The sequence below is a fragment of the Vicinamibacterales bacterium genome (genome assembly GCA_036504215.1).
GTDB lineage: Bacteria > Acidobacteriota > Vicinamibacteria > Vicinamibacterales > Fen-181 > FEN-299.
Genome location: DASXVO010000036.1, coordinates 1 through 46,541, shown reverse-complemented (window position 1 = coordinate 46,541; position 46,541 = coordinate 1). Strand labels below are relative to the sequence as shown.

Here is a 46,541-nt window from a genome sequence, read left to right as displayed (position 1 = left end):
TCTCTTCCCATGCCGGGGAGGTCCACCCGGACCACGACTTCGTCCTTGTGCTGGGTGACATCGACGCGAGGCGCCCAGGTCATGACGTCACCCCCGTTCGGCACCCGACCCCAGCCACGCCCGAGGCCGAAGTCGTCGAATATCCGCGTGACTTCGTCCGCGAACCGCTCGAGGGTCCGAAACGGGCCGAGGCCGAATGGTGGCACCGGAGCCGATGGCTGTGCCTTCGAGGGCTGCGCCTTCACGTGCGTCACGTTCGCGGCTGTCACATTCATCTCTGTCGTCGGCATGGTGATCTCCTTCTGCTGCGGTCGCGAGACGCCGTGGGGCCCGGCGTAGGCACGATTGACACGGTGTCCATGAGCAACTTCGGTTCCACCTGGCCGCGATCCGCGATCTCGTTGCTGCCAGGGATGTTGTGAATGGTGCGCTCAGTCGACGATGGCGGCCTGGCGACGAAATGAAGGCGGGTGGCGTCCGGTCATCGCGGATACGGCGCTTTCACATGTGTTCCGGCGGCCGCTCCGACCGCCTGATTGCCCACAGGAGCCGGAGGCCCATGATGGACGCGAGGGCGTACCCGATCGCGCCGAACACCGAGACGTCCCCGACGAGCGGCGCCGCGTGCATGCTCCACAGCAGCGACGAACCGACGAGGAGGGAGGAAGTGAGCAGTCCCAGGACGAGACGGTTCACGACAGGATCGAGGCGACGATGCTCGAGGTGGACGCTGAGCGTCCCTGCGCGCATGCGCTGCAGCATCTCGTTGAGATCGCTCGGGATGTCGCGTGCCAGCCGATCCCACTGGCGCGCGCCGCGCAGCAGTTGGAGCAGGACACGCCTGGGCGCCAGCCGGCGGCGCGCCGCCGCCTCTGCGTTCGGCTCGAGCAGTGTGACGAGACTGAACGACGGGTTCAGCAGCTTCGCTGTTCCATCCAGTTCCGCAAGCATCCGTATCAGCAGCGACGCGCCGGGCGGCAGGAACAGGCGATTTCGGTGGATGACGTCGGTGAGGCTGTTCAGCAGCGCGCTCATGTCCAGGCCGGCGACCGTCTGCCCCGAGTAATCGGCGAGAAGCTCGGCGACGTCGGCATGCAGCCGGTCGCGCCGCGCCGCGGGCGGCGGCGAGCACATGTCCCACACGGCATCGGTCGCCGTCCGCGCATCGCCGTGCACGATCGCCAGCAGCAGGTCCTCGACCGCCTCGTGCAAGTCCCCATCCAGCCGCTGCACCATGCCGCAGTCGAGCACGCCGACGACTCCGTCGGGGAGGACCATGAGGTTCCCGGGATGCGGATCCGCGTGGTAGAACGAGTCGCGGAAGATCATCTCGAGGTAGACGTTCGCGCCACGCCTGACGAACTCGTCGACGTCAGGATTGCGTTCCGGCAACTGCTTGATCTGCGACACGAGCACGCCCTCGAGGCGCTCCATCGTGAGCACGCGGCGCGTGCTGAAGTCGCGATACGGGACCGGGAAGTGGACGGTCTCGTCACCGGCGAAGTTTGTCCGGAACTGCTCGATGTTGCCCAGCTCGCTCAGAAAATCGAGCTCGCCCCTCATCATCCTCGTGAACTGCGCGACCACGGCGACCGGGTGATACAGTCCAAGGCTTGCGTGCCGTTCGGCCAGTTGTGCGAGGTCCGCCAGGATGCTCAGATCCGCCTCGATCTGCGTGTCGATTCCGTTCTTCTGGACCTTGACGACCACATTCTCGCCGGAGTGGAGCCGGGCGTGGTGCACCTGCGCGATCGAGGCCGACGCAAACGGCGTCGGCTCGAACGAAGCGAAGACCGTGGAAGGCGCACCGCCGAGCTCCTGCCGTATCGTCGTCTCCGCCACCCCGGGTGGATCGGGTGGCGCGTCGCTTTGGAGGTGCGTCAGTTCCTTCGCGACGTCGTCGCCCACCAGGTCCGCCCGCGTACTGAGCATCTGCCCGAACTTGATGAAGGTCGTGCCGAGCTCGGCCAGCGCGAGCCGGAGACGCACCGGAAGGCCGAGCCGCGCGATGTCGTCGCCGGCAGACCCGCGCAGCCACTGCTGCAGCCGCTCCACGGGTATCTGCCGTAGCTGGTCGGCCAGCCCGTAACGAACCGCGACGCTGGCGATCTCCCGCAAACGGCTGGTGCGCCGATCGCGGCTGCGTCGATGCGGACGGTGGCGCGCCAGGAACACGTCACACCCTCGCTTTCACAGCCGGTGCGTTCGGCTGGAGCTTCTCGACCACGTACCGGTTCATGCAGCCTGAGACCACGAACTCCACCCCGGCGTCCGCCATCCGGCGGAGCAACCGCTCACCGTCCGGGTCGATGAAGTCGACGTCCGATAGGACGACCGTGACGCCCGCGGACGGACCGTCGCCCGCGAGCGCGCGCCAGTGTCGTTCGAGGAGCGGCACCCATTCCCCGCGGAGCGTCCCCTGCAACTCGAGGTTGTAGCCGCCTCCGTGCTGCTGCGTAATGACTCGTAGCATCGGTTCGTCCCTGCCATCGCCATGCGTTGACCGACAGTGCGGCGCTCGCCGTTTGGCTGCTGCCACGCCACTTGTCGGCCTCACACCGCAAGATCGACACCGGGCCACGGAAGGTGCGTCTGGAGCCTATCTCCTGTCGGGTCAGGTGGTTGCGGGCGATCGCGCGCGGCGCCACGGCACGCCCGCGACGAAATGGAGTCGGGGAGACGCTGGGTGGACGTCGCGCGTCAGGCGGACAGCACGCCAGGCCAGTACCGCATCCAGCGGCGGAACCCGGCTCGCCGCTGCCATTCCGGATCCTCGCGGTCGATTCGCCGCGACGTCGCAAGAAGCTCGTCGAACCTCGCCTCCACTCCGGCGGCGATCGACCCGTCTTCGACGACCAGCAGCAGCTCGCTTTCCCAGTAGCCGGCCGTCACGTCGAGGTTGGCACTGCCCACGGCGCACACGCGCCCGTCGACACTCATCGTCTTTGCGTGAACGTGCGGCCGGACCTCGGTGAGCGACGGATCCCACCCGGGCTGATTGGGCACCACGAACTCGTAACATTCGCCCCCGGCGTCCACCAGCGGGTCTATTCGCGAGTGAACCAGCGACGTCGCCACCGTGCGCGCCGCCGCCCACGGCCCTTCGAGCGGTCTGTTGCCGTGGCGCGGGGTGAGGTTGCCCACGAGGGTGCGGACGCGGACACCCCGCTTCAGCGCTCCGAGCAGCGCGTGCTGGATCTCGAGCAGGAGCGGGAACCCGTTGACGACATACACGTGCGAGCGCGCGCTCTCGATCAACGCGATGTAGGCTTCAACCGTGTGGGCGTCCCGCAGGCCGCGATGGACGACGACGCGAGCGGCGGCCGTGCCGCCCGGGGGGCAGGCGGGAGTGTCGAAGGCGCGGCCACCCGCCTCCCTCCACGCTTCGAGGAACGATCGCTCGAGGACGGCCACCGCCGGACCTTCCACACGGGCGCCGGCGTCCAGCCAAGGCACCATCCTCCACGTCATCTCCGGCCGCAGTGGAACCTCCTCGAAGCCGGTGTAATACTCGTGCGACAGGTTCCTGCCACCGAGCAGCGCGACGCGACCGTCCGCCACGACGAGCTTGCGGTGGTCGCGCTGTTTCAGGTCCTCGAGCGGCGAGTCCGGCGTGATCGGCTTCCCGAGGCGCAATTCGACGCCGGGACGCGACGACAGCCGCTCGAGAATCGGGTTGCGCAGGCCGAACGAACCGTGAAGCCCGTGGAGCGAGTCGACGAGAACCCTGACCGTCACACCCCGCGCGGCCGCTGCCGCCAGCGCCGCTTCGACGGGTCGTCCGACGTCATCGTCGAGCGCCATGTATACCTGAAAGTGCACGCGGCGCTGGCTGTGTTCGATCGCGTGAAGCAGCCAGTTGCGGGCCTGCCGGTTGTCCAGCTCCACCTCGATGCGATTACCAGCGATGGCCTCGCTGCCCGTCACCGTGTCGAGCGGCGTGGTCAGCGACGGGCGGCCATGCGGCACGCGCGAGGCCGACTGAGTGAGATTCGACGATTCCTGCGGCCGGACCGCGCTGAAGCCGACTGTCGATGGTTGGTGGGGACCCCGATACACGATTGCCGGGACGTGGAATCCGTACGCGCGCATCCGCGCCGCCGTGCGGGCGAGCCGCACGGCATCCACGAGCGCCGGCACATCGTGGGTGTCCCCCTCGTCGAGAACGGCGGCCGCGTCGATCACGACCGGTGGCAGTCCAGCGGCGCGCAGTCTGGCCCGGAGTGAACGGCAGCTGCGGGTGGAGCGAATCCGGACGGCCACGGGCTCCGCCCAGGGCACATCTCGCACCGGCCGCAGGTCGGCGGCATCCAGCTCGGCATCGAAGAGCAGCAGGGCTCGCCCGCCCGGACGGAGGACCGAGACCCGGGCCTCAATTAGTGGTAGCGCGTCGGCGCTGACGTTCGCACGAGATCGGAACACCCCCAGCGAATCGCCGAGCCCTGACGCCAACTCGCAACTTCCCTCGTGCACCGATGCACGGGCGACCACGGCACCGTCGCTCACGAACCCCAGTTCCTGATCGGCGATTGGCGTTCGGCGGCCAATGCCGACCGCGTACTCCGCCCGGACGCGTATCGATCTGCCGTCGTCCAGCAGGTCCGGAACGTCGATGGCCCTGAACGGCTCCGCGACGGTCGCTTTCACCGGAGGAAGGATGAGCACCGGGTGGCCGCGCCGTCTTCCCAACAAGATCGGCGGCGGGAACCGGGGTAGGAGGTGCGCATCGAACCCGTCGATGTGAATCACGCTCCGGCCGAAACCGAGGAACTGAGCTTGGCGCGGCAACTGCGAACGGAACACAAGCTGACGCGGAGCCTCGTGTTCGGCGTGATGGTTCTGGCCGTCCTCCTACTCGCCGTTTACCTGGTCCACCTGCTCCTGGCGGACTGACAACCTCAGGGAAGCGCGGGCGCGGACGCGCCTACTGGCCCGGGCCCTTCGCGGATCGTCAGCACCGGGCAACCGGCGGAGCACACCACGTCGTAGGCGGTGCTCCAGCGGACGTGCGCGGCGGCTTCAGTATGAGCCGTACGCTTCAGGCCCATGACGATGGCCTGGGCTTGAAGTGCGCGGGCAGCCCGCACGATGCCCTCCGCCGGTTCCCCGAATTCGACTGTGAATGCGGCGTCGCTGTCACAGCCCCTCCGCTCCGCCAGGCGTTCCAGCCGCAGGCGGGCGTTCATCTGCGCGTCCAATTCCAGCTCGGCGACGTCTGACACGGTGGGCCAGCGCTGGTGGTCCACCACCAGAGCGGATGGCGACAGGATGTGCGCCAATGTCACGTGCGTCTTCCACTGACTCGCGAACGAGGTCGCGTAGGGCATCGCTGCCAGAGACGCCTCGCTGAAGTCGGTTGCGAAGAGCAATGGACCGGGCGTTCCGCCGGCATCGGTCGGCACATCGGAGCGCGAGCACGGGCCTACGGTGAGAACGGGGCATCCGGCCTGACGGAAGATCCGTTCAGCGACCGAACCGAGGAACACCTTCCTCAGGCCCCTCCGGGCGTGCGTGCCGATGACGACCAGATCAACGGCTGCACGTTCGATCACGGCTTGCAGCTCGACCCAGATGTGGCCACTGCATAGGATCAGGTCGTGCTCGACGCCATCGAACGCGCTTCTCGCGGCGAGCCGCTCCTCCAGTGCCAGCAGTTCCATCGCGGCGGCCGTGGTTGCCTTCGCGCTCGCCTCACGGTCCGCGATGCTCAGGCCGACCGACGGGACGGCGTGCGCCAGGTGAAGAACCGCGCCGTAGTGTTTCGCAATCGTCAGCGCGTGGTGGATAGGTCCGTCGGAAGCCGGCGAGAAGTCGGTCGCCAGCAGAATCGATTTCATATGAATGCCCGTCGATGTATCGAGTGCTGCCTGCAACATGTCCTACCTCGAGTCTGCGAGCCCTTGACGCGGCGCGAGTCCGGCCAATAGCGGTTCTGGTTCTGCATGCTTGGCGGTCTGAGGCCGGCCCCCTAGACGTCGCCGATCAATAGGACCCCGAACGCGCGTACGACCCGTCATGGGTGGGTGCGAGGAAGCCGTTCTCGACCAGGGCGAGCAACAGCGCTTCGCAGGTCGCGGCGTCCAGCGCCCACAGGCGCTGCGCCTGCGGCATGGTGAGTTTCAGTCCGGGCATCTCCCAGAATTCCCCGCGGACCCGACGCATGAGCACTTCCGTAGCAGAGCAACCCGTTGGCATCGTTCGTCTCCTTCACCAGAGTCGGCCGCGACGGGCCTGGCAACGGCCGGTGGCGCTTCGCAATCCTCCCTTGGCTCCTTCACCGGTATCCAAGCAGTTGGCACAACGAGGTCAACCATGCCCGCCCGCAGAGCGCGAACTCGCCGATCAGGACGGCAACGCTCGCCAGGTAGACGACGAGCGCGAAGACCGCCATCAGCCGACCGGCCACGCTTCTCGAGATCCCGTTCCGGCCGTGTGAGTCAGCACGAACTTCGTTGTCGGTTGGGACGTCGGCGTCGGATTCACTGGGGTCGTCTGTTCCAGGACGGCCGATCGCGCTCGTATGCACGTGGTGAAGCGACGACGCTGTCATGGGATGCATGCTGCAACCCTGGCTTCCTAGCCGAGACCGGAGCGACCCGCAGGCCGCCTCGGTCTGCCGTCGAACGCAAAGGCACCGATCGTGCCGGCGACATCCGGAGGACGGTTGTCCAGGCAACCCGTTTTCTATCAGGCAGCTATGCAGGGTCCAACTTGTGGGGGCCGGGCGACCTCTGGTCGGTGGCCGTCGACGGCAAGGCGCGGGATGACGAAATGCAGACAGTGGCGAGACGAGGTCAGCTCGCCCGCCATCTCCCGGGCCGGACGATACCGAGGCGGCGCATCGTCGAGACGAGGGTGGTGCGCTTGAGATCGAGGCGCTTTGCCGCGCCCTCGGGCCCGCCGATCACCCAGTTGCAGTCGTGCAGTGCCCGCAGGATGTGCTGGCGTTCGGCGTCCTCCAGGGTGAGGACATCCTCGGTCGGCAGCGCAGATGGGATCTCGAATTCGGCGAGAGGGATGCGGAGCGTTGTCCCCTGGCAGAGAATCACTGCGCGCTCGGTCACATTCTGCAGCTCACGCACGTTGCCGGGCCAGTGCCAGCGGCACAGCGCGTCCATGCTCTCGCGTGCAACCGAGTCGATCGGGCGCTTCAGACGCTTTGCGTAGAGTTGGACGAAGTACCGCACGAGCGGCGGGATGTCTTCGCGCCGCTCGCGCAGCGGGGGAATGCGAATCGGAAACACATTCAGCCGGTAGTAGAGATCCGCCCGGTATTCCCGCTTGGCGACCATCTCCTGGAGGTCGCGGTTGGTGGCCGCCACGAGCCTGAAGTCCACATGAGTGACGCGCGTGCTGCCCAGGCGCTCGATCTCGTGCTGCTGCAGCGCCCGCAAAAGTTTCGACTGCAGGTCCAGCGGGACGTCGCCGATCTCGTCGAGGAACAGGGTGCCCTGGTGAGCGAGTTCGAAGCGGCCAGTCTTCTGCGCGAGTGCCCCCGTGAATGCGCCCTTCTCGTGGCCAAACCACTCGCTCTCGAGCAGACCCGCCGGCGACGTCGCGCAATTGACCGTGACGAGCGTTCGGGAACGTCGCTCGCTCATCGAGTGGATCGCCCGGGCGATCAGTTCCTTACCCGTCCCGGTTTCGCCGAGCAGCAGGACCGCCGTGTCCGTGGGCGCCACGCTGCGCACCTGGGCGAGGACGCGCTGGAGTCCCTTGCTGTCGCCGATGATCTCCTCGAAGTGCTGCTTGCCGCGGATCTCGCCTTCGAGGTAGAGGTTCTCTTGTGCGAGGCGATCCCTGAGGGCGGCAATCTCTTGGAACGCCAGCGCGTTCTCGAGGGCGATGGCGACCTGCGCCCCCAATTGCCATGCACGATCCATCTCGTCGTCCGTGAATGGCTCCGGGAGCAGTCGTCCGAGCGTCAGCGCGCCCAAAACCTGGCGCGGCGTAATCAGGGGCACGAGGCACATGCGCTGGTTCTGACCCACCCGTGCGATTTCCCCCAACCCGTCGGATACGGCTGAGTGCGGCGAGAGATCCAAGTCGAGAGGACGTCGAAGCCCGACCGCACGCGGGAACTCCGTCTCCTCCATCCTCAGGGACGGGACCGCCTGGACCAGGCTGGCCGGGAGCCCCGGATCGATTGCCAGGAGTTCGATCCGATCCGTTCCCCGCGTCAGGAATAGGCTCGTGTGATCGTGCACGACCATCTGCCGGAGACAGGGGGTGATGACCGCCAGGAGGGCCTGGAGATCGAGCTTGCTGACCAGGACGTTGTTGATCTCGAGCAGCGTCCGCCAGTGGTCGCGTTCCGCGGCTAGCTCGCGGCGTTCCGCCTCCAGTTGGCGTTGGTGTGCCAGCGACTCCTCGTGTTGGCGCACGTTGTCGATGGCGGTCGCCACGACGGCCGCCAGGCGGCCGGCGAACCCCATGTCCTCATCGTCGAAGGCGCCGACCTCCGACGAGAGGAATCCGACCACTCCCACGGGGCGCAGTGCCGTCGTAAGCGGCAGGAGGCAGGCAGATCGGTATCCGCGCTCGCGCAAGCTCCCGAGCAGTTCGGGGAAGGCGGGCTGGTCCTCCAGGGAATGCAGAACGACCGGGGCGGTCGTCGTCGAGAGCGTTGCGAACCGTGTCCCGTGCAGGGGAGGAAGCGTCACCACCTCGAGTCGCGGCGTCGATGGCGTGTCAGGCAGGGGCTCCCGTTCGACCGTGTAAAGGTCGGCGGCCCGGCCGTCTCTGCTCGATAGGACGACCACCATCGCATCGAACCGGACGGCTTGGAAGAGGCAGCGGGCGAGATCCGGCAGCAACTGGTCGACCTGCGTGTGGAGGGCGACCAAGTCCATGACCTCCACAGCCAGCCGGTATTGCCAGTCTTCCGCCTCTTGCCTCCCCGCGTCGTGCTTACTCGCCTCCCGGTCATCCATGGCGCCACCAAACTACCACGGCGGCGGGAGCGTTTCCACGGTCTTCCGGAATGGGGGTTCGCGTGACGCGGGAGCATCAGTCCGCGCCTCCATTTCGCCGCGGCGACAGGCATTCGGCCGAGAACCCGCCCTCCTTGCCTCGCCCGAAGCTGGAACCGTTCTTGCCCCTCACGTCGACGTGCCACGGAGTTGACCGTGGCAGCGCGCGCGTGAGTGGGAGGGCCAGCGATGCTGCGGATCGTCACAGAACACCACGGCGATGCCTGCACGCTCTCTCTTCACGGCCGGCTGGCCGACGAGTGGGTGGGGTTGGTGGACCGCCATTGGCGGTCGATGCTCGAGACCATCCCCGCGGCAAACGTGACCGTCTCTCTCTCGGACGTCTCGTTCGTCGACACGGAGGGCGAGCGGCTCCTCGAGTGGATGTGGCGTCAAGGCAGCAGGCTTGAGGCGTCGGGGTGCAGGAACCGCCACGTCATCGAGACGATTCGAGCGCGACGGGAACCGCCCCGGACACGAGGACGACGAGCCTGAACGCCGCCACGCCGCAGCCAGGGTCGGAATCGTGAACAGCCCCAGGCCGGCCGCCGTTCCCGAGTGCCGGTCGTCGGTCAATCGAGCAGAAGGACTCGGGCTTTGCCCGATGAAGGACGACGGTGAGTGTATGGAAGCGGTGAAGGTTGCACTTCGGTCGCTCTCGAGGACGCTTCGGCATGCGATCGAGCGCCGCGATGACCGTGAGCTGCTGCGCGCCCACGAACTGCACGTCAGCGAGGACCGGTTTCGACTGCTCGCTGACCACATCAGGGAGGCGTTCATGATCCTCGAGATGTCGAGCGGCAGGGCCGTCTACCGCAGCAGGATGTGGGCAGAGATCTTCGGTCTGCAGGTCCCGGATCTCAGCTACAACGACTTCGAGTGGTGGCTGTCGAAGATCGACCCCGAGGACCGTCCGACCGTGGTTTCGAACTTCTTGGCGCTGCAGGCGGGGGAGACGGTGTCCGCCACGTTCAGAGTCCACCCGCCAGACCTAACCTCTCGATGGGTTCGCGGGCGCGGGTTCGCGGTTCTGGACCAATGGCAGCACCCGTATCACCTCGTCTGCCTGTTCGAGGACATCACGGAGATGCGCCAGACGGAAGATCAACTCCGGCATGCACAGAAGATGGAGGCCGTCGGCCGCCTCGCGGGTGGCGTGGCCCATGACTTCAACAACCTCCTCGTTGTGATCCAGGGATACGCAGAGCTGATCGCGCGGGACCTCGGCTCCTCCCATCGGTCTCAAACGGACCTCGGCGAAATCCTGGCCGCAGCCCGGAGAGCCGCGGCCTTGACCAGTCAGCTGCTCGCCTTCAGCCGGCGGCAGATCCTCCAACCGCAGATCCTCGATCTCAACGAGGTGCTGCGGCGCGTGGAACTCATGCTGCGCCGCGTCATCGGTGAAGACATCACCCTGTCGATGCGGCTATCCGATCCGCTCGGGCGGGTGAACGCGGATCCGGGTCAGCTCGAGCAGGTGGTGATGAACCTCGCGGTCAACGCGCGCGATGCCATGCCGGACGGCGGGCAATTGACGATCGAAACCGCCGACGTCGAGCTCGACGACGCGTACGCCGCCCAGCACCCGGGCGCGACGACGGGAAGGCAGGTGATGGTTGCCGTGAGCGACACCGGCATCGGTATGGACGAGGCGATCCGGCGGCGCCTGTTCGAACCCTTCTTCACCACCAAGCCCGCCGGTCGGGGGACCGGACTGGGTCTGGCGACCGTGTACGGGATCGTGAAGCAGAGCAAGGGATCGATCTGGGTCTACAGCGAGCCGGGAAAGGGAACGACCTTCAAGATCTACCTCCCGGCCGTCGGAGGCGTAGCCACGCCGGTCACCGCGCCGCCGGTCGAAGTGCCGGCGCTGATCGGGACGGAGACCGTGCTCCTCGTTGAAGACCAGGTCGAGGTTCGAGGGCTGATCGAGAAGACACTCGGCCGCTCCGGGTACCGCGTCCTCACCGCCAGCGACGGCGCCGAGGCTCTCGGCGTGGCGCGAGTGCATGACGGACCGATTCACGTCTTGCTGACCGACGTTGTGCTGCCGGGCAAGAGCGGCCGCGAGATCGCCCGCGAGATCCTCACGGTGCGCGCTGACGTGCGCGTGTTGTACATGTCGGGCTACACGGACGACGCGATCGTCCGCCACGGCGTGCTCGAACCCGGGCTCGCGTTCATCCAGAAGCCATTCACGGGCAGTGCGCTCCTGCACAAGGTCCGCGAGGTCCTGTCCGCCGAAGTACCCCCTGGGTCGTAGCCGGGCGCGGCGAGACTCGCTGCCCTGGTTGCCTCGGCCATCTGAACGGCTGACCGCCGTGGAGAGCGAAATGACGGTGTTTGGACGGAGCTACTCCCACGTCGGCGACGACTACATGACGTCGTCCGACGCGGCAACCCGGACGTTGTCGGTAACGGCGGTCGAGAACGATTTCGTCGAGGCCGTCTATGGCAACCTCGCCTCGGTATACGACTGGACGTTCGGTCCGACGCTGCATCCGGGCCGGCTCCAGGCCATTCAGCGGATGGGGATCAGGCCCGGCGACCACATCCTCGAGGTCGGCGTCGGCACCGGCATCAACGCGGCGCTCTATCCGCGCGCCTGTGCGGTCACCGGCGTCGACTTCTCCGCTTCGATGCTCGAGAAGGCTCGCAAACGGGTCGCGCGCAAGGGTATCTCGAACGTCCAGCTGATGCAGATGGACGCCGCCGACCTGAAGTTCGACGACGCGACGTTCGACATCGTCTACGCGGCGTACCTGATCAGCGTGGTGCCCGATCCGGTCCGGGTCGCGTCGGAGATGTGCCGTGTGTGCAGGCCTGGCGGCAAGGTCATCATCCTCAACCACTTTCGCAGCACGAACCTCTTCGGGTCGTGGTGCGACCGTCTGATCTCGCCGTTCACGATCCACGTCGGCTTCAGGGCCGACCTCGATCTGCACGCGTTCCTCGCGCAGGCGGGTCTCAACCCCGTCTCGATCGAGAAGGTCAACGTTCCGCGAATCTGGTCGCTCGTCACGTGCGTAAAGGCATAGCCCGCTACGGAGGGGCCGGTCGGCAGCCCGACTGCATCGACCGGAAGCCGCCTGCGCCGATCCGCGACTCGACTCACCCACAGTGGAGAATCCATGCGGGCAGATACGGTCTTTGTTCTCGTGACACTCACCAGTTGCGTGCTCGCCATCGCCGTCTTTGCCGTCCGTTCCCGGTCTCAAACGCCGGTCGATCCGGCGCCTCCCGTCGAAAGCACATGGCTTGAAACGGAGGGCACGGAAGCGCGGCTTCGCCCTCGAGCTCAAGGTGTGCGTCGGCCCTCGTACAGGAAGCGCCAGGAAAGCAATGCTCGCCGATGAGCGTGCGGGTGCGGATCCGGCCGGCGCCATCGCTGTCACAGCCCCCCCGGCGCTGAACGGCGAGTCCACGCGAAGTCGTCTACTCCAGGCGGGCATCGAGCTCCTCAGACGGCGAGGAGTCGCGTCCGTGTCGGTCGGGGAAGTCCCTCCCCTGGCTGGCGTGTCCAAGCCGATGCTGTACTACCACTTCGGCAGCAAACAGGGATTCATCAATGCCATCCTCGAGGACTGCGCGGGGCGGCTGGCCGCAACCGCCACGAAGGCGGTGACGCGACGCGGGTTGAGCTGCGAGCGCATCGTCAGCCTCTGTGAGGACATCTGCGGGCTGCTCGAACGCGAGCCCTACTTCCTGGACCTCGCCGGCAGCCCCGACTCCATTCGGTCTCTCGTGGCTCCCAAATTCGACTTCACGCGATGGGAACGCCAGATCAACGGCGCGTTCGACTGGATCCTGCTGGACGGGCAAGCAACGGGCGAGTTCCGAGTCGACGACCCGGTGGCCGTCCGGACCATTCTCGTCTCCGTGGTCCTCGGGGCCGCGAGGCAGCGACACCGGGATCAGGTGAGCGTCGCTCGGCTCCTGCAACCCGTGCTGCACTGCCTCATGCCTGCCGCCGACGAGTATCCAAGCAACTGCGGCGGGGATGACCCGCGCGGTGCACCATTCCAACGATGACGAGGAATGGGACTGCTGCCTTCATTTCGCCATCTGGCGCTCGCCGCCCCCAATCGCCGCGCGTCGTCGCGGGTTCGCGACGAGAGCCTTCACCCGGCCAACTGGCGTCCACTGAATCACCTTCCGAATAGCCGGCCTGTTGGCATGTGTTCTGCTCTTCTAGAAGTGAACGGTAGCGGGGCCGCAAGGGCGTCGCCGAAAGGTGTTGCCGATCGCGGTCGACCAACCAGCGACTCCTACCCGGACGAAGGACGAGTTCATGAGCGGCTCACTTGGCGGCGCTGAAGGCATGCACTGTGACGTCACACTGGCGAAGGGGATCAGGCGGACAGGGATTCGGCTGCGCGTCGTGTGCGCGTGGTGTGGAAAGACCACGAAGGAGGGACCGCTGCCGGTGTCGCACGGGATGTGCGGCGAGTGCGGTCGCCGGCTCAAGAGCGAGATGAAGGAGCGAGACTCGGCCCTCGGTTCGGGAACCGCATAGATCGGACAAGTCACCCGATCCCCCTCTGCAACTCGAGGTGTTCGTGCATCTGAGACCATCGCCCGCTCCACATCAGGGGTTGATTGACACGCTGAGAGGCCCGGGCGTTGGTCTGGGCGCCAAGGACGGCGCCGTATATGACGGTGGAGAGAGACACGCTTCGGATTTTGCTCGTGGACGGTGATTCGACGTATGCCGGGCTCGTCGTTGAGAGCCTTCAGCATCATGCATCGGGTCCAGCCACGGTGACGATGTCGTCCCGCGCCGACGACGCCGTCGCCCGTCTTGGCGCCGGTGAGTTCGATGCGATCGTGCTCGATCCGGACCTCTCCGACAGCTATGGCCTCAGTACGGTGAGGCGGGTGGCGGCGTCCGCCGGGGGCAGCCCGATCGTCATCCTGACCTCGGCATCCACCGAAACCACGACGGCTGCTGCGTTGCGGGAGGGCGCCGACGACTGCCTGGCGAAAGAGGGACTCGATCTCGGGTCACTCTCGACCGTGGTTCGGCGCGCGATCGGGCGCCGCGCCTATCGAAAGGCGCTGCGGGCCCTCGAATCCCCCTGCGGCCAGGAACGGTTTCGCCTGCTGGCCGACAACATCAAGGAAGCCTTCATCATCGTCGAGATGCCACACGGCAGATCCCTGTACGTCAGTCAGAAGTGGGAAGACACGTGGGGCCGCCGCGTGAACGACGCGTACGCCGACCCGCTCGTGTGGTTCGAAGCCATCCATCCCGACGACCGCCCTCACGTGGCCGCGATTATCGCCGCGCTTCCGGCGGGGGAGGGCATGTCGAGCACGTTTCGGATCCAACGGCCCGATGGAACGGTCCGGTGGGTTCGGGGGCGCGTGTTTCCCGTCGTCGACGAACCAGAACACCCGCAACGGCTCGCCGTCCTGGTCGAGGACATCACCGACCTGCGCCGCACCGAGGAGCAACTCTGCCAGGCACAGAAGATGGAGGCCGTCGGCCGGCTCGCTGGCGGCGTCGCGCACGACTTCAACAACCTGCTCGTGGTGATCGACGGATACGCGGACATGGTTGCGCAGGAACTGGGTCTGTCGCATCCCGCCCAGAATGACCTCGCAGAAATCCGCCAGGCCGCCAAGAGGGCGGCCAGCCTGACCAGCCAACTGCTGGCCTTCAGCCGCCGGCAGATCCTCCAACCGCAGATCGTCGATCTCAATCAGGTGCTGCGCCATGTGGAGTCCCTGCTACGCCGCGTCATCGGGGAGGACATCACGCTCTCGATGAGGTTGTCCGAGCCGCTCGGCCGGGTGAGCGCCGATCCGGGTCAGCTCGAGCAGGTCATCATCAACCTCGCCATCAACGCGCGAGACGCCATGGCGGACGGCGGTCTGCTCACGATCGAAACAGCCACGGTCGACTTCGCTGCCGAGGACGCCGCCCGGCATCCGGGTGCCCCCACGGGCGAGCACGTCATGATCGCGGTGAGCGACACGGGCGTCGGCATGGACGAGGCTACGCAGCGACGTCTGTTCGAACCGTTCTTCACCACGAAGCCCGTCGGCCGGGGCACCGGACTCGGGTTGGCGACGGTGTACGGCATCGTCAAACAGAGTCAAGGTTCGATCGGGGTCCACAGCGAGCCGGGCCGAGGCACGACCTTCAGGGTCTATTTCCCCTCGGTTGGCGACACCGTCTCGCCCGTCACTCCAGGCCCGCCTGAAGTGCCTGCGTTGGGTGGGACAGAAACCGTGCTCGTCGTTGAAGACCAGGACGATGTCCGCAGGCTGATTGAGCGCACGCTCCGCGGCCAAGGCTACCGCGTGCTCGCCGCCGCCAACGCTGACGAGGCGAAGGCCTTCGCGCGGGAGCACGACGGTCCGATCCACATGTTGCTGACTGACGTCGTCTTGCCCGGCATGGGCGGCCGAGACGTGGCACGACAGGTGCTCGCGGAGCGCCCGGACGTCCGCATGGCGTACATGTCCGGGTACACGGACGACATGATCGTTCACCACGGCGTACTCGAGCCGGGACTGGCCTTCATCCGGAAGCCGTTCACCGGAGAGGCGCTCCTGCGTAAGACCCGGGAAGTGCTGTGCGCCGCCCTCCCCGGCAGCCTAGCCGTCGAGGCGTGACTCCGATGCATGTTGCGCGCGTGCTGATCGTCGACGGCCACGAGATCGTCCGCGACGGATTGAAGGTCGTGCTCGGGCGTCAGCCGAACATTCAGCTCGTGGCAGAGGCCGCCGACGGGCTCTCGGCGCTTGACCAGGCGACGTCGACGGCGCCAGACCTGGCCATCGTCGACCTCCGCATGCCGGACGGCGGTCTGGAATTCATCCGCCGTCTTTCGGAGCGATTCCCCAGCGTGCGGACCATCGTGCTGTCCGGGGAGGCCGACCCGCTTGTGGTCCACGGGGCGCTGCGGTTGGGCGTGCGCGGCTACGTGTTGAAGGGCAATCGGTCGGAGGAAGTCGTCCGGGCGGTCGACGCCGCGATGCACGGCCAGGCGTTCTTCAGCCCTGAAGTGGCGGCGCTCGTCGCGGAAGGCTACCGCGAGGCCCAGGTACCCGCCCGCCGCATGCCGTTGTCTTCTCGCGAGATCGATGTGCTGCGCCTGCTCGCGGAAGGCAAGACCAGCAAGGAGATTGCCGCGACGCTGGGCGTGGGCGTGACCACCGTCGACACGCACCGCCATAGCATGATGAAGAAGCTGGAGCTCTTCAGTGTCGCGGAGTTGACCAAGTACGCCATACGCGAGGGCCTCACCAGCCTCTAGCCGCGATTTGACCCGCACACCACCTCGGCGTGTCAGGCCGCCCGCGAGCCACCCAGAAGCCACGACACCAGGCTCAAGGATCTCCCGGCCCGCTTCGAGATCTTCGTCCCTCTCCGGACGGAACTGGCGGTCGATTCCCTGGCTGGAGCCGAAGTGAAGTTCTCGACGCGGGTGTTCGCGCGTGCGGTGAACCGGCGTTCGGCGGCCAACTGGGTGTCAGGTCCGTGGCCGCCACGAGTCCGTGCCGCGACAGGGCGAGAGCGGTCCGGTCCTTGTTCGCCCCGGCTTGGCCGCATGGCCGGCAGAGAGGTCGCGATGAGCCAACACGAGGAACCCAGCACGCCGGTGTCGAACGGATCGCCGGGCCAGACCGGGATCGGGGATTCGACCATCCGTGTCGACGTGGGCTTGCTCGATCGCCTGATGAACCTGGTGGGTGAGCTGGTCCTGGCCCGAAACCAGATCATCCAGTTCACGAGCCGACGCGAGGAAGCGGGCCTGACGTCGACATCGCAACGCCTGAACCTGATCACGATGCAGCTGCAGGAGGCGGTCATGAAGACCCGCATGCAGCCGATCGGTGTCGTGTGGAACAAGCTGCCGCGTCACGTGCGTGATCTGGCGACCAGACTCCAGAAGCAGATCACCGTCGAGATGGACGGCGCGGACACGGAGCTCGACAAGAGCATCATCGAGGCCATCAAGGACCCGCTGACGCACGTGGTCCGCAACTGCTGCGACCACGGCATCGAGATGCCGGCTGTGCGGGTCCAGCGCGGCAAGCCGGCCGAAGGCCGGCTCCTCCTGCGCGCGTTTCACGAGGGCGGACAGGTCAACATCGAGATCACCGATGACGGCGCGGGCGTGGATCTGCAGCACCTGAAGGACAGGGCCGTGCAGAAGGCGCTCCTTCGGCCCGAGCAGGCAGAGCGTCTCAGCGACCGCGAGGCGCTGGATCTCCTGTTCCTGCCGGGGGTGTCCACCGCGGACACGGTGACCAGCGTGTCGGGCCGCGGCGTCGGCATGGACGTGGTCAAGACGAATGTCGAGCGCATCGGCGGCGTCGTGGACATCATGAGCCGGCCGGGGGCCGGGACCACCGTCAAGATCAAGATCCCGCTCACGCTCGCCATCATCCCGGGCCTCGTGGTCGGCGCCGGCGCGGAACATTTCGTCATTCCGCAGGTCAGCCTGCGAGAGCTGCTGCGCCTGGAAGGCGACGGGCTCAGGCAACTCGAGGTGGTGCACGGCACGCACGTGCTGCGCCGCCGCGGGACGCTTCTGCCGATCGTCCGCCTGCGAACGCTGCTCGCACTCGGCGACGAGGGGCACCGCACCGACCTGGTGAATGTGGTCGTGCTGCAGGCCGACGGCCACGAGTTCGGCCTGGTCGTGGACGGCGTGCACGACGCCCAGGAGATCGTCGTCAAGCCGCTGGACAAGCGGCTCAAGGGGATGAACGTCTACGCCGGCGCCACCATCATGGGCGACGGCCGCGTTGCGCTGATCCTGGACGTGCACGGCATCGCGGAACTGTCTGGCGTCCTGCACACCACCCCGGCGCAGGCGCAGGCCGAGGAGCGCCGCGACCTCGCGGACGCCAGCCGGCAGAGCTACCTCGTCTTCAGGGCCGGCTCGTTCGACCGGCTCGCCGTCCCGCTGGCGCTCGTGACCCGCCTCGAAGAGTTCCCGCGGAATCGCGTGGAGCGTGCCGGGGGAACACTGGTGGTCCAGTACCGCGGCGGGCTCCTGCGCCTCGTGCCTGTGGGGTGCGTCCTCGAGGGGATGCCGCTCGACGTCGCCGCCCTGCCCGAGCTGGTCCCAGCGGTCGTCTTCAGCGACGGCGAACGGTCGATGGGATTGATCGTCGATCAGATCGTCGACATCCTGCACGACGCGGTGACGGTGCGACAGTCCTCGACGAGGCTCGGGCTGAACGGATCCGCGGTTGTTGGCAAGAAGGTCACGGACTTCCTCGACCTCGGAACCGTGCTGCAAGAGATGCAGGGCGACTTGCCGACCTGGAAGTCCGTCGGCGCTGCCCGCACGACGGTCGTGCTGGCCGACGCCTCGGCCTTCTCGCGGGCGCTCCTGAAGAACAGCCTCGAACTCGCCGGATTGCGGGTGACCGAAGCGGCCTCGGTCGCCGAGGCCCTCGAGGCGTGCGAGCGCAATCCGGTGGACGTCCTCGTCGCCGCCCTGGACCTCCCGGGTGGTGAGACGAGCACCCTGCTGCACGAGGTGCGGACGCGGGAGCGGCTCGCCGGCCTGCCCGTGCTCGGACTCACCAGCCGAGTCGCGGACCAGACGGCCGGTGAGATCGGGTTCGACGGATGGGTGCTGCGGTCGGACCGCGATGACCTGCTCCGGACCATCACCGGTGTCGCCTCGCGACGGAGCACGGCGGCGGATGCCGCGGAGAGGAGTTGATCATGGCGCGCGACCAGGTAGCGGGCGCCACGGGTACTGCCGATCGCGGCGGGCAGTTCGCGACGTTCGTGGTGGATGGGCTGTGGTTCGGCGTCGAAGTGTCGCGCGTGCAGGAAGTCCTCAACTACCAGGACATGACCCGCGTGCCGCGGGCGTCTGGCGCAATCGTAGGCCTCATCAACCTGCGCGGGCAGATCGTGACGGCGATCGACATGCGCCGCCGTCTTGGCCTGAAGGTTCGTCCGCCGAACCAGGTCCCGATGAACGTCGTCATCCTTGCCGACGATGGGGCCGTCAGCCTCCTCGTGGACGAGATCGGCGACGTGATCGACCTGGACGGCGCCGCCTACGAGCCGGTGCCGGAGAGCCTCTCACAGGACATTCGAGCTGTGGCCACCGGCGTCTACAAGCTCGAGAACCATCTATTGCTCACGGTCGGTGCGCCGCAGGTGCTCGACCAGCGCGGCGTCGCAGCCGGCAGAACGGGTGCGCGCGAGGCAGGACTCGGTGGAGTGACAGTCACGGAAGGACACGGAGCGCAAGCATGAATGCACTGAACAACTTCAAGATCGGGACCAAGCTGACGGCGGGCTTCGTCGTCATCGCCGCGATTGCCGGCGTCGTCGGCATCGTCGGCGTCACGAAGATCAGGACGATCGAAGCCGACGACGTCGCGCTGTACGAGACCGTGACGATTCCGTTGGAGGACCTCGTGCGGGCCACATCGGCCTACGGCACGGTTCGGGCCAACATCCCCTACGCCATGATCGCCACCGATCCCAACGAGGTGCGCACGTACGTCACGGCGTGCAAGGCGGCCGACGACGCAGTGAAGAAGCAGCTGGCCGAGTACGGGAAGCAGTTCCTGGACGAACAGGACAAGCAGAACTTCCAGGCCCTGCAGGCCGCCTGGACGGGATACATGAACCTGGCGGACCGCTTGAACGCGCTGTCGGCCCAGAACAAGAAGGCCGAGGCGGTTGCCCTGCTCCGCAACGAGGGCGCGGCGACGGTCCGGCAGACCCAGGATGCCTTCGACACTCTGACGAGCTACAACATCCAGGTGGCGAAGAGGATCTCCGACAACAACAGGGCCACCGCCGATGCGGCGACGCGGACGATGGCGATCCTGATCGGCGTCGGGGTCCTCGCGGCGCTCGCGCTGGGCTTCGTCCTGGCGCGGTCGATCTCGAAGCCGGTCGGCCAGGTCGTGGCTCTCGCCAAGCAGGTCGGCGACGTCGACCTGCGGACGATGACGGCGGAGCTCGACGCCCTCGCGCGCGGCGACCTCGGGCGCAGCCTGACGGTCACTGCCACGGAGCTCCGGCTCGACCGCGGTGACGAGGTCGGACAACTGGCGAAGGCGTTCGACGGCATGATTGGCCGGCTGAAGGAGGCCGCCAGGGCCTACGGAGAGATGACGACGACGCTGCGCGAGATGGCGGACGAGACCCGAGGGCTGGCGAGGGCGGCCGTCGAGGGCAGGCTGGCCACGCGCGGGAACGCCGCGAAGTTCCAGGGCGGCTACCACGACATCGTAAAGGGCGTGAACGACACGCTGGACGCGGTGATCGGGCCGCTGAACGTCGCCGCCGAGTACGTCGATCGGATCTCCAAGGGCGACATCCCGCCGAAGATCTCCGATGCCTACGCGGGTGACTTCAACGAGATCAAGAACAACTTGAACGTCTGCATCGACGCGATCAACGCGCTCGTAACCGACTCGAAGGCGCTGTCGAAGGCGGCCGTCGAGGGGAGGCTGGCAACACGTGCCGACGCGTCGAAGCACGGCGGTGACTTCCGGAAGATCGTGGAGGGGGTCAACGCCACGCTGGACGCGGTCATTGGCCCGCTCAATGTGGCGGCGGAGTACGTCGACCGCATCTCGAAGGGCGACATCCCGCCGAAGATCACGGACGCCTACGCGGGAGACTTCAACGAAATCAAGAACAACCTCAACCAGTGTATCGACGGCCTGGGCGGCCTCGTCGAGGCGAACGCCGTCCTGCAGCACGTGGCGGCGAACGACTACCGCGTGGCGGCGTCCGGGCAGTACCGGGGGATCTTCGCCGAGGTCTGCCGCGCGGTAAATGAGGTGCGCGAACGGCTGCTCGCCCTTCAGGGCGTGGCGCTGCACATCGCGGCCGGCGACCTCTGCGACCTCGCGAAGTACAAGCCGATCGGGCGCCGCTCGGAGAACGACGAGCTGATCCCGGCCTTCATCGCGATGATGGAGGCCATCCAGGCGCTGGTCGTGGACACGCAGACGCTATCCAAGGCGGCGGTCGAAGGCCGCCTCGCGGTTCGGGCCGATGCCTCCAGGCACCAGGGCGACTACCGGACGGTCATCGCGGGCGTCAACGCGACGCTGGATGCGGTCATTGGGCCACTGAACGTGGCCGCGGAGTACGTGGATCGGATCTCGAAGGGCGATATTCCGCCCAAGATCACCGAGAGCTACGCGGGCGACTTCAACGAGATCAAGAACAACCTGAACGGGCTCACGGAGACACTCACCGCCATGCTCAGCCGGATGGGCGAGCTGCACAACGCCCAGAAGGCGGGAGACATCGAGGCGGTGGTGCCGGTGGACCAGTTCTCCGGCGCCTACAGGCAGATGATGGCGGGCGTCAATGAAGCGGTGCAACTGCACGTCGGCAACATCCTGACGATCCTGAACATCCTGAGGGCCTATGCCGCCGGGGACTTCACACCGGTCTTGAAGAAGCTGCCGGGCAAGCAGGTGGTGGCGAACGAGATGATGGACCGGCTCCGCACGAACCTCCTGGCCCTGATCGCCGACGGAGAGCAGCTGGCACGGGCTGGAGCGGAGGGGAGGCTCGCCGTCCGCGCAGACGCCACGAAACACGAGGGCGACTACCAGAAGGTGATCGCAGGGTTCAACGCGACGCTCGACGCCATCGCGACGCCGATCGCGGAAGCCGCGAAGGTGCTGGAACGGGTCGCCAAGCAGGACCTTCGCACGGAAGTGCAAGGGACGTACGCGGGTGACCTCGCGGCGATCAAGGACTCGATCAACACCATGGTACGGGACCTGCGCACCTCGATGCAGGGAATCGGTCAGAACGCCCACGCGCTCGGCACATCATCGGAAGAGCTCACGGCGATCAGCCAGCAAATGGCGGCCAACGCGGAGGAGACCGCCACTCAGACCAATGTCGTCTCTGCGGCCTCCGAGCAGGTGTCGAAGAACCTCACGGTGGTCGCCACCAGTTCAGAGGAGATGCTCGCCTCGATCCGCGAGATCGCCAAGTCAGCCAACGACGCGGCCGGAATGGCGAGAAACGCGGTGAAGTTCGTCGACTCGACGAACGAGACCGTCCAGAAGCTTGGCGAGTCGTCGGTGGAGATCGGCAACGTCATCAAGGTGATCACCTCGATTGCGGAGCAGACGAATCTCCTCGCGCTCAACGCGACCATCGAGGCAGCGCGCGCCGGGGACGCGGGCAAGGGCTTTGCGGTGGTGGCGAACGAGGTGAAGGAGCTTGCCAAGCAGACCGCGCAGGCGACCGAGGACATCAGCCGCAAGATCGAGGGGATCCAGGGCGAGACCAAGGGCGCGGTCGGCGCGATCGGCCAGATTGGCGAGATCGTTCGCCAGATCAACGATGCGTCGAACACGATCGCGTCTGCCGTCGAAGAACAGACGGCGACGACCAACGAGATCGGGCGGAACATCACCGAAGCCGCACGCGGCTCGGCCGAGATCGCGCGTAACGTGGCGAGCGTCGCCCAAGCGGCTCAATCGGGCGCACAGGGCGCCGCGGACACCGAGAAGGCCGCGAAATCGGTTGCCGGGATGGCGGGACAACTCCAGGCATTGGTCGGAGAGATTTCGATGTGACGGTCGGCGTACCGACGACCGCTCTTGCGTGACACGAGCGGTCTTTCCAGCGAAGTCGGGCGCGGATAGCGCCGTCGGCTCCGTGCCATGGCGCCGGGACTCGTGCAGGCGGGTCCCGGCAGCGCACCCCCCTCGACGCCATCCGCGTGTCAGCGCCGCCCTCGTTCCCCAAACCGCACGAGGTCCACGAGGCCGTTCTGCCCTCGCTCGCGCGACCACCGTCTGACTCGGCACGGTCCGGAGGCGAGGAAGATGCAGCCAGATCGTGGCCGAAGCCGCCGACGGGCTCTCGGCGCTTGACCGGGCGAAGTCGGCGGCGCCAGACCTGGCCCTCGGCGACCTCCGCACGCCGGACGGCGGCCTGGCATTCATCCGCCGCCTTCGGAGCGCTTCCCCGGCGCGCGGACCATCGTGCTGTCCGCGGAGGCCGACCCGCACCTGGTCCACAGGGCGCGGCGGCTGGGCGTGCGCGGCTACTTGTTGAAGCGGCAATCGGTCGGAGGAGAACCTGGCGCCTCAGTGTCGCGGAGTTGACCAAGTACGCCATCCGTGAGGGCCTCACCAGGCTCTAGCCGCGATCCGAACCGCACCCCACCTCGGCGTGTCAGGCCGCCGCGAGCAACCCTGAAGCCACGACGCCAGGCTCAAGGATCTCCCAGTCCGCCTCAAGATTTTCGTCCCTCTCCGGACCGAACTGCCGGGTCGATTCCCTGGCTGGAGTCGAAGTGACGTTCGCCACGCGGGCGTCCGCGCGTGCGGCGAATCGGCGTTCGGCGGCCGAACCGAAAGGAGCAACCGATGGTTCGACAAGTGATGCGGAAACCGACCCCGAAGCGCCTCGTTGCGCTCGCCGTGCTGGCAGCGGCGGCCGTGCTGGTCTCGTCCCCGACGTGGGCCGCGGAGTACGTGGTGATCGCCAACGGCAGCGCGCCCGGCGCGGCGGTGAGCAGCACCGACCTCAAGGCCATGTTCCTCGGCGACAAGACGACGTGGAGCAATGGGACGGCGGTGAAGATCGTCGTCCTCGAGGACGGCGCGGCGCACAAGGCGTTCCTGCAGGAGGTCCTCGGCAAGACGCCGGCGCAGTTCGACAGCTACTGGAAGAAGCTCGTATTCACTGGCAAGGCGGGGGCACCGAAGTCGTTCGCCGATCCCGCGGCGCTCGCCGCGTATGTGGCGAAGGAGCCGGGCGCCATTGGCTACGTCCCGGCAGGAACCGCGGCCGGGTCGGCGAAGACCATGAAGGTCGAGTAGGGAGACGACGATGAACACCAGAACCAGACGACTGACACCGATTCTCGCCGCTGTCCTTCTGGCGGCCCTGCCCTCGGCATCGCTCGCGCAGGGCGACGACGTGCAGGTCCACGTGTTCGTGTCCCAAGGCTACGCGAAGAGCACGAGCAGCAACGACGTGATGAAGGGCACCGGCGACGGCACCTTCAACTTCAACGAGTTCGGCTTCAACGTCCAGAAGCAGGTGACGGCGCGGCTCCGTATCGGCATGCAGCTGTTCGCCCAGGCGCGAGGGGATGTCGGGAAGGACACGCCGACCATTGACTGGGCGCTCGGCGACTACCGACTCAGGGACTGGACGGGAATCCGCTTCGGCAAGGTGAAGATGCCGCTCGGCCTCTACAACGAGAGCCGCGACAACGACTCGTTGCGCACCTTCATCTTTCTGCCGCAGGGCACCTACGACGATGGCGCGCGCGAGAGCACGATCGCCCAGACCGGGATGGCTGGTTACGGCACGATCCCGATGAAGCAGGCCGGGCGGCTGGGGTACCAGCTGCACATGGGCGCGCTCGCGATGGTGGCGGACGGCGGAGTGGCGAAGAGCATCCAGATGGCGCTGCCCGTCAAAGTGACCGACGCTCATGGCGGTACGACCTATGTCGCGAACGCCGAGTGGCAGACTCCGATCGAGGGTCTGCGTCTGGCCGTGACCCGGTTCCAGACGGCGTTCACCGTCGAGGTAACGACCACAGCCCTGGCGCCGGGGATCGGCCTGCCCCCGGGCATTGCGTTGCCGGTGGACTTCACGAAGCTGACCCGGAGCTACGTGTCCTGCGAGTACGCGTTCCGCAACCTCGTGCTGGCGGCGGAGTTCCGGCGTCAGGAAGTCAGAGCGACCGTGGGCGGCGTCATCCCGCGGAATCAGGACGACGAGTCGTACTACGTCAGCAGCACCTACCGCCTGAACGATATCGCTGAGGTGGGTGCCTACTACGAGGACTACTACCTCAATCGCTTCGACAAGAGCGATGTGGCCAGATTCCGCAAGGACCTGGCCGCAGCGGTTCGCGTCGACATCAACAAGTACTGGCTGGTCAAGGCCGAGCTGCACAAGATCCACGGCACCGCGCTGATGATCCCCACGGGAACGAATGCGCTGGCCGAGCACTCGTATGTGCTGGCACTCAAGACGACGTTCTCCTTCTGATCTGGCGTGATTGCACCTGTTCCTGTTGCGCGGATTCGGGGCGGCGGGGTGAAGCCATGAACCTGAAGTCACAATGGCAGTCGTTCAGTCTGGGCCGGAAGATCGTCACGCTCGTCGTGGCGCTCGCGCTCGGCTACGCCGTGGCGATGGCGTTCGTCGTCGCAAGCGGCCGTTCGTCACAGAACCGACTAGAGGACATGTCCGCCGCGCTGTTCCCTGCAGCGCAGGGCGGCCAGGCCGCGCTGTCTGCCTTCGAGCAGCAGTTGACCGACTACGAGACCGGTGTGACGACGGGCGATCCGGCGTCGGTGAAGGCCGGGGGAGAAAAGGCCGCGCTGGTGGCGGCCGCGCTCGAGCAAGTCCGCAGGGACGAACGCGTGCCGGAGGCGGCGCGGGTCGCCGCCGGGGACGCGTTGCGAGAGCACTCGGCCTACACGTCCAGCGCCTCGTCCGTCTACACCGAGATGGCCGGCGGGAAGACCAGCCGCACGGACGAGGCGCTCCGGGTCGGCAAACAGGGAGCGGATATCAAGAAGGCGCTTGGGAGCCTCACCCAGCGTCTCGTGGCGGAGATGCACGCAGAACTGTCGGCGGTCGCCGGTATGTCTCGGCGGCAACTGTGGATCAGCGGGATCGCGTGCGTCTGGGTTCTGGGAGCGTGCGGCCTGCTCGCGTACATCACGCTTCTGACCATCCGCCCGCTCACTCGTATGACGGACGTAGCCAACCGGATGGCCGCCGGCGATGTCGACCACGTGGTGGAGTACCGGTCCGGCGACGAGGTCGGAAGGCTCGCAGACGCCTTCCGGGGGACGATCGACTACATCAAGGGCATCGCGGCCGCGGCCGACGCGCTCAGCCGGGGGGACCTGGGGATCGCGATCGAGCCCAGGTCGGACCGCGACGTGTTGTCGCAGAACTTCGCGCGCGCCGTCGCAGTGCTGCAGCGGATGGCGGCCGAGACGGGCCGGCTGGCTGCGGCCGCGCGCGAGGGGCGGCTCGACGAGCGGGGCGACGCGTCGGCGTTCGCCGGCGGTTACGGCACAATCGTGCAGGGCGTCAATGCCACGCTCGACGCCGTCATCGGTCCCCTGAACGTCGCGGCGGAATACGTGGATCGGATCTCGAAGGGCGACATCCCGCCGAAAATCACCGACCCCTACAAGGGCGACTTCAACGAGATCAAGAACAACCTGAACACGTGCATCGACGCGGTGAACGCGCTCATCGAGGACACAGGGACCCTCGCGAAAGCCGCGGTCGAAGGCAGGCTGGCAACCCGCGCGGACGCCGCGAAGCACGACGGCGATTTCCGCAGGATCGTCTCCGGCGTCAATGCGACGCTCGATGCGGTGATCGGCCCGCTCAACGTGGCCGCCGAGTACGTCGATCGCATCTCCAAGGGCGACATCCCACCGAAGATCACGGACGCCTACGCGGGAGACTTCAACGAGCTCAAGAACAACCTCAACCAGTGCATCGACGGCCTGGGCGGCCTCGTCGAGGCGAACGCCGTCCTGCAGCGGATGGCTGTCAACGACTACCGCCTGGCCGCGTCCGGGCAGTACCAGGGGATCTTCGCCGAGGTCTGCCGCGCGGTAGATGAGGTGCGCGAACGGCTGCTCGCCCTTCAGGGCGTGGCGCTGCACATCGCGGCCGGCGACCTCAGCGACCTCGCGAAGTACAAGCCGATCGGGCGCCGCTCGGAGAACGACGAGCTGATCCCGGCCTTCATCGCGATGATGGAAGGCATCCAAGCGTTGGTCGTGGACACCGGAACACTGTCCAAGGCGGCGGTCGAGGGCCGCCTCGCCGTTCGGGCCGATGCCTCCAGGCACCAGGGCGACTACCGGGCGGTCATTGCGGGCGTCAACGCGACGCTGGATGCGGTCATTGGGCCGCTGAACGTGGCCGCGGAGTACGTGGATCGCATCTCGAAGGGCGACATCCCGCCGAAGATCACCGACATCTACCAAGGCGACTTCAACGAGATCAAGAACAATCTGAATGCCTGCATCGACAACCTCACCCGCCTCTCCTCCGCCCTGGAAGCGGTGATCGGCGAGCAGAAGGCCGGCGACGTCGAGAGCCGCTGCGACGTCGGCTCGCTGGCCGGCGCGTACGCGCGCCTAGCGAAAGGCATCAACGAGGCTCTCGACGCCATATCGGTCCCGGTCGTCGAGGCCATCGGGATCATGAACGAGTATGCCGCGGGCAATCTCGCCCGCGAGATGCGCCCCCTCCCGGGGAAACAGATCATCCTCACGAACGGGATGAACGCCATCCGGACCAACGTCCAGGCGCTCGTCGCCGATGTCGGGACGCTGTCGCAGGCCGCCGTCGAGGGCCGGATGGCGACCCGCGCCGACGCGACGAAGCACCAGGGCGAGTACCGGAAGGTGATCGCCGGCTTCAACGCGACGCTCGACGCCATCACGACGCCGATCGCGGAGGCGGCGAAGGTGCTCGAGAGCGTGGCCAAGCAGGACCTCCGCCGGGAGGTGGAAGGCACGTACGCTGGCGACCACGCGGCGATGAAGGACTCGATCAATACGATGGTCCGCGACCTGCGCGGCTCAATGCGCGACATCGGTCAGAACGCTGAGGGCCTGGGCACCTCGTCGGAGGAACTCACCGCGATCAGCCAGCAACTGGCGGCCAACGCCGAGGAGACCGCCACGCAAACCGGCGTCGTCTCGGCCGCCACCGAGCAGGTGTCGAAGAACCTCACCGTCATCGCGACCAGCTCCGAGGAGATGCTCGCGTCGATCCGCGAGATTTCGAAGTCCGCCAACGAAGCGGCCGAAATGGCGAAGAATGCGGTGCGGTTCGTCGAGTCGACCAACGACACCGTCCAGAAGCTGGGAGAGTCGTCCGCCGAGATTGGGAACGTCATCAAGGTCATCACGTCGATCGCGGAACAGACGAACCTTCTGGCACTCAACGCGACCATCGAGGCCGCGCGCGCCGGGGACGCCGGCAAGGGCTTCGCGGTCGTGGCGCACGAGGTGAAGGAGTTGGCCAAGCAGACGGCGCAGGCGACCGAGGACATCAGCCGAAAGATCGAGGGGATCCAGGGCGAGACCAAGGGCGCGGTGGCGGCCATCGGCCAGATCGCCGGGATCATTCGTCAGGTCGACGATGTGTCCAACACGATCGCGTCAGCCGTCGAGGAGCAGACGGCGACGACCAACGAGATCGGCCGCAACATCACCGAGGCGGCTCGCGGGTCGGCCGAGATCGCGCGCAACGTGTCGAGCGTCGCCGACGCCGCGCAGTCGGCCGCGCAGAGCGCAGCCGAGACTCAGACGGCGGCACAGGCCCTCGCCAAGATGGCTGGGCAACTCCAGAACCTGGTGGGCCAGTTCTCGATGTGACCGCAGAGTCGCCGACGGAGATCGACGTGACATGCCTTCCAGACGACGAAGACAACATCCGCGGGGTGGGGCCGCAGGCCGTGATGGAGCAGGTCGGTACGCGCACCGACGCCAGCGAGAGCGTCCGCAGATTGACGGTCGTCGTCGCGGACGACGACGCGGCGGTCCGGCACCTGATGTCCCGGGTCCTAACGCGCGCCGGGTTCCGAGTGTTGGAGGCCCCGGACGGCCGCGAGGCGCTACGGCTGGCGCAGGCTGAAGCCGCCGATCTGGTCATCACCGACCTCGTCATGCCCGAACAGGACAATATCGAAACGATCGGCATGCTCGCGAAGCTCGAGCCGAGGCCCGCGATCATCGCGATATCGGGGGCGTTCGGCGGGACCATGCTCCGGGCGGCGTCGGCGCTTGGTGCCGCCACGGCGCTGCAGAAGCCCTTCAGCGCGAACGAGTTGCTGCGGGCCGTCGGCTCGGCCCTCGCTTCAGCACCCTGAAGGAAGGACGACGACCCACTTCGGCCCGAGCGCACGGTGCGTTTGCGAGATTGATGACGGCCATAGGCGCGAGGTCGTAGCTGAAGCCGGCAACGGTGTCGAGGCCGTTCGTGCCTTCGAACACCATCGGCCGGATATCACGCTCCTCGACCCCCGGATGCCCGAGATGGAGGGCGTCGAGGCCGTCCAGCGGGTCCGCGCGCTCGATCCCGCCGCGCGCATCATCGTGCTCACGACGGACGACACCGACGACGAGATCGCGCGCGCGCTCAACGCGGGAGCGAAGGCCTACCTGCTGAAGGACATCTCGGCGGAGGATCTCGTCCGCTGCATCCGCACGGTCCTGGCCGGGAAGACGTATTTGGTGCCGGCGGCGGCCGAGTAGCTCGCCGAAGGCGTGACCCATGTGCGGCTCACGCCGCGAGAACTCACGAACTTACAGTTGCTGGCGGAGGGCAAGGCGAACCCGGAAATCGCCAATGCGCTCGCCATCAGCAACCGCACGTTCAAGACCCACCTTGGACACCTGTTCGAGAAGCTGAGCGTCACGAGTCGCACGGAGGCGATCAAGGTCGCGGCCCGCCGAGGGCTCGTCAGGTTGGAGTAGAGGCCAGTTCTCGAAGTCGCGAAGAGTTGGGCGTCTCTCCACGGCGTCGCCGACGGGAGCGGCTCGTGTCGGCGACTCGGCGCATTGCCGCGCCAACCCAGCTCATGGATGCCCTGGGAGCGACGGGGAACTGCGGTGCGGAGGTGAACTCGACCTTCATCATCGGTACCTGCTCCAACACAGGTCCCCTGACGGGCAAAGGGCAAGAAAAGGGCAACGCCCGGTGATCGAAGGACGGCGACCGAGGTCACTTCGCAGAATCTGGCCGAATCCCGCGCGCGACGGCTGCGACCCTCTGGGTCGCAGCTACAACGCGATCGACCAGTGGCTGAACAGTATAAGTTGTTGATCCGGAAGGATTTGGCGCGCCCTGCCCCTCGACTCGCTTCGCTCGCTCGGGACTGGGGCGTTGATGGAACGCTCGCCCGGATGCGTGGCGAGCGAAGAAGTGGCGCGCCCTGCAGGACTCGAACCTGCCCGCCTCCGCGCTTCGCGCTGCGGCGTGGTCTCGCCGTAGCTCGCATGGATCTCCCGGCGAGCGAAGGCGGACGACCTCCTGGTTCGTAGCACGAACGAGCCCACCTTGCCGCCGGTTGCCGACCCGTGCCCCACCGAGCCGGAATCACCGCAACCCACTGAAGAACCAAGCGGTCAGCCGGATCCGCCCGTTGCTGCTCCTTGCCGGCCGGAGCCGGGTGTTGCTGCCGCCAAAGGGCAAGAAAAGGGCAACGTGGACCCTGGATGAGGCTTCACGGACTACGAGTCAATCTCGGTGACGACACCGTCCGCCGCGTCCGCGACCCTCATTGTCGAGGGGGCTCACCACTTGGTGTTGAAGACTGGCCACCGCGGACCCTGGCCAGCACCTCGGCTCTGCGTGGCCCCTTCAGGTCCATGTGGAACTCCTCGAGCGCCGCCCTGACAATGTCCCGGTGATGGAGATCTCCGGCCGTCCCTCCCATTTCGAGCCACAGTTCGTGAATCAGGTCAAGGTCGTCTCGCGTGAGCCCCGGCGCGTGCGCGCCCAACTGGTAGTGCTGGACCTCACCCGTCAGCTTGTACGCCAGCAGACGCGTGGCCAGCTGCTGGCTACCCTCGACTCGTTCCCAAGCCTCCCCGAGCAGCCGCGCCTGGTTGTCCGCGCTGAACTTCGCCGAATCGCCCAGCACGATTTCGCTCGACGCGAGGCGGACAGTCGTCCGTGCGACGGCGTCGAACACGTTGGTCGCCGGCACCACGAGCAGCTTCACCGGTCGCCCCTCCCGCTCCGCCACCGCGACGACCCGGGTGAACAGCAGCTGTTCGTAGTCGGAGAAGAGATCACCCTGTTGCAGGTTGTGCGTCGTGGTGTCGCTTCGATCAAGCAGGCGCACGGTCAGCACTGCCACGTCGCGCTGCGCGGTCTCTGGCCGGCCGAGCGCCCACTTCAGGTGCGCCAGCGTGTTGTAGTCGCGAACCGGCACGAGCACACCGCCAGGGCGGATGCCGACGCCGTCGAGATCGATGTCGTCAGCTGGCGCCAGCTGGAACTGATCCACGCCGCCCGCTGATCGCCGTCGCTTGGCGTTGGCGTGTTCCGCAACGACGAATACGACGTAGATCACCATGGTGAAGGCAAAGCCCGATACCGTGGCGACACGCTTGGTGAACAAGTTAATCAGGGCCACAGAGAACAGTCCAAGCGTGGTCAACGCCAGTCCGACGGGCACTTCGGTGTTCCACAGACGGAAGTTCAACGGGACGCGCCATTCGCGCGGTCCAGGCTCCTTGTAGCGCAGGACCAGGACGGCCAGCCCTTTCAACGCGAAGCTCCAGACGACACCGAACGCGTACGCCTCGCCCAGCAGATAGATGTCGCCGCCGCTCAGCACGACGGTGAGCAACTGCAGACCGACGATCACATTGAGCGTCCGATGCGACGTCCCAAACCGCCGATGAGGATGCCGGAACCACTCGGGCAGCACCCCGTCCTCGGACACGCGGTTGAGCACGGCGTTCGACCCGACAATCGCCGTGGTGACGTCGCCGGACAGGATGAGGAAGCCCACCAGCACGACGAAGCCCTGGAAGAACAGTCGCAACCAGAGCGGACCAACCAAGTGCATCGCAATCCCGGAGATGAGGTTGTCCGAGAATCTCGCACGAGTCGCGTCGGGAATGAACGCCACGGCGAGGAAACTATCCGAGGACGTGAAGATCAGCGAATAGCGGAAGATGACCAGCCCGGTTCGCCGGAGGTTGAGCACCTTTGGGTGCTCGATCTCGCGTTACACCTGTGCGAGCGACTCCTCGCCGCTCATCGCCAGGAATGAGTGGCCAAAGCCGATGAGCAGCGCGATCACTGTAAACGTCGGAAGCGGAGTGCCCTTCAGCCAGCCGAGCGCTTCGTCCGAAAAGTGCAGGTGTTCGGCCGTGGGCGGAGGCGGCAGCGCGCCGCCGCGCAACAGCAGGGTCGCGACCGACCAGACCAGGAGGATTACGACCATGGCCGTCGTGATCTGGATGATGCGCAAGGCGTCATGGCTCGACTCGCGCAGGCCTTGTGTGTTGCGCCACCAGAAGTAAGAGATGATGCCGATCGCAAATGCGGCGGCCACGTGATTCGGGGCGAACGGCAGGCGCGCGTTCCAGTGTCCCAGCACATCGGACATGAGACCAACGATGTACTGGCCGGCGGACACCGCGCTGATCGGACCGGTCAGGACGTAGTCGAACAGCAGGGCGGAGACCGACAGCTTCGCCATCGTGCCGCCCATCGCTTCCTTGACCACCCGGTACACTCCGCCGCGCACGAACATCACGGAACTCTCGACGTAGATGGCGCGCACGGCGTAGGAAAAGAGCATGACGCCGAGGATGAACCAGGGTGCGGCCTTTCCGACCGCCTGCTCCGCGATCCCGCCGGCGTAGAAGGCCGACGAACCAAGGTCGCCGAGCACGATGGCCGCAGCCCGCCAGAACGAGATGAACGAGAGGAACACCGTGGTGGCGACAACGACCTTGATCGGGCCGCGGGGTGTCGCGTGAACCGAGCTATCTGTCTGCATGCGTGCTTCTCAAGGACTCACAGCGACCGGGCCACAAGACGACGCCGAGCCACGGCGGAGGCAGGTTGCTATGACCGCCAGCACATCCTGTCAGGCGGCGGAATGGTCGCCGCCGCTGCGCGTCCGTGGGACCGACGGGGTTCCGAGGCTAGCTGACGGGTTTTGGCCGGAAGCGTCCTGCAGTGCCATCAAGTCAGGAGGATGGGTCCCGTCCTCCCCCCATCCCGCGAGCGAAGCGGAGTGTAGGTTAAACAGACACAGTACCCAGACCAGTAGGGGCCGTCAAGCGGGCGGGCGGCGGGCGGCAGGTGTCTGGCGGCACGGCGGTCCGACGCCGTCAGCCGTTCGTTGAGCGGGGCCGGGAGCGGGTGCGTTCCGCGAGCGACATCCGGTTTGACAGCTCAGGCAGCGTTGGGTAGGCTCGTTCCAGGAATTCGCCGATGAGAACATCGTGACCCGCCGTGTCGCCCTCCTCGCCCGGATCGCGCTCTCCGTTGGTTCAGTCGCCGCGATCACCGCGCTGTACTTCTCGTTGCTGTCCGTGAACCCGACGACCGTCGCGCTGAGCTACGTCGTCGTGGTCCTCCTCGTCGCGACGGCATGGGGCATCGCCGAGGCGATGGCTTCCTCGCTGGTCGCCACACTCTGTTTCAACATCTTCTTCTTGCCGCCGGTCGGCACCCTGACGATTGCCGATCCTCAGAACTGGGTGGCCCTTGCCGGATTCGTCGTGACGGCGATCGTCGCCAGCCAGCTGTCGGGTCGCGCGCGGAACAGGAATGTCGAGGCGCTCTCCAGACAGCGCGATCTCGAGCGCCTCTACGCGCTCAGTCGGGCGCTGCTGCTGTCGCCCGCCCGTCCGTCGGTGCCCGCGGCCATGGTCCGCCACATCGCCGAGTCGTTCGACCTCGACACGGTTGCCGTGTTCGATCACCGAACCGGGACCGTGGCGTGGTCGGGGCCGACGGAGGTGGCGTCCATCAACCAGAAGCTCCGGGAGGTCGCGCGACAGGCCGTGTCGGTGCGCGAGGGACCGATGGTAGTGATGGCCATCCAGCTCGGCGGTGCGCCAATCGGAAGCCTGGCCATTCCGGACGCCGGACTCACCGATACCGTGGTGCAGTCGATCGCCAACCTGGCCGCGATCGGCTTGGAGCGCGGTCGCAGCCAGGACGCCGCCGCGAGCGCGGAAGCCTCCAGGCACAGCAGCGAGCTGCGCGCCACGGTGCTGGATGCGCTCGCCCACGAGTTCAAGACCCCGCTGACGTCGATGACCGTGGCTGCTGCCGACCTCCGGTCGAGCGTCCCTGGGGCGCGCAACCAGGAATTGGCAGCCATCATCGACGAAGGCCTCGACCGCCTGCAGTCGCTCGTGACCGATGCGGTGCAAATGGTCCGAGTCGATGCCGGTGATTTCGACCTGCGGGTCGATTTCGACGACCTCTCGGCCATCGTCGTGTCAGCGGTCCGGAAGTTCGAACCGCGGCTCGACGGCCACACGATTGTCACGAGCCTTCCAGAGACGCTGCCTGCGCGGGTGGACCGGGATCTCGTCGGGCTAGCCCTGCGCCAGTTGCTCGACAACGCGGTCAAGTACTCGCCGCCGGCGTCGGCGATCGCGATCACCGGACGCGCGAACCCCGCCACCGTGGACCTGGTCGTCCAGAACGCTGGGCCTCCGATCCCCGAGCGCGAACAAAGTCGTCTCTTCGAGCGCTTCTATCGGGGCGCGAACGCGAACCAAATGCCTGGAACCGGCATGGGACTCGCCATTGTCCAACATATTGCCCAGGCCCACGGCGGCACGGTGAGCGTGGCGAGTTCGTCCGAACGGGGCACCGCGTTCACGATGTCGCTGCCGACAGACGGAGCCTCGCGATGAGCGGCGGGCGGATTCTCGTGGTGGACGACGACCCGCAAATTCGGCGAGTGCTGAAAGTGACGTTCAGCGGTCAGGGGTTCGAAGTCGATGACGCCAAGAACGGCGAGGTAGCACTCGACAAGCTCCGTGAATCCCGTTTCGACTTGGTGCTGCTCGACATCAACATGCCCGGCATGAACGGGCTGGACGTGTGCCGGACGATTCGAGCTACCTCCGAGATCGCGGTCATCATGCTCACCGTTCGAGACAGCGAGGCCGACGCGGTCGAGGCCCTTGACGCGGGAGCCGATGACTATGTGACGAAGCCGTTCAAGCCGTCCGAGCTGTCGGCACGCATTCGGGCGGCGCTCCGGCGCAGCCCCGGAGGACAAGGCCCGGCCGGACGCGTCGTGCTGGGGGCGGTCACCGTGGACTTCGACACCCGGGAGGTGACCGCTCGAAGCCGGCGCCTGCGCCTGACACCGAAGGAATTCGACGTGCTGCGGTATTTCGTCACGCACGCCAACAAGGTGCTGTCGCACCGGCAGGTGCTTCAAGCGGTCTGGGGCCCGGACTACGGCGACCAGGTCGACTATCTTCGCGTGGTTGTCAACCAGCTGAGGAAGAAGCTCGAACCCAGGCCCTCTACGCCCGCCTACCTCCTCACCGAGCCCTGGGTCGGCTACCGCCTGCACCTGCCACCCGAACAGGGTCGAGAATCCTAACGCCCTCCTTATGACTTCCTGATGTCCCGCTTCCTAGACTGGTCCTGTCTGGGAAGTGGCTATGCAGCAACTCATCGAACGTAGTTCGCAGACCCCGGATGTCGCCGGGCCCTCCTCGTCCGGCCGCGAGGCCTGCCATCTCGAGTTCGGCGACGTCTACGTCATCTTCACCTCGCCCGAAGACACCCTGCGCGCCGTTCGGGTGGCCAGGCGTCTGGCGCGCGCGATGACGCGCGGAGTCACCCTCGTCCACTTCCGGTCGGTCGATTTCGGGGCACCGCTGGAGGAACCCAGCGGCCTCTCGCCGGTCCAAATGGAAGACTTCAAGGCCCGGCTCAAGGCGGACGGCGGCGACACTCGCGTCAGGGTTTGCTTGTGCCGCGATCCACGGCAGGCGATTCCGTCGGTGCTTTCGGCCCATTCACTGATCGTGATTGGCGGCCGCCACCGCTGGTGGTCAACTCGCTCGGACCGGTGGCGCCGAACGCTCGAGGCTCTGGGCTACGTCGTCGTGTTCGTGAACGACTGAGGAGCGAATTACATGAGCAATACCTTGAGGCGGCGAGGGACCGTCCTCGGCGGAGTGCTGGTGGGCCTGCTGGCGGCACACGTGGGTCTCTCATCGGCCTGGGCTCAGACTGCGTCCCCAATGCCCGCGCAAGACCGGCCGGCGCCGTCTCCGCCTCCCGACACCGCCAAGCCCAAGCCGGCCGAGCCGTTCGCGTTCGCGGACTTCACGTGGCTGACCGGCAACCCGCGAACGAAGGATTCGCCGCTCGACACGAGGGCGTTCACGGGCGAGTTCAGGGTCGACACGAACTACACGTACAGCTTCAACCGCCCGCAGGACGACACGATTTCCGGTTCGAGCGAGATCTTCCGCCACGCTGAGGTGCAGCTCACGCAGCTGGGCATCGGCGGCGACTTTCATGTCGATAACGTGCGCGGACGGTTGATGACCCAGTTCGGGATGTACTCCCAGACGACGCCACGTAACGACGCCAGCCCGGCGCGGGGCCAGTGGAACCTCGACAGTGCCTACCGGTACATCTCAGAAGGGTACGGCGGCTACCACTGGGACAAGATGCATGGCATCAACGTCGACGCTGGCATCTTCATGTCGTATGTCGGCCTGTGGAGCTACTACCAGTTCGACAACTGGACCTACCAGCCGTCCTATGTCTCCTCGAACACACCGTGGTTTTTCAACGGTGTGCGGATCCAGTTCTTCCCGAGCGACAAGCTGAAGATCGAGCCGTGGATCGTCAACGGCTGGCAGTCGTACGGCCGCTTCAACCACGCACCGGGGGTCGGCGGCCAGATTCTGTGGCGGCCGAACGGTTCGGTGTCGGTGACGGCCAACAACTACTGGGGCGTCGACACGTTGGGGAATCCGGACCGCAAGCGCATTCACACCGATGACAGCATCCAGGTGAAGTACCACGACCAGCCGGACGCCACCATCTCGAAGGCAGCGTTCACTTTCACGTTCGATGCCGGATGTGAGTATGGTGGCGGGGTCAGTTGCGGCGGTGGCACACCGGCCAGTCCTTCCCAGACGTTTCTCGGCTTCATGGCCTACCACCGGATGTGGTTCGATCACGATCGGTACGCCTTCACCGTGGGCGGCGGCGCGATCGACAACCCCGGGCGATACCTGGTCCTCATGCCGCCGATCAATGGCGCAACGGCCTTCTCGGGCACGCCGTACTTCACCGCAAATCCCGGCGATCCCTACACGGCCTGGGATGTCCAGACGACGTTCGACTACATGCCGAGCCAGTTCGTGACGTTCCGTTTTGAAGGGACTCATCGCGCGGCCAACGTCCCGTACTTCTCGGGCCCTGGAGGCGTGACGCCGCCCGGCGGAAACACCGGGCCGGCTGGATCGCGCGTCCCTGATTGGGCGCCCGATCTTCAGAAGTCCGAGAACCGCGTCACCGTCGCCGTGCTCGTCACATTCTAGCGAGGCGTGCCTCAGACGCTTCAGGACTACCGGCGTTCGACCGGTGGAAGAGGAGAACGTCCGTGCTTGACCTGTTCTACCTCGCAATCGGAGCCCTCGGATTCCTCGCGCTCTGGGCCATCGTAAAGCTCTGCGACCGGGTGTAGGAGGCCAACCATGTTCGACTACATCGTTTCCGGCGTCGTGGCGGTGTTTCTCCTCGTCTACCTCGGGTGGGCGATGTTCAAGCCTGAGAAGTTTTGAGGCCTGCGATGACCAGCACCGGCTTTCTCCAGATTCTCGTGTTCTTCGGCCTGATCCTGCTCGTCACAAAGCCGGTCGGGCTCTTTATGTCGCGGCTGTTCCAGGGCGAGCGCACGTTCCTGCATCCGGTGCTGCGGCCGATCGAGACGCTCGTCTACAAGCTGTGCGGGGTCGGAGAGGATCAGGAACAACGGTGGACACAATACGCCGCGTCCCTCCTGTCCTTCAGCCTCTTCTCGTTCTTGTTCGTGTACGGGCTCCAGCGGCTGCAGGGCTATCTTCCTCTGAATCCGCAGGCCTTCGGCGCGTCTCAGGTGCCTCCCGACATGGCGTTCAACACCGCCATCAGCTTCACCACGAACACGAACTGGCAGGCGTACGGCGGAGAGTCGACGCTGAGCTACCTGGTGCAGATGTCGGCACTGGCCGTGCAGAACTTCGCGTCTGCGGCGGCGGGGCTTGCCGTGGCGATTGCGTTGGTCCGCGGCTTTGCCCGTCAGAATACGGACCGGATCGGCAGTTTCTGGGTCGATCTGACGCGCGGGACACTCTACCTTCTGATCCCGATCTCCCTCGTCGCCGCCCTTGTCTTCTGCTCGCAAGGCGCCATCCAGAACTTCCATCCGTACACGATCGTCAAGACGCTGGAAGGGGCGACGCAGACCATTGCGCAAGGCCCCGTCGCGTCCCAGGAAGCGATCAAACAGCTCGGGACCAACGGTGGCGGCTTCTTCAACGCCAACTCCGGGCACCCATTCGAGAGTCCGACCCCGTTCACGAACCTCGTTCAAGTCCTGTTGATCTTCGTGCTCGGCGCGGGCCTCACCTACACGTTCGGCCACATGGTCAAGGACACCCGACAAGGCTGGGCTCTGTTCGCCGCGATGTCGCTGATGTTCCTGATCGGCGTCTTCGTGGCGTATACCGCTGAACAGTCGGGCAATCCGATGCTCGCCAGGCTGGGCGTGGCAACCGCTCCGGCCGCCACGCAGCCGGGCGGGAACATGGAGGGCAAGGAAACCCGCTTTGGGATCGCCGGCTCGGCGCTCTTCGCCACGGTCACGACGGATGCGAGCTGTGGTGCCGTGAACAGCTGGCACGACAGCTACACGCCGCTCGGCGGTCTCGTGCCGCTGTTCAACATGCAGACCGACGAGGTTATCTTCGGCGGCGTCGGCTCGGGTCTCTACGGCATGTTGCTCTACGCCATCCTGGGGGTCTTCATTGCCGGCCTCATGGTCGGCCGCACACCCGAGTACATCGGCAAGAAGATCCAGCAGAAGGAAGTCAAGATGGCGCTGTTCGCCATTCTGGCGACGTCGTTCCTGATCCTCGTGTTCTCCGGCACCAGTATCGTGGCGCAGTTCGCCAAGGCTGGCTACTGGAATCCCCAGGGCCCGGCCATCGCCAATCTGAACAACTCAGGCCCGCATGGATTGAGCGAGATGTTGTACGCCTACACGAGCGCGACGGAGAACAACGGCAGCGCGTTTGCGGGCATTACCGTCAACACGCCGTGGTATGACCTCACCCTGGGTCTTGCCATGTTGTTCGGCCGCTTTCTCTTCATGATTCCCGCTCTGGCGATTGCGGGCAGCCTCGCCAGCAAGAAGGTGATTCCGACCTCGGCCGGCACCCTGCCCACGCACGGCGCGCTCTTCGTTGGCTTGCTCGTGGCGACGGTCATTGTCGTCGGCGCCCTGACGTTCTTCCCGGCGCTCTCGCTCGGCCCGATCGTCGAACACTTCCTCATGAACCAGGGCAAGCTCTTTTCGACGATGCTCCTGTCGTTCCCGGTGTGGAGTTAAGTGATGGCCACCACGACCACTGTGCCCGCGCGGCCGACTCCCGTCGTGCCGACGCCTGTTGACGAGACGGCGCTCATCCCGAAAAAGCTAGTTCGGGCGCGACCGCTGTTCGACCCAGACATCCTCCGCCGCGCGTTGAAGGATTCGGTCGTGAAGCTGAATCCGCTGACGCTGATGAAGAATCCGGTGATCTTCGTCGTCGATGTCGGCGCCGCACTGGTGTTGTTGTTCCTCGTTCGAGACATCGCCGCCGGCGCTCGCGGCATCGGCTTCGAGTTGCAGATCGATCTCTGGCTGTGGTTCACGGTCGTGTTCGCGACCTTTGCCGAAGCGATGGCGGAAGCCCGCGGCAAAGCGCAGGCTGACACGCTCCGCAAGACCCGAAGCGACTCCATCGCCAATCGCCGGGGAGAAGGCGGTCGCCTCGAGAAGGTCTCGTCGTCGAAGCTTCGCGCCGGGGACGTCGTGGTCTGCAGCGCGGGCGAGATCATCCCAGGCGATGGCGAAGTCATCGACGGGATCGCGACGGTCGACGAGTCGGTCATCACCGGCGAAAGCGCGCCGGTCATCCGCGAGACGGGCGGCGATCGCAGTGCCGTCACGGGCGGCACGCGCGTCCTCTCGGATCAGATCGCCATCACGATCACCTCGAATCCTGGCGAGACGTTCCTGGATCGCATGATTGCGCTCGTCGAGGGCGCCGAGCGGCAGAAGACGCCGAACGAAATTGCCCTGAACATCATGATCGCCGGGTTGACGATCATCTTCCTCTTCGCCGTCGTCACGCTCGTGCCGTATGCGACCTACAGCGTCACGTCGGCTGGCGCCGGCACGGCGCCGACGATCGCGGTCTACACCGCCTTGCTCGTCTGTCTGATTCCGACGACGATCGGCGGCCTGCTCTCGGCGATCGGCATCGCCGGCATGGATCGCGTCATGCAACACAACGTACTGGCGATGAGCGGCAAGGCGGTCGAAGCGGCCGGTGACGTCAACACGCTGCTGCTCGACAAGACCGGCACCATCACCTTGGGGAGCCGTCAGGCCGTGGCGTTCTTGCCGGCGTCCGGCGTCACCGAACGCCAGATTGCAGACGCCGCTCAGCTCTCGAGCCTGGCCGATGAGACTCCCGAGGGCCGGTCCATCGTCGTCCTCGCGAAAGAGCAGTACGGTCTTCGAGGTCGGGATGTCGGCGCCCACAGCGCGAAGTTCATTCCGTTCTCTGCGTACACGAAGATGAGCGGCGTCGATATCGAAGGCAGGCAGCTTAGAAAGGGCGCAACCGAGGCGATTCTCGCCTTCGTCAAGGAACAGGGTGGGCGCATCGCGCCTGACGTCACGGAACTCTCCGACAAGATCTCGCGGACCGGGGGCACGCCCCTCGCTGTGGCCGACGGCCCGAAGCTGCTCGGCGTCATCCACCTCAAGGACATCGTCAAGGTGGGCATGAAAGAGCGCATCGCCCAGCTCCGGGCGATGGGCATTCGCTCGGTGATGGTCACGGGCGACAACCCCCTGACCGCAGCGGCCATTGCTTCTGAAGCCGGCGTGGACGACTTCCTCGCGCAGGCCACACCGAAGGACAAGCTCGAGTACATCAAGAGAGAACAGGCGGGCGGCCGCATGATCGCCATGACGGGCGATGGCACCAACGACGCGCCAGCGCTCGCACAGGCCGATGTGGGCCTGGCCATGAACACGGGAACGACCGCGGCCCGCGAGGCCGGCAACATGGTGGACCTCGACAGCAATCCGACGAAGCTGATCGAGGTCGTCGCCATCGGCAAGCAACTGCTCATCACGCGCGGGGCCCTGACGACCTTCTCGATCATGAACGACGTCTCCAAGTACTTCGCGATTATCCCGGCGATGTTCATGGCGACGTATCCGGCGCTGAACAAGCTCAACATCATGTACCTCCGGACACCCGAGAGTGCCGTGCTCTCGGCGGTGATCTTCAACGCCCTGATCATCGTCGCCCTGGTCCCGCTGGCATTGCGAGGGGTCAGGTATCGGCCGCGGAGCGCGGCACAGATGCTGCGCCGCAACCTGTTGATCTACGGAATCGGAGGTTTGGTCGCTCCCTTCCCCTGCATCTGGGCGATCGACAGGATTCTCGGGCTGCTCCACCTGGCGTAGGAGGGACACATGTTCACGCAACTCAAGCCTGGATTCCTGATGATGCTGGTGATGACGGTCCTGACCGGGCTGGTCTATCCGGCGGTGATCACCGTCGTTGCCCAAGTGGTCTTCCCCGATCAGGCCAATGGCAGCTTGATTCTCTCGAACGGGCACGTGGTGGGATCGCGGCTGATCGGGCAGGCGTTCACAAAGCCTGAGTACGTGCACCCGCGGCCATCCGCCGCCGGCAGCGGCTACGATGCCTCCGCCAGTGCGGGTTCGAACTTGGGGCCGACCAGCGCGAAGCTCCTGAACGGAACGACGAGAACGGACGACAAGAAGAACGAGGTCGTCGACTACGATGGCATCAAGGACCGCATCGTGCACTACTGCCTCGAGAATGACCTCCCCTACGACTCGTCGTTCCCTGTCGACGCATTCAGGGACGGCCGCGGCAATCTCGATGATGTGAAGCTGATCAAGGCGTTCAACGACGCCAAGGCACCGTTGGTGTTCATGCCGAAGACGCCAATCCCGGCGGATGCCGTCACGGCGTCAGAGTCAGGTCTGGACCCGCACATCAGTCCGGCCAACGCCCAGGCACAGGCGGCCCGTGTGGCGAAGTCTCGTGGAGTGTCGGTGGAACAGGTGCAGTCCGTGATCGCGCAACACACCGAGGGACGGACCTTCGGCTTGCTCGGCGAGCCGCGTGTGAACGTCCTCGAACTTAATCTGGACTTGGACCGGCGGTTCCCGCGGGTCAAGTGAAAGAGGCGCGCGCGCGACAGTGCGGCCCAGCGTCGCCCGGCGACTCGACTGGACACGCACCTGGGCAGCGGGTAGCCTAGGGGGCGATGCGTGGTGTCGACGGCGACCGGTCCGGTCGAGGAAATGCCGAGGCGCTTCTCCGCCAGATCGAGGCGGCAGATCGCGCCTACGGGCTCGGCCAGCTGAAGATCTTCCTCGGGTACGCCTCCGGAATCGGCAAGTCGTTTCGACTCTTCGACGAGGGCCGCCGTCGGCGCGAACGAGGTGAGGACGTCGTGGTCGCAGCGATGCCACCCGCCCTGGGTCCGGACGCGGCGCAGATCGTGAGCGACCTGGAGGTCATCCCCACCCACGACGTTGCCAGCGTGCCGGTCCTCGACATGCCGGCCTTGCTCGCCCGCCGGCCGCGCGTGTGCCTGATCGATGGTCTCGCGTACGATAACCCTCCGGGCAGCCGGCACGCCAGACGCTACCAGGACGTCGAAGACCTCCTCGCGGCGGGCATCTCGGTCATCACCTCGGTCAACCTCGAGTACATCCAGGAGCAGCAGTCGTTCGTGCGCGAGGTGGTCGGTCGGGTTCCCGACGAAACGGTGCCGCAGGAGTTCATCACGCGGGCCGACGAAGTGGTGGTCGTGGACGCACCTCCGGACGCCAAGGCCGAGACGGTGCACAGCCTGTCCGTGTTGCGACAACGCACGCTCCTGCTGGTCGCCGGCGTTGTCGATCACCAGCTCGAGGCGTACCTGGAATTGCACGGGTTTCAATCGTCGTGGGGTACCCAGGAGCGCATTCTGGTGTGCATGACGCCGCGCGCCAACGCGGCCAGGATGTTGGCCAGTGGGCGACGCAACGTGGATCGGTCCCACGGGGAACTGTTCGCCATCTACGTGACCCAGGAGCACCTGACAGAAGAAGATCGCATGGCGAACGAGCGCAACGTGGCTCTGGCTCGCGCCCAGCAAGCCCACATCGACGTGCTGGAGGGCGACGACGCCGTGGCGACGATCATCGAGTACGCCCGCCGTCACAATATCACGCAGATCTTCGTCGGGCACAATCTGCGGCGGACGTGGAGAGCGCGGTTCAGCGGCACCCCGCTGGAGCGCCTCATTCGCGCCGCCGACGGCATGGACGTGCGCGTCTTTCCGCAGTAGCGTCTGTGACAGATTCGATACCCAATCGCGGTCGTCTGAAGGTGTTCCTCGGCTACGCTGCCGGTGTGGGGAAGACCTATCAGATGCTCACGGAAGCCCGTGAGCTCCAGCGCGCGGGCGTCGACGTCGTAATCGGGTATTTCGAGCCGCACGCACGTCCGGACACGATTGCCCTCAGCGAGGGCCTCGAGGCCGTCCCGCGCACGACCCTCGAGTACCGAGGAGCGCACTTCGAGGAAATGGACGCGGAGGCCGTCCTCCTGCGGCATCCGGATGTGGCGATCGTCGACGAATTCCCGCATACCAACGTGCCCGGGTCGCCGAGACCGAAGCGGTGGGAAGATGTCCACTCACTGCTCGATGCCGGCATCGACGTGCTGACGACGATGAACGTGCAGCACCTCGAAAGTCTCAACGACCAGATCTGGCAGAGCACCGGCGTCCGCGTGCGCGAGACGATTCCGGACTGGGTCTTGAAGCAGGCCGACGAGGTGGTCATGGTGGACCTCACCCCGCGCGCGCTGCTCAATCGGCTCGCGCGCGGCGTCGTCTATCCCCCGGATCGGGCACGCGCCGCGCTCGAGAACTTCTTCAAGGAACCCACGCTCGTGGCGCTTCGGGAACTGGCGATGCGGCAGGCCGCGTATGCCGTGGAGGGCCGCCTTTCAGAAGACGATCCCATCGAGCCCCGTGCGGATGCGCACGTCGACATGGAACGACAGGAACGCCTCCTGCTGCTCGTGGGGCCCGAGCCGTCCAGCGCCGCTGTGATCCGCCGCGGGCGACGTGTCGCTGACTATCTCCGCGCGGAGTGCCTGGCGGTCTACGTGTCCGAGACATCCGACCTTGGCCATTTGACGTTCGATGAACGCCAGCGCCTGGAGCGGCATCTCAACTTCGCACGGGGCCTGCAAATCGAGGTCCGGGTGCTTCAGGGCCGGGACCTCGCCGAGACGGTCGTGAACTTCGCCCGCCTGCACGGGGTCACACAGATCCTCGTTCCGCGCGATCGCAAGGGCGCGACGCGCTGGTGGTTCGACGCCTGGTTCGTCGAGCGCATCGTCAACCGCGCACGGGGCATTCAAGTCACGATCGTCGCGGACCGGTCGACGCGACCGCAGCCTCTCGACCGCACGAGCCGCGCCTGATCCGACGACGTTCCGGGTTGCCGGCAAGAGGGGTCGGCATCACGCCCCGTTGAGCGCCTTGGCCACCGCTGCCGGATCCGGCCGGCGGGAGCGGCTTCGAACTGTTCCCCAACGCTGGGACGACAGGCGGGCGCACTGATGGCCGCGCCCTCCCTCGAACTCGTCCGGGGGCCCTGAGGAGACCGCGCCTGCGCACGACACCAAAACCGAAATCGGTGTAACTGGGCAGATCCCGTGGCGGGCAAAGGGCAAGAAAAGGGCAACGCCCGGTAATCGAAGGACGGCGACCGAGGTCACTTCGCAGAATCTGGCCGAATCCAGCGCGCGACGGCTGCGACCCCCTGGATCGCGGCTAACAACGAGATCGGTCGGCGACTGAGCGGTGTAAGTGTCGATGTGGTGGCTCGCCATGAGCGAGCACCGCTTCGCGTCGGTCGCGACAGGCGAGTCGAATGGCGCGCCCTGCCCGCCTCCGCGCTTTGCGCTACGGCGTGGTCTCGACGTAGCTCGCACGACTTCCCCGCGAGCGAAGGCGGACGACCTCCTGGTTCGTAGCACGAACACGGGTAGGCTATCTCGTTGGTTCTTCGAGGGGTCAGCTCGGATGGGACGGGCCTGTTACCTGGTGTTCGGGAGCGAATTGTTCACTGATTGTTCACGCCGTTGAGCCGCTACGCGACCCGCATTCGATCCCGGTCGGAATAGGGATCTATCTCCACGACAATTCGTTTGACCGTCGCACTGGGTGCCTTCCGCCGACCGAGCGTGGTGATCGTGATGAAGCCGGCCGCTTCGAGCTTCGCCAAGGTTCGCGTCAGGTTTGGTTGCGCTCGTCCGGTCAGCTGAGCCAGGTCGGCCACCGATTGCGGCTTCCGGTCCCGGATCACGGTCAAGAGCCGGCGGTTCTCAGGCGTCAGCAGCCTGACGACGGCCGCGACCGAGTTGAAGCTCGCAGTCCGTGCATCAGTCGGCGCCGGTCGCTCGCCCCGCGCGACCGCCTTCATCTCCTCGCGCAAGGACCGCAGATTCTGGACCTTCATCCGCCTCATCTTGACCTCCGCGTGTCTTCCTCGCTCAGCACCGTCGTTCCGATTCCTCGCTCGACCAGAACCCGTTCGACTTCATCGAAGAAGTCGTCGAGCAGCGTCTCGGCGCCCTGGAATCGATAGGGTCGGCCCGGGTCCTTCTCCGTCCGGTGCCAGTGGTCGCTGGCCGTCTGCCGCCCCATGGACCTCGAGGCGCCGCTCGCCCGGTGAGCGTTGTCGAAACCGATCAACCGCGCGCCGTCTGGCCCGTGCAACGTGAAGGAGTAGACCAGGCCGTGTGGTCGTTTCTCGCTCGGTTCGACACGCCTGATCTCGAACTTGATCCAGTAGCCGCGTTCCAGATGATGGACACGGCCATCGAACGCGAGCAGGAACTCAAGGCCGTGCTCGTCGTCGTGTTTCATATCATATCATGATATGGAATGTCCCAGCGCCCCCCATCGGTCGTCTCGACCCGCGTCCGCTGAGCGGGGCGGCCCATTGGGGTCCGGCGTCTCGGTGATGGCAGCCTGTCGCCCCGAGAACTCGCGGTCGAGGCGGTGAGGCCCGGGAACCGAGGTGCGCCAGGCGGAATCGCGCCCTCGATGATGACGACGATGGCAGGCGGCACTTCCACTGTCAAGCACGCGACGGGCGAATGGCAGATCGATGATTCAGCGGTCTGATCGTGTCAGTTGGTAGGCGGCTCGGAGGGACGCGACCGCCATCGTGGTGTGGGGACTGAGGCGTGTCCGATTCGACGCACCGCCAGAGGTCAACGAGATGCCGAGCGAGTTCCGCGTTTAGTACGCGACCAGATGCTCATGTCTGGAGCAAAGCCTGTGACGGGCGGAATTGGCCGGTTTTCGCGAAGACGCGTTCGGGCAGAGCGACGTCGATAGCCGCCTGCGAACCGGATTGTTCACAACCGGTGCTGGCACCTAAACGCGCGGCGGTAAGTGGTTGATTTGGCGCGCCCTGCCCCTCGACTCGCTTCGCTCGGTCGGGACTGGGGCGTTGATGGAACGCTCGCCCGGATGCGTGGCGAGCGAAGAATGGCGCGCCCTGCACCCCTCGACAGGCTCGGGGTGCCCTGAGCTTGTCGAAGGGCAGGACTCGAACCTGCCCGCCTCCGCGCTTCGCGCTGCGGCGTGGTCTCGCCGTAGCTCGCATGGATCTCCCGGCGAGCGAAGGCGGACGACCTCCTGGTTCGTAG

At 66.2% G+C, this 46,541-nt stretch carries 36 protein-coding genes and 1 pseudogene; 26 read left to right on the top strand and 11 right to left on the bottom strand.

The window, feature by feature from the left end; all coding sequences use genetic code 11:
• The 4 genes from VGK32_10330 to VGK32_10315 form a co-directional block, all read right to left on the bottom strand.
• The coding region (locus VGK32_10330; GenBank protein ID HEY3382154.1) for a hypothetical protein at nucleotides 1–290 on the bottom strand (290 nt) is incomplete at its 3' end.
• A gap of 211 nt (nucleotides 291–501) precedes the next feature.
• Nucleotides 502–2,175 carry an AarF/UbiB family protein gene (locus tag VGK32_10325; GenBank protein HEY3382153.1) on the bottom strand — a complete coding sequence of 558 codons (1,674 nt, stop codon included), beginning with the start codon at nucleotides 2,173–2,175 and terminating at the stop codon, nucleotides 502–504.
• 1 nt (nucleotide 2,176) lies between these two features.
• A complete protein-coding gene (locus VGK32_10320) occupies nucleotides 2,177–2,473 on the bottom strand; it encodes a hypothetical protein (GenBank protein HEY3382152.1) in 297 nt (98 codons plus the stop codon).
• Nucleotides 2,474–2,700: 227 nt separating this feature from the next.
• The gene (locus VGK32_10315) at nucleotides 2,701–4,665 is read right to left on the bottom strand and encodes a phosphatidylserine/phosphatidylglycerophosphate/cardiolipin synthase family protein (protein ID HEY3382151.1); all 1,965 of its coding nucleotides are present in this window, start codon (nucleotides 4,663–4,665) and stop codon (nucleotides 2,701–2,703) included.
• 54 nt (nucleotides 4,666–4,719) lie between these two features.
• Here VGK32_10315 and VGK32_10310 point away from each other — a divergent pair, with 54 nt between their 5' ends.
• The gene (locus VGK32_10310; protein ID HEY3382150.1) at nucleotides 4,720–4,893 is read left to right on the top strand and encodes a hypothetical protein; all 174 of its coding nucleotides are present in this window, start codon (nucleotides 4,720–4,722) and stop codon (nucleotides 4,891–4,893) included.
• A 5-nt stretch (nucleotides 4,894–4,898) separates the two neighbouring features.
• On the opposite strand, the gene VGK32_10305 is transcribed toward VGK32_10310, so the two are convergent.
• The 4 genes from VGK32_10305 to VGK32_10290 form a co-directional block, all read right to left on the bottom strand.
• Complete coding sequence (locus VGK32_10305; GenBank protein HEY3382149.1) at nucleotides 4,899–5,837, bottom strand: universal stress protein; 939 nt, start codon at nucleotides 5,835–5,837, stop codon at nucleotides 4,899–4,901.
• A gap of 145 nt (nucleotides 5,838–5,982) precedes the next feature.
• The gene (locus tag VGK32_10300; GenBank protein ID HEY3382148.1) at nucleotides 5,983–6,162 is read right to left on the bottom strand and encodes a hypothetical protein; all 180 of its coding nucleotides are present in this window, start codon (nucleotides 6,160–6,162) and stop codon (nucleotides 5,983–5,985) included.
• 112 nt (nucleotides 6,163–6,274) lie between these two features.
• Nucleotides 6,275–6,406, bottom strand: coding sequence for a hypothetical protein (locus VGK32_10295; protein ID HEY3382147.1), 132 nt, complete (start codon nucleotides 6,404–6,406; stop codon nucleotides 6,275–6,277).
• A gap of 388 nt (nucleotides 6,407–6,794) precedes the next feature.
• Nucleotides 6,795–8,852, bottom strand: a complete 2,058-nt coding sequence (locus VGK32_10290) for a sigma 54-interacting transcriptional regulator (protein HEY3382146.1) — start codon at nucleotides 8,850–8,852, stop codon at nucleotides 6,795–6,797.
• A gap of 309 nt (nucleotides 8,853–9,161) precedes the next feature.
• Here VGK32_10290 and VGK32_10285 point away from each other — a divergent pair, with 309 nt between their 5' ends.
• The 16 genes from VGK32_10285 (at nucleotide 9,162) to VGK32_10210 (ending at nucleotide 29,456) form a co-directional block, all read left to right on the top strand.
• Nucleotides 9,162–9,467: a hypothetical protein gene (locus tag VGK32_10285; GenBank protein ID HEY3382145.1), complete on the top strand. Its 306-nt coding sequence runs from the start codon at nucleotides 9,162–9,164 to the stop codon at nucleotides 9,465–9,467.
• Nucleotides 9,468–9,606: 139 nt separating this feature from the next.
• Complete coding sequence (locus VGK32_10280) at nucleotides 9,607–11,235, top strand: ATP-binding protein (protein HEY3382144.1); 1,629 nt, start codon at nucleotides 9,607–9,609, stop codon at nucleotides 11,233–11,235.
• A 70-nt stretch (nucleotides 11,236–11,305) separates the two neighbouring features.
• Nucleotides 11,306–12,010, top strand: a complete 705-nt coding sequence (locus VGK32_10275; GenBank protein HEY3382143.1) for a methyltransferase domain-containing protein — start codon at nucleotides 11,306–11,308, stop codon at nucleotides 12,008–12,010.
• A 304-nt stretch (nucleotides 12,011–12,314) separates the two neighbouring features.
• Nucleotides 12,315–13,004, top strand: a complete 690-nt coding sequence (locus VGK32_10270) for a TetR/AcrR family transcriptional regulator (GenBank protein HEY3382142.1) — start codon at nucleotides 12,315–12,317, stop codon at nucleotides 13,002–13,004.
• Between the two features lie 259 nt (nucleotides 13,005–13,263).
• Entirely contained in the window at nucleotides 13,264–13,488 is a 225-nt protein-coding gene (locus tag VGK32_10265; protein HEY3382141.1) for a hypothetical protein, read from the top strand.
• Between the two features lie 137 nt (nucleotides 13,489–13,625).
• A complete protein-coding gene (locus tag VGK32_10260; protein HEY3382140.1) occupies nucleotides 13,626–15,596 on the top strand; it encodes a response regulator in 1,971 nt (656 codons plus the stop codon).
• Nucleotides 15,597–15,601: 5 nt separating this feature from the next.
• A complete protein-coding gene (locus VGK32_10255; GenBank protein ID HEY3382139.1) occupies nucleotides 15,602–16,240 on the top strand; it encodes a response regulator transcription factor in 639 nt (212 codons plus the stop codon).
• Nucleotides 16,241–16,555: 315 nt separating this feature from the next.
• A complete protein-coding gene (locus tag VGK32_10250) occupies nucleotides 16,556–18,670 on the top strand; it encodes a hybrid sensor histidine kinase/response regulator (protein HEY3382138.1) in 2,115 nt (704 codons plus the stop codon).
• Nucleotides 18,671–18,672: 2 nt separating this feature from the next.
• Nucleotides 18,673–19,218: a chemotaxis protein CheW gene (locus tag VGK32_10245; GenBank protein HEY3382137.1), complete on the top strand. Its 546-nt coding sequence runs from the start codon at nucleotides 18,673–18,675 to the stop codon at nucleotides 19,216–19,218.
• Nucleotides 19,215–22,535 (top strand): methyl-accepting chemotaxis protein, encoded by a 3,321-nt coding sequence (locus VGK32_10240; protein ID HEY3382136.1) that lies wholly within the window; start codon nucleotides 19,215–19,217, stop codon nucleotides 22,533–22,535. Before VGK32_10245 ends, VGK32_10240 begins: the two co-directional genes overlap by 4 nt.
• A 798-nt stretch (nucleotides 22,536–23,333) precedes the next feature.
• Nucleotides 23,334–23,789, top strand: a complete 456-nt coding sequence (locus VGK32_10235) for a hypothetical protein (protein ID HEY3382135.1) — start codon at nucleotides 23,334–23,336, stop codon at nucleotides 23,787–23,789.
• A gap of 10 nt (nucleotides 23,790–23,799) precedes the next feature.
• Entirely contained in the window at nucleotides 23,800–24,978 is a 1,179-nt protein-coding gene (locus tag VGK32_10230; protein HEY3382134.1) for a hypothetical protein, read from the top strand.
• A 56-nt stretch (nucleotides 24,979–25,034) separates the two neighbouring features.
• A complete protein-coding gene (locus tag VGK32_10225; protein ID HEY3382133.1) occupies nucleotides 25,035–28,355 on the top strand; it encodes a methyl-accepting chemotaxis protein in 3,321 nt (1,106 codons plus the stop codon).
• Between the two features lie 26 nt (nucleotides 28,356–28,381).
• Nucleotides 28,382–28,849, top strand: a complete 468-nt coding sequence (locus VGK32_10220; protein HEY3382132.1) for a response regulator — start codon at nucleotides 28,382–28,384, stop codon at nucleotides 28,847–28,849.
• Entirely contained in the window at nucleotides 28,767–29,234 is a 468-nt protein-coding gene (locus tag VGK32_10215; protein ID HEY3382131.1) for a response regulator transcription factor, read from the top strand. Before VGK32_10220 ends, VGK32_10215 begins: the two co-directional genes overlap by 83 nt.
• A gap of 12 nt (nucleotides 29,235–29,246) precedes the next feature.
• Nucleotides 29,247–29,456, top strand: coding sequence for a LuxR C-terminal-related transcriptional regulator (locus VGK32_10210; protein ID HEY3382130.1), 210 nt, complete (start codon nucleotides 29,247–29,249; stop codon nucleotides 29,454–29,456).
• Between the two features lie 803 nt (nucleotides 29,457–30,259).
• On the opposite strand, the pseudogene VGK32_10205 reads toward VGK32_10210, so the two are convergent.
• Nucleotides 30,260–32,503, bottom strand: a pseudogene (locus VGK32_10205) (APC family permease).
• Nucleotides 32,504–32,954: 451 nt separating this feature from the next.
• On the opposite strand from VGK32_10205, the gene VGK32_10200 reads away from it, so the two are divergent.
• The 9 genes from VGK32_10200 (at nucleotide 32,955) to VGK32_10160 (ending at nucleotide 44,300) form a co-directional block, all read left to right on the top strand.
• Nucleotides 32,955–34,385, top strand: a complete 1,431-nt coding sequence (locus VGK32_10200) for an ATP-binding protein (GenBank protein ID HEY3382129.1) — start codon at nucleotides 32,955–32,957, stop codon at nucleotides 34,383–34,385.
• Nucleotides 34,382–35,089 (top strand): response regulator transcription factor, encoded by a 708-nt coding sequence (locus tag VGK32_10195; protein HEY3382128.1) that lies wholly within the window; start codon nucleotides 34,382–34,384, stop codon nucleotides 35,087–35,089. The genes VGK32_10200 and VGK32_10195 overlap by 4 nt, the downstream gene beginning before the upstream one ends.
• Before the next feature lie 61 nt (nucleotides 35,090–35,150).
• Nucleotides 35,151–35,618: a universal stress protein gene (locus VGK32_10190; protein ID HEY3382127.1), complete on the top strand. Its 468-nt coding sequence runs from the start codon at nucleotides 35,151–35,153 to the stop codon at nucleotides 35,616–35,618.
• Between the two features lie 12 nt (nucleotides 35,619–35,630).
• Nucleotides 35,631–37,055: an outer membrane beta-barrel protein gene (locus VGK32_10185; GenBank protein ID HEY3382126.1), complete on the top strand. Its 1,425-nt coding sequence runs from the start codon at nucleotides 35,631–35,633 to the stop codon at nucleotides 37,053–37,055.
• A 251-nt stretch (nucleotides 37,056–37,306) separates the two neighbouring features.
• Nucleotides 37,307–39,106, top strand: a complete 1,800-nt coding sequence (gene kdpA, locus VGK32_10180) for a potassium-transporting ATPase subunit KdpA (GenBank protein HEY3382125.1) — start codon at nucleotides 37,307–37,309, stop codon at nucleotides 39,104–39,106.
• Nucleotides 39,107–39,109: 3 nt separating this feature from the next.
• The gene (gene kdpB / locus VGK32_10175) at nucleotides 39,110–41,245 is read left to right on the top strand and encodes a potassium-transporting ATPase subunit KdpB (protein ID HEY3382124.1); all 2,136 of its coding nucleotides are present in this window, start codon (nucleotides 39,110–39,112) and stop codon (nucleotides 41,243–41,245) included.
• 9 nt (nucleotides 41,246–41,254) lie between these two features.
• Nucleotides 41,255–41,995: a potassium-transporting ATPase subunit C gene (locus tag VGK32_10170; GenBank protein ID HEY3382123.1), complete on the top strand. Its 741-nt coding sequence runs from the start codon at nucleotides 41,255–41,257 to the stop codon at nucleotides 41,993–41,995.
• Nucleotides 41,996–42,081: 86 nt separating this feature from the next.
• On the top strand, nucleotides 42,082–43,152 hold the full coding sequence (locus VGK32_10165) for a hypothetical protein (protein HEY3382122.1): 1,071 nt from the start codon (nucleotides 42,082–42,084) through the stop codon (nucleotides 43,150–43,152).
• Nucleotides 43,153–43,157: 5 nt separating this feature from the next.
• The gene (locus VGK32_10160) at nucleotides 43,158–44,300 is read left to right on the top strand and encodes a hypothetical protein (GenBank protein HEY3382121.1); all 1,143 of its coding nucleotides are present in this window, start codon (nucleotides 43,158–43,160) and stop codon (nucleotides 44,298–44,300) included.
• Nucleotides 44,301–44,971: 671 nt separating this feature from the next.
• Here VGK32_10160 and VGK32_10155 read toward each other — a convergent pair.
• Both VGK32_10155 and VGK32_10150 read right to left on the bottom strand, forming a co-directional pair.
• Nucleotides 44,972–45,340 (bottom strand): MarR family transcriptional regulator, encoded by a 369-nt coding sequence (locus VGK32_10155; GenBank protein ID HEY3382120.1) that lies wholly within the window; start codon nucleotides 45,338–45,340, stop codon nucleotides 44,972–44,974.
• 5 nt (nucleotides 45,341–45,345) lie between these two features.
• Nucleotides 45,346–45,750, bottom strand: a complete 405-nt coding sequence (locus tag VGK32_10150; GenBank protein HEY3382119.1) for a DUF6516 family protein — start codon at nucleotides 45,748–45,750, stop codon at nucleotides 45,346–45,348.
• Between the last annotated feature and the right edge of the window lie 791 nt (nucleotides 45,751–46,541).

What these genes read in the sequence shown, in the direction of transcription:
- VGK32_10275 (HEY3382143.1), top strand. Translation starts at nt 11,306, where the DNA reads ATGACGGTGTTTGGACGGAGCTACTCCCACGTCGGCGACGACTACATG.
- VGK32_10235 (HEY3382135.1), top strand. Translation starts at nt 23,334, where the DNA reads ATGGTTCGACAAGTGATGCGGAAACCGACCCCGAAGCGCCTCGTTGCG.
- VGK32_10270 (HEY3382142.1), top strand. Translation starts at nt 12,315, where the DNA reads ATGCTCGCCGATGAGCGTGCGGGTGCGGATCCGGCCGGCGCCATCGCT.
- VGK32_10165 (HEY3382122.1), top strand. Translation starts at nt 42,082, where the DNA reads ATGCGTGGTGTCGACGGCGACCGGTCCGGTCGAGGAAATGCCGAGGCG.
- VGK32_10260 (HEY3382140.1), top strand. Translation starts at nt 13,626, where the DNA reads ATGACGGTGGAGAGAGACACGCTTCGGATTTTGCTCGTGGACGGTGAT.
- VGK32_10150 (HEY3382119.1), bottom strand. Translation starts at nt 45,750, where the DNA reads ATGAAACACGACGACGAGCACGGCCTTGAGTTCCTGCTCGCGTTCGAT.
- VGK32_10240 (HEY3382136.1), top strand. Translation starts at nt 19,215, where the DNA reads ATGAATGCACTGAACAACTTCAAGATCGGGACCAAGCTGACGGCGGGC.
- VGK32_10250 (HEY3382138.1), top strand. Translation starts at nt 16,556, where the DNA reads ATGAGCCAACACGAGGAACCCAGCACGCCGGTGTCGAACGGATCGCCG.
- VGK32_10285 (HEY3382145.1), top strand. Translation starts at nt 9,162, where the DNA reads ATGCTGCGGATCGTCACAGAACACCACGGCGATGCCTGCACGCTCTCT.
- VGK32_10305 (HEY3382149.1), bottom strand. Translation starts at nt 5,837, where the DNA reads ATGAAATCGATTCTGCTGGCGACCGACTTCTCGCCGGCTTCCGACGGA.
- VGK32_10265 (HEY3382141.1), top strand. Translation starts at nt 13,264, where the DNA reads ATGAGCGGCTCACTTGGCGGCGCTGAAGGCATGCACTGTGACGTCACA.
- kdpB (HEY3382124.1), top strand. Translation starts at nt 39,110, where the DNA reads ATGGCCACCACGACCACTGTGCCCGCGCGGCCGACTCCCGTCGTGCCG.
- VGK32_10170 (HEY3382123.1), top strand. Translation starts at nt 41,255, where the DNA reads ATGTTCACGCAACTCAAGCCTGGATTCCTGATGATGCTGGTGATGACG.
- VGK32_10230 (HEY3382134.1), top strand. Translation starts at nt 23,800, where the DNA reads ATGAACACCAGAACCAGACGACTGACACCGATTCTCGCCGCTGTCCTT.
- VGK32_10245 (HEY3382137.1), top strand. Translation starts at nt 18,673, where the DNA reads ATGGCGCGCGACCAGGTAGCGGGCGCCACGGGTACTGCCGATCGCGGC.
- VGK32_10185 (HEY3382126.1), top strand. Translation starts at nt 35,631, where the DNA reads ATGAGCAATACCTTGAGGCGGCGAGGGACCGTCCTCGGCGGAGTGCTG.
- VGK32_10320 (HEY3382152.1), bottom strand. Translation starts at nt 2,473, where the DNA reads ATGCTACGAGTCATTACGCAGCAGCACGGAGGCGGCTACAACCTCGAG.
- VGK32_10155 (HEY3382120.1), bottom strand. Translation starts at nt 45,340, where the DNA reads ATGAAGGTCCAGAATCTGCGGTCCTTGCGCGAGGAGATGAAGGCGGTC.
- VGK32_10225 (HEY3382133.1), top strand. Translation starts at nt 25,035, where the DNA reads ATGAACCTGAAGTCACAATGGCAGTCGTTCAGTCTGGGCCGGAAGATC.
- VGK32_10290 (HEY3382146.1), bottom strand. Translation starts at nt 8,852, where the DNA reads ATGGACTTGGTCGCCCTCCACACGCAGGTCGACCAGTTGCTGCCGGAT.
- VGK32_10195 (HEY3382128.1), top strand. Translation starts at nt 34,382, where the DNA reads ATGAGCGGCGGGCGGATTCTCGTGGTGGACGACGACCCGCAAATTCGG.
- VGK32_10300 (HEY3382148.1), bottom strand. Translation starts at nt 6,162, where the DNA reads ATGCGTCGGGTCCGCGGGGAATTCTGGGAGATGCCCGGACTGAAACTC.
- kdpA (HEY3382125.1), top strand. Translation starts at nt 37,307, where the DNA reads ATGACCAGCACCGGCTTTCTCCAGATTCTCGTGTTCTTCGGCCTGATC.
- VGK32_10190 (HEY3382127.1), top strand. Translation starts at nt 35,151, where the DNA reads ATGCAGCAACTCATCGAACGTAGTTCGCAGACCCCGGATGTCGCCGGG.
- VGK32_10255 (HEY3382139.1), top strand. Translation starts at nt 15,602, where the DNA reads ATGCATGTTGCGCGCGTGCTGATCGTCGACGGCCACGAGATCGTCCGC.